We start from the raw sequence: 57498 nt of genomic DNA, 5'->3' as shown, positions 1-57498 counted from the left end.
TGTCGGCCCGAATGGCAACGGCCCGCCAACCTGTTTTTATATGGGCGTTTCTTCTGGAGAAAACATGATGGCGGAGTTGATTCGAGCTTCGACAGAAGCATTTTTACGCGACCGGAGCCGCGGCGCCAGGCGCGGCCGCGTAAAATTTTCAGCTCCGGGCGTCCGCTTGATGTTGAGCCAGGTGCGTTCCGCACTTGGGGCGAGCGTCATGCTGGCGCTCGCGGGCTCATGATGAACCAGCTCGACCAAAGCGGCCGGGCTGATCGCATGGACAAAGCTCGGCCGGGGATCGATTTTCGGCGACGGCCTGCGATATCCTAAGCTGGTATCAGGGCGGCGATACGGTGGATGCTGATCTCCTTGCGTGCCTTGGACGCCTCGTTGGTCAGCCTCATGTCGAACCTCTGTACTGGACAGCCTCAATCCATAGTGCGAGCGCGGTGGCAGGCGACCGTCCCTTTACTTTCAAATCGCGGCCTCGATAGCCGCCGGCCGCGATCCATACCGTTTTTGAACGCTGATAGATTGTTACGCCTCGTGCATTCGCCCAAGCGCATGATTCCGCGAACTTTGGAGCCATTGCCGAGCCCGTTCCCGAGAATGCTGTCTCTATGTGACAAAGCTGCGTGGCCATATCAGGTCCCCTAATTTTGACGGTCCCGGCCGACGATCCCCGACCCTCGCCCAAAATCACCGAATGAATGATAGGACCGCTTCCGTTACGGTAATGTGTCGCCACCAGCGCGGTCAGGTATCTCCCGATGCAAAAGCCGCCAGCTTTCGGCAGGGACAGGTCTGGAGTGGCCAGGGATTAAACCCAGCTTAGGTCAACGAGCGGGCGGAGAGCCGGGATCGGCCGCCATTCAAACCTGATCAGGAGATCGGGCTGGAGACGATGATGCGCAAGGCGCACCTGTTCGACGCACAGCGCGGCGCCAGGATAAATTAGGGGGAATGGCTGACGCGCGCTGGCGACTGTCAGTTCATCCTGTCTATCAAGGTTTGGCGTTGGCTTTCCGCCAAGCCTCGTACTCGTCGTTCGCGCTTGGGTGCAGTGGATAGTAGCGTTGCAACGGCGCGCCCCCCATGAGTTTCATTCGTGAGAATTCCTCCCAATCGTGATGCTTCTGGGATTCTTCGATGACCTTCGGGGCCATTGCGACGGGAAGCACCACCACCCCGTCGTCATCGGCGACGATGATGTCGCCGGGGATCACCGTGACACCGCCGCAGGCAATCGGAACGTTGACCGCATTGGGATAGATGCTGGTCTGCACATGATAATTTGGCGTCCAGCCGCGCAGCCAAAGAGGCAGGTCGAGCTTTTCGACATTGGGCCGGTCGCGCATGCACCCATCGATGACAATGCCCGCACCGCCTCTGCCCTTGAAATAGGTCGACATCATATCGCCGAAGACACCGGAGCTCATGTCGCCGCGCGCGTCGACGACGACCACGTCGCCCTCCTGCGCATGGTAGAGCACATGTCTGTGAAGTTGCGTCTCCGGATCGGCATATTCTCCCTCGGTGAAGAGGTCCGGTCTCTGCGGCATGAACTGCAATGTCAGTGCCGGCCCGACGATCGACTTCCCATGGTTCTGCGGCACCGGGCCGACCATGTGCGGATTGCGAAAGCCCATATGGCCAAGTGTGCCCGCGACCGTGGCGGCGCCGATCTCCCTTAGCGCGTCGATCAGGTCCTTGGGCGGCCGCGTGATATCGGGAGTATGCGTCATTTTCGGACTCCGGTTGAAATTGAATTACCAGTTGGTGACAGAGCCGTCGCGGCGCTTGAGATGTGGCGCTTCCCAGAAACGGAAACTCTGCGCCTGGACCGCCGCTTCATTGACCTCGACGCCGAGCCCCGGCAGGTCGCTGACCGGATAATCGGGCCCGTCGAGCCTTGGCTGTACGGGGAAAAAGTCGGAATTGTCGAAACCCAGCTTCCTTTCGGGGATCCTGGTTTCTAGCCACGCAAAGTTGGGCACCGCGGCGGCGAGATGCACGGTTGCGGCCGTGCACACCGGGCCAAGGGGATTGTGTGGCATCAGGTCCACATAGTGCGCCTCGCTCCAGCCAGCGACTTTCATCGCCTCGGTGAGCCCGCCGACATTGCAGACATCGAGCCGGTTGAACTGGTGGATGCCGCGCTCGATGTAAGGCAGGAACTGCCACTTGCTGGCAAATTCCTCGCCGATGGCAAAGGGGATGTCGGTCATCGTACGAAGGGACTCGTACGCCTCTGGTGTCTCGGCCCGTATCGGCTCCTCGAGGAAATCAAGCACGCCGCGGCCGAGCTTGCTGCAGAAGCTCGCCGCCTCGGCCACCGACAGCCGGTGATGATAATCGACGCCGAGCACCACCTCATCGCCCAGCGCCTCGCGCGCTTTGTTCAGCATGCTCGCCGTAGGGCCGATCGATTCACGCGGCTCGAAGACGTCCTTGCTGCTTTGTCCGATGGGGAAGAAGCGGATTGCCTGCCAGCCCTGCGCGCGCAGTTCGCGGGCGCGTTCGATCGCAACATCGCCCTCGGCCTCGTCTCCGGTCGAGGCGAAGGTGGGCACGCGGTCGCGCTGCTTGCCGCCAAGCAGCTCGTAGACGGGCACCCCCAGCGCCTTGCCTTTGATGTCATGAAGGGCGATGTCGATGGCGGAAATCGCCGCCTGCAGGACCCGGCCTCCTTCGAAGTACTGACTGCGGTAAACCTCCTGCCAGATCAGGCCGATCTGCATCGGGTCGCGGCCGATGAGAAACTCGCGATAGTGCTCGACCGCGCCCGCCACGGCTTTCTCGCGACCGCTCAAGCCGCTCTCGCCCCAGCCGAAGATACCCTGGTCGGTCTCGACCTTGACGAGCATCTGGTTGCGCGTTCCCACCCATACCGGGTAGGGCTTGATCGCGGTGATCTTCAGGTTCTTGGTCATACACGCCCGCGTTCCACGCGCATCCCCTGTCTCAATCGGCCTTGAGGGCCATTTCAGTTTCGCCGTCGAACAGATGCATCCGCTCCTGGTCGAACTCGAGCCAGATCCGCTCATCAGGTTTGACGGCGACGTTGGGCGACACGCTGATGTTGACGATGGCGCCCGACAGGAATGCTTGCACGAAGGTGACGTCTCCGGTCGGCTCCACCGTATAGGCCTTGGCCGGAATGGCGCCCGGGACCGCGCTTTTGTGCAGCTTGATCGTCGAGTGCCGCGCGCCGAGCACGACCTTCTTGGTGGTCGCTCCCTGGACCTTGCGCGCGTTGAGTTGCGACAGCTCAAGCGTCCAGCCTTCCGCGCTGGTCAGCGCGGTGCTGCCGTTTGCCGTCGAAGCCTCCAGCGGAATGAGACTCATCGCCGGGCTGCCGATAAAGCTGGCGACGAACATGTTGACCGGATGGGCAAAGACCTGCGCCGGTGAATCGTATTGCTGCAGATAGCCGCCATTCATCACCGCCATCTTGTCGGCCATGGTCACGGCTTCGAGCTGGTCGTGCGTCACGTAGATGATCGTTGCCTTGAGGTCCTGGTGGAAGCGCTTGATCTCGGATCGCATCTGCACGCGCAGTTTGGCGTCGAGGTTGGAGAGCGGCTCGTCCATGAGGAACACAGCGGGGTCGCGGACGAGGGCACGGCCAAGGGCGACGCGCTGCTGCTGCCCGCCCGAAAGTTCCCGCGGTTTGCGCTCGAGCAGGTGCGTCATGTCGAGAACGCGCGCCGCTTCCCTGACCTTCTTGTCGATCTCGTCCCTGGAGAGTTTGCGCATCTGCAGCGGGAACGCCAGGTTCTTGTAGACCGATTTCTGCGGGTACAGCGCGTAGTTCTGGAACACCATTGCGATGTCCCGGTCCTTGGGGTCGAGATCATTGACCACCCGGTCTCCGATGACGATGTCGCCCGATGTGATCGAGGTCAGCCCCGCGACGAGATTGAGCGTGGTTGTCTTGCCGCAGCCTGAAGGGCCGACCAGCGCAACGAATTCGCCGTCATTGACCGTCAGCGAAACATCGTTGACAGCTTTGAAGCCGCCATAGGTCTTGACGAGATCTTTGAGGACCACGTGGGCCATCGGCAACTCCCTAATGCTTGACCGCGCCTTCTGTAAGGGCGCGTACGAAGTATCGTTGCAGGACGAGGAACAGCACCACGACGGGCACGCTCATCATGAAGCTGGCCGCCATCAGGCCCGGAAAGTCCGTCGTGTTTTCCGAGAAGAAGCGCTGGATGCCGACCGGCAGCGTCAATTGCTCGTTCTTGGAAAGGAAGGTGTAGGCGTAGATGTATTCGTTCCACGCGCCGATGAAGGAATAGATCGCGGTGGCGATGATCCCAGGCGTCGAGAGCGGCATCACGATCAGGATGAAGGCCTGGAACCGCGTTGCGCCGTCGATGCGCGCCGCCTGCTCGAGTTGCACCGGGATGTTGTCGTAGAAGCCCTTGAGCAGCCAGATCGCCAGCGGCAGCCCGAAGGTCAGATAGGTGAGAATGAGCGAGCCGTGCGTGTTCACCAGGCCGATCGCGCGCATCAGGATGAAGAGCGGCACGAGAAAGATCACTGCCGGGAACATGTTGCGCAGCAAAACGGCGAAGAACAGGAAGTTCCGTCCGGGGAAACTGAAGCGCGAAAAAGCGTAGGCCGCGGGGACAGCCACGATCACGGAAAGGATTGTCGTGACGGTCGACACGAACAGGCTGTTCCAGAAGAAGCGGAGGAAGTCCTGGCCGACGCTGTTCTGCGGATCGAGCAATTTCTGATAGCTGGCGAGGGTCGGCTCGTCCGGCCACCATTGCGGCGGGAATTGCGTCGCCGCGAACCCCGATTTGATCGAGGTGATCAGCATCCAGATCATCGGCAACGCCGTATAAAGCAGCATGAAAACGAGGAAGATGCGCCCGGCCCACCGCCATCCGTCGACGCGCATACGGCGACGGGTCTGGCCTCGGGAGACCGTCTCGGCAATCGCGCTCATACGCCGCCCTCCTTCCGCTCGTTGCCGCTCAGCGCACGGACGTAGAAGTAGCCCAGCGTCATCAGGATGATGAACAGGAGCACCGAATAGGCCGATGCCACGCCCCAGCGCTGCCGGCCGAAGGCGAGTTCGTAAATATGGGTGATCCAGATATGCGATGCATTCGACGGCCCGCCGCCGGTCATGATCCAGGGGATGATGAAGGAATTGAAGTTGGCCACTGCTAGCAGCAGGATCGTCACCACCGAGACGTTGCGCAGATGCGGGAAGGTGACGTGCCAGAAGCGCTGCCAGGCATTGGCTCCGTCAACTTTCGCGGCGAGCAGCAACTGCTCGGGGACTGTCTGCAGGCCCGCCATCATCATGATCATGGCGAACGGAAACTCGCGCCAGATATTGACGACGATCAGCGAGGGGAGAACCGTGCTGACGTTGTCGATGAAATTCGGCGGTCGGTCGGCCAATCCGAGGCCGACCAGCACTGCGCCGATGATGCCGAAATCCGAATGGTAGATCCACTTCCAGATATAGGAGGCGGCGACCGCGCTGATGACCCAGGGAATGATCAGGATAGCGCGCAGCACACCGCGGCCGATAAAGTCGCGGTGGAGTGCCAGCGCAGTGGCAAACCCCAGGACAAAGGAGATGAAGGTGGACCCGAATGTCCAGATCAGCGTGTTCCAGGTGACTTTCCAGAACACCTCGCTGGTGAGGATGGCCGTGTAGTTGTCGAAGCCGATGAAGGTCTTGTCACGAAGCTGCAAGCCGGGCGGCGTCTTATAGAACGACAGCTCGATCGTGTAGTAGATCGGATAGGCGATGACGATGAGCATCACGGCGATCGCGGGCAGCACGTACGCGTAGTCGGCGCGATGCTCCCAGATATTCCGCAGCGCACCGGACCTGCCGGGTTGCAATTTTCGGCGCGCCTCGGCCTTGCCGGTCACGATCGTCACGATGGTATGCCCTTGTTTCTTCGGAACGAACCGGCTGCGCTGTCAGCGCAGCCGGTCAGGTCGTGGGTCAGGCGCAGGCTAGAGCCCGCCCATCAGGTCTTTCACCTTCTGGGCCGCGTCGTCCGCCGCCTGGTCGACGGTCATCGCTCCGGTCAGAGCATTCTGCAGCATGTCCGGGACGATGATGTTCATGATCTCCGGGGCCTGCGGCAGCGCCGGGAACGGGATGCCGTATGGCAGCATCGAGGTCGTGACATCGAGGAATTTGATGTTGTCCAGACGTTCCTTCATCCATTTGGTCTTGAAGCCGTTCAGGTTGCCGGGATTCGATCCGGCATAGGCCATCTTCAGCGACCATTCAGGGCTCGTCCACATGCAGATGATAGCCTTCGCCGCCGGCTCGTCTACCTTGCCGCCTTCGACATATTCGGGCTTCAGGATGTGGATGTTCGAGCCGCCGAACACGACGGCGCGCTTGCCGTCGGGCCCGGCCGGGATCAGGCCGTAGCGCATGTTGTCTATGACGGTCTGCGCCTTGTCCTTGTCGGTGCCCGTCGCCTTCTTCTGCAGGTCGAGCATGACATTGTAATCGGACGGGTGCGAGATCATCATGCCGAGTTGGCCGGCGACGAACAGGGGCTGGTTATCGGCCTGCTGGTTGGTGAGTGCCGAAACCGGAACCGACTTGTCGCGAACATACATGTCGTAGGAAGCCTGCAGCGCCGCCTTGCTCTGCGGGCTGTCGAGCTCGACCTGCTCATAGGTCGGGTTTGCCGCCGCTTCGTCGAAGACGCCGCCACCATAGGCCCATAGCTGCGGCATGAAGCGATACGGCGTATTGCCGGCATTCTTGCGAGCCACGAGGCCATACCCGGCAATGCCGAGCTTGTCGTGGATCTGCTTGGAATACTTGATGACGTCGTCCCAGGTTGCCGGTGGCTTGTCCGGATCGAGGCCGGCGCGTTTGAAGATGTCGGCGTTCCAGATGAACGCCATCGTTTCGTTGTTGGTTGGAATGCCGTAGGTCACCCCGTCCCAGGTCACGGCCTTCATGGCGCCGGGCCAGAAGTCCTCGGTCGAATAGCCCACATCCTCCGGCTTGAGCGGCTGCAGATAGCCTTTTGAAGCGAATTCGGTACCACCCAGGATTTGCAAGCGGACCGCCATCGGCGCGGCATTGCCGAGGAGCGCGGTGCGGAACTTGTCGAGAAGGTCGTTATAGGTGAGGGCTTGTTCCTCGAGCTGGATGTTTGGATAGGTCTTGCGGAAGGTTTCGAAAAATTCCTTGTAGTACTGGCGCAGGAGGTCGGGGTCGCCCTCGAACACGCCCTGATACCAGAAGGTCAGTCGCCCCTTGTAGTCCAGCGGGGTGACCTTGGCACAATCGGCCGCCGTGTCGAAATCCTGTGTTCCCGCAATGGCGCGGACGTATTCCGGCGACCACTTGCTGAGGTCGACCGGCGGCGCGCCCAGCGCCGATGTGGACATCAGCGATGCCGCCATAACGCTGACGACAGTGCCGCGCAGGACCGCACTGCCGAGTATAATCCTCGTCATAGGTATCCTCCCTGGTTCTCCCATGCCGCTTTGCGGCGAGGCAAAAGCGGTTTTTTGCTCGTTTGATCGCAGGACGTCTTTGTATCTGTGTACCCTTTCGGGAGCTCCGTACGTTTTCAGATCATGAATTGCCTGTCAACGCGTTAGATCGTACATTGTTTATCGAAACTTTGCGTGTTAATCGGAAAGGGTGTGTATTAATCCAGGGGAGCCGGCCTTGGCCGAACCAAACGATTTCAAAGCCAAGCCACCGGTGGGGATTGACCCCATAGGGGCGTCCAGCGAGGGCGCCTCGCTTTATGAGCTGATCAGGGAAGACATCATCGAGGGACGGCTTGCCGCCAACGAACGGCTCGTGGTCACTGATCTCGCCCGGCGCCACGGCACCTCGACCAACCCCGTGCGCGAAGCCTTGCAGCTCTTGCGCGGCGAAGGCTTTGTTACCTTTCTCCCCAACCGCGGGGCGCGCGTCCGGCCTATCGATCAGGAGTTTGTCCGCGACATTTATGAGATCGGCGTTCTGATCGAGCCGGCCCTGACGCGATGGTTTGTGAACATGGCCACCGGCGAGGACATTGCCGAACTCGAACGTCTCCAGGACCTGATTGAAGAGAACAACTTCGCTGATACGTTCAGGCACAGCGAGCTGGATACCGCCTTCCACACCGTGATGTACCAGCGGCATTACAACCGCCATGCCGCCGAGCTTTGGTGGAAGCATCGTGAAGTGCTGCGAGCCGTGAGCCGGCGTTTCAATTTCACGCTTGCCCGGCGTGCCGCGATCATTCGCGAGCACCGCGAACTCATCGCGTTCGTAAAGGCGGGAGATGCCGACAAGGCGGCCGAACTCGTTGCCCGCCATGTCGAGGGCTCCGGCCGGCACATCCTCGAACATATGCGTGCGCGCAACGCCGCTCGGGCCGGATAGAATGCCCGTTCCAGAACATCGCTAGCCCGACGATCAGACAGAGGTAGCTGACATGAAAATTACGAGCATTCGGCCGTGGCTGATCAAGTCCGATGCGTCCTATTGGGGAGAGTACCTGTTCGTCGAAGTGACGACCGACGAGGGGGTGAGCGGCTGGGGAGAGATCACGACCACCACCAAGCTCGCCAACCGCGCGCTCTGCACGATCCTACGGCAGATCGGCGCCGCCGTGACCGGCGAGGACCCGGCCCGGATCGAGCATCTCTGGCACAAGATTTTCCGCAGCTTCACCTATATGGGCAGCCGCGGCGCCGCGGTCGAATGCGTGAGCGCCATCGACATAGCTCTCTGGGACATCCGGGGCAAAGTTTTGGGCAAGCCCATCTACGAGCTGCTGGGCGGGCCGGTGCGCGATGAAATCGCGCTCTACACCCATCCCAACCAGTCCAAATTTACCAGCAAGGAGGCGGTGGTCCGCGAAATTCGGGACATCGTCGAGTCCGGACACACTGCGCTCAAGTTTGATCCTTTCCCGCATCAGGGACGTGGCGCCGATGGCGTGTCGCGCGAACAGCGGGACGGCTACCTCGATGGCAGCATGACTCGCAAGGACGAGCGCGAAGCGGCCGAACTCACGGCTCTGATCCGCGAAACGGCGGGCCCTGATGTCGATATCCTCATCGATGCGCACGGCCGTTTCGACGTTCCGACCGCCATTCGCCTCTGCCGAAGCCTCGAGGAAGCCGGCCAGATCGACTGGTTCGAGGAGCCTTGCCCGCCCGAGAGCCTCAATGCCCTCAAGCAGGTGCGTGAGAAGGTCAGCGCCGCCATCTCGTGGGGCGAACGCGGCCACACCAAGTGGGACTTCGTGCCGGTGCTCGAAAACAAGCTCGCTGACTACATTATGCCTGACGTCACCTGGACCGGCGGCATTACCGAACTCAAGAAGATCTCTGCCCTGTGCGAAGCCTACTACGTCCCGGTCTCGCCGCATGACGCCGCGGGGCCGATCAACGTGGTGGCGGGCGCGCAGGTGATGATGACAGTTCCTAACTTCTACAAGCTCGAGACGTCGGAGTGGAACCTGGGTAAATACGATCATCTCATCGACACACCGCTCGACGTTTCGAACGGCAGCCTCAAACTGACGTCGAGGCCCGGTCTCGGCATCGAGATGGACCGTGAGTACCTGCAAGCCCACGAGATTGAGTTGGGCTGACGCATGTCGCCTCATGTCGGGGCTGCATGCCGCCGAAAAGCCCGCCTACCAAAACGAGGATAAGTGATGCCCAAGACCGGTGGAGCCGACGAAGCCCTTGATCGGGTGAACATGAACTCCAAGCCGTCCGATCTTCGCATCACCGACATGCGGGTGGCTGAAATCGTCGGCGCGCCGTTCACAACGGCGCTGCTCAAGATCTACACCAACCAGGGCATCGTCGGCCTTGGCGAGGTGCGCGACGGGGCCAGCGCCACCTACGCGCTGATGCTGAAGAGCCGGTTGCTTGGCGAGAATCCCTGCAACATCGATCGCCTGTTTCGCCGGATCAAGCAGTTCGGCGGGCACGGCCGGCAAGGCGGCGGCGTCTCGGCGGTCGAAATCGCGCTGTGGGATCTCGCCGGCAAGGCCTATGGCGTTCCGATCTACCAGATGCTCGGCGGCCGGTTTCGGGAGAAGGTGCGCCTCTATTGCGATACCGATGCAACCGTGCCGAGCGGCACAGAGACCGGCAAGCGCCTCAAGCAGCGCATGGAGCTCGGCTTCACCTTCCTCAAGATGGATCTGGGGCTGATGCAGATCGCGGATGTGCCCGGCGCGGTCGTGTCTCCTGCCGGCTCACTCGAAGGCTATCGCGTTCATCCCGCCCGCGGCCCACTCAAGACCGTTGATGAGCGGCGCGCCCGCAACGCGGCCTACGACCTGCATAATGTCGCCCACCCGTTTACCGGCCTCCATTTTTCCGACAAGGGCCTCGACCTGCTCGAGCAGTACATTGCCGAGGTTCGCGAGGTCATCGGCATGGAGATCCCGCTCGCTATCGACCACGTCGGCCACATCTCACTCCAGAACGGCATTCGGCTCGCCAGGCGAATTGAAAAATACGTGCCGGCCTGGCTCGAGGATGTAATCCCCTGGCAGTACACCGAGCAGTACCGGCAGTTGCAGGACGCCACCACGGTGCCCATCTGCACCGGCGAGGACATTTACCTCAAGGAGGGGTTCGAACCGTTGCTCAAGAGCGGTGGCCTCTCCATTATCCACCCGGACCTGCTCACCAGCGGGGGCATCCTGGAGACCAAGAAGATCGGCGACATGGCGCAGGATCACGGCGTCGCCATGGCCATCCACATGGCCGAAAGTCCAATCGCCGCGATGGCCGCGGCCCATGTCGCCACCGCGACCGAGAACTTCATGGCGCTCGAATATCACTCCGCCGATGTCGACTGGTGGGACGATATCGTCACCGGCCTTCCCAAGCCGCTCGTGCAGGACGGGTTCATCACTGTTCCGGACAAGCCGGGTCTGGGGATCGACGACGTCGTGGACGAGGTGATCTCGCAGCATCTGCAGCCGGGTGTCACCGGCCTCTGGCAATCCACCGAGCATTGGGACGATGAATATAGCTGGGACCGGACCTGGAGTTAGCCCAGACGCCCAGCCCTCATTCCTCAAGCTCACAGGGCCAACGACCGACTATTCGTGTCGACCTCTCCGAGGGGAGAGGCGAAGAAAGAAACGGACGAAACCATGATCTACGAACTGCGTATCTACGACTGCCTGCCGGGCAGGCTGCCGGCTTTGCTCAAGCGCTTTTCCGACCAAACGCTGGCCATCTGGGAGAGGCATGGCATCCGCCAAGCCGGGTTTTTCACCACGGCGATCGGCGAAAACAGCAATCGCCTTACCTATTTCCTCGCCTGGGAATCGCTGGCCGAGCGTGAGGCGAAATGGGCGGCTTTCGTCACCGATCCGGCATGGCACAGGGCCCGGGACGAGTCTGAGCGTGACGGGCAGATCGTTGCCAATATCGCCAGCCAGCTGCTCACACCGACAGCTTTCTCGTCTGTGAAATAGGACTGTGCCATGAAGATCACCGACCTGCGCTGCGCCGTCATCGGGCGGCATCCCATCGTTCGCGTCGTCACTGACGAGGGCCTCCATGGCCTTGGCGAGGTCGAGTTCACAAAGACCTATCTCAAGCCCTTTGTGCTGCATTTCCGCGAGGCGCTGATCGGCGAGGATCCGACCGACGTCGAGCGGGTGATGCTGAAGATCCGCCAGCGAGGTTCGTTCAAGCCCTATGGCGCCGCCGTCTCCGCGATCGAGCATGCGCTGTGGGACATTGCCGGCAAGGCCGCTGGCGTGCCGGCCTACAAACTGCTCGGCGGCAAGGTGCGCGACAAGGTGCGCGTCTATAACGGCTCGATCCGCCGGAAACGCGCGGGCGACCGGCCGGAGGATTATGCGGCCGACGTCAAATGGATGATGGAGCAGCCGCAGAACTTCTTCATGGTCAAGCAAGGAATCTCGTTCCACTCGAACATGAAGGACAGTATCGAGGACTTCCATTATGGCGTGACGCAGAAGAAGGCCGGCTATCACGGTGCCATGGATCAGGGCGTGATCAGCGAGCGCGGTTTCAACCACATGCTCGACTGCGTGATCGCCATGAAGGAAGTGCTGGGCGACAAGGTCAGCCTGGCGCTCGACTGCGGCCCGGGCTGGATGCTGCCCGATGCGATCAAGTTCGCTCGCGCGGTGGAGAAGTACAATTTGATGTGGCTCGAGGACATGCTGACCGGCGACTATGTGCCGTGGGTCAATCCGCAGGCCTATCGGGAGCTGACAACCTCCACCTCGACGCCGATCCATACCGGCGAGCAGATCTACTTGCGGCACAATTTCAAGGAGCTGATCGAGACGCAGGCCGTGCGCGTCATCGGCCCCGATCCTGCCGATATCGGCGGTATTGCCGAACTCAAATGGGTCGCCGAGCATGCCTACATGCACTCGATCCTGATGGCGCCGCATGGCACCGCGAATGGCCTGCTGGGCCTCGGCGCCCTGATCAACGTTTGCGCCACCTTGCCCGCCAACTACATCGCCTTCGAATATCCGAGCGCCTCTGACCCCTGGTGGGAGGATCTCGTGATCGGCCTGCCGTCGCAGATCGTGAAGGACAGCATGGTGGACCTGCTGGAAGCGCCGGGACTGGGCCTCGATATCGACGCCGAAGCAGCCAGGAAGTATCTCAGGGAAGAGGATACGGGCTTCTTTGATTGAAGCCCTCTTCTTTCGCCACCGGAACCACGCCGACCGCGCCGCTACATTCTCATCGGTATCCATCGTCAGACGCCTGTTGATGTGATCCACAGCTTGGGTCAAAGTCGGTTGGTCTGAACTGGACCTTCAAAGGCGGTGGCGTTGAAGCGGACTGGCAAAAACATCGTTGTCTGCTGCGATGGAACGGGAAACCAGATCGAGCGCAATCTCTCGAATGTCTTGAAGTTGTTCCGCATCCTGAAGAAGAATGAGGAGCAGCGCGTCTATTATGACGCCGGCATAGGAACCATCGGTGCCAGCGATGCCTGGACGCGATGGCGCCAGAACGCGAAATCCGTGTTCGAGCTCGCAACTGGATATGGTCTCGACGCTGAAATCGCCGGCGCCTACGCCTTCATCTGCAGGCACTACGTCGAAGGGGACGTAATCTTCCTCTTTGGCTTCAGCCGCGGAGCCTATACAGCCCGCGCCGTTGCGGGCTTGATCCACATGATCGGCCTGCTGCATCCGGACCAACTCAACATCGTCGAGTATGCCGTAAGCTCTTACAAGCAAGCCAGCGACGAGCACGATCTTAGCGTTGCCTGGCATTTTTCCAAGGTTTCAGGAGCCCGGGACGCGCGCATCAGATTTCTTGGTGTCTGGGACACCGTGGCGTCGATCATCGTGCCGCGAAGCGACCGGCTTCTGCCACAGCTCCTGACACTGCCGCATACGAGGACCAACCCGAGCGTCGAAGTCTTTCGACATGCAATTGCAATCGATGAGCATCGCCGCATGTTCCGGCTGAACCGGTGGATCGAGCCGCAGCCGTTCGTCGAAAATCCTTTCGACAAGATTGCGCCGGCAAAAGAGCAGGATATCAAACAAGTCTGGTTCGCCGGATCTCATTCGGATATCGGCGGTGGCTATCCTGAAGAGGAAAGCGCCATATCCAAATTTCCGCTCGACTGGATGGTTGATCAGGCCAAAGGATTTGGATTGCAGACCAATTGCCGCATGCTGGAGCGGCTTGTCTTCGGGGAAGGGAAGGGCGAGGGGACGATGACGTTCGTCAGCCCCGATCCGTTGGGGATCGTGCATGATTCAATGGCCGTGGGCTGGAAGCCGCTCGAGTGGATTCCAAAATCGGTTAAATGGCGTGAATGGAAGCGAAAATCGGTCCTCGGCTTCTACCTACCGCAAGCCGAGCCGCGCATGATCGAGCGACAGGAACGGCGGCCGCTGGTCCATCAGTCGGTTCTGGATCGGAAGGCGGCGATCCCGGCCTATAAGCCCGAGAATTTTCCAACCGCATTCGATGTTGAACCTTATGGTGACCTCATGCAGGACCACCTGGCCAACGAAGCCGCTACCTAGCGCGGACACCGAGCGGGCCAGCAGGTCTGTGACGGCAGAGAATTTCGGGTGGGTCGGTCCTACTTCGGCAGTCAACGCGCGGAACGCGCGCGTTTCGTCGGGTCATGGAACTCTGCTGCTTTCAACGCCGGTTCAACGAGACGGCAATGATGATGATAGCGCCCTTGATCACCTCCTGGATGCTGGTCGAAAGACCGAGCACGAGAAGACCGAATCCGAGAATTCCTATGAAGATTGCTCCGACGACAGAACCGACGATCGATCCATAGCCGCCGAAGAGACTTGTCCCGCCTATGATCACGGCCGCGATGACGTCGAGTTCGAGACCCGCCCCCAGGCTGGGATTGCCGGCGGTGGAGCGGGCCGCGAGCATCATGCCTGCAAGGGATGCCATCATGCCGGACAGCACAAAGGCGAAAATCTTGACGCTGTCCGTCCGCACCCCGGAAAAGCGGGCGGCTACAGGGTTTCCACCAGTCGCATAAACACGCCTGCCGAAGGGCATCTGGTGCAGAAGATAATAGCCGACGGCAGTTAGGACGATCGTCCACCAGATTGGCGCCTGCACGCCCAGAAAACTGCCGTTCCAGAACAGGTTCGAGAAATCATCGTCGACGATCGACACTGGCCGGGTGCCGGTGATCGTCAGCGCCAGTCCGGAAAAGATCGACAGCATGCCAAGGGTCACAAGAAACGATGGGATGCGTATTTTCGTAACAAGGATGCCGGAGGTGGCCCCGATCGCTGCGCCGGCTGCCAGCACCAGAAGAGCTGCGACGTAGGTGGGAACATCCTGGCCGAGCAGCAGCGCTCCGATCATCCCTGAAAAACTTGCAACCGATCCTACCGACAGGTCGATTTCGCCGCAGATGATGACGAATGTCATGCCGATCGCCATTGCCGAAACGATGGCCGTGATGCGCAGAACCGCGCTTGCGGTCGAGACAGACGCGAAGTGGGGAGCAAACAGGACGAAGTAGAGGGTTATCGCCAGGAAGATCACATAGGTGATGTGATCGCGGAAAAAATTTATCGCATTTGCGTGCGAGGGCATAGGCGAAGGTTTCATGCTGCAACTCCCTGGGCGCGCGTACTGGCTTGTCTGGCCGCCTCGGCCTGCAGCAACGCGCGAAGTTTTGTCTCGTCGTCCGCGCGATCGATGCTGCGCGTGATCCGCCCTTGCGCCATCACCAGAATGCGATCGGACAAATCCAGGAGTTCTTCGAGTTCCGAAGAAATGAGCAGCACGGCGACGCCTTCGCCGGCCGTGCGGCGCACAAGGTCGCGCATATCGCGCTTGGCATTGATGTCGACGCCGGAGGTTGGCTCGTCGAGGATCAACAGCTTCGGCTTCATGGCCAGCCATTTGGCGAAGACGATCTTCTGCTGATTGCCGCCCGAAAGCTCCTGGGCTTTCTGTAAGGGACCGCGGCACAGGATACTGAGATCGTCCCGGTATTGTCTGAACAGAGCCGTTATCCGGGCCTTCGCCATCGGCCCGAACGGACCCGCCAGCGAGAAATCGGAAAGACGCGGAAGGGCGAGGTTCTCCTCGATCGAGCGACCACCCACAAGACCTTCGAGCCGACGGTCTTCGGGAACAAGCGCGATACCGGCAGCGATGGCCCTGCTGACACTGCCCGGCTGAACGGGGTCGTTCCCGACGGCGATGTGGCCGGTTACATCCGGAAGGACGCCGAACAAGGCCTTGCCCAGGGTCGAGCGGCCACTGCCGACAAGCCCGGCAAGGCCGACGATCTCGCCCGGGCCGATCGAGAACGACACCCCGGACAGTTTGCGCGAGGTGGCAAGGCCACGGACCTCAAGAGCCGGCGTTCCGGCGGGCATTGCCGGTTGACGATTTGCTGGCGCGGCTGCGGCTGGGGAAGCTGTTTCGACCTTGGGCCGGGACATAAACGCCGCGATATCCTCGATGGACGTCTTCTCCGGATCGAGCGGACCGACCAGACGTCCATCCTTGATGATCGAGATGCGATCCGAAAGCTGCAGCACATCGGCCATGCGATGGCTGATGTAGACGATACCGATTCCGTTCTGCTTGAGCTGACCGATTGTCCGAAAAAGCGTTTCCTCCTCATGGATGGTCAGGGACGAAGTCGGCTCGTCCATTACGAGCAGCTTGGCGCCCCGCGAGATCGCTTTGAGAATCTCGACCATCTGGCGCTGAGCGAACGCCAGGTCGCCCACACGTGCCGAAGCATCGAGCGAGAAGGCATATCGCTCGATCAGAGCCCGGGCCTCGCGCAGCATTTTTCTGGCATCGACACGTCGGCCGAAGGCGAGCGGCTCGCGAAGGATAAACAGGTTTTCGGCAACCGAACGATTCGGCAACACGCTCAGCTCCTGGAAGATCATTGCGATTCCGCGATCGATCCTCTCTCGAAGCGACAGGGCGGTGACATCCTCGCCGTCGAACAGAATCCGGCCTTCGTCCGTCCGATACGCGCCCATGAGGATCTTCATGAGCGTCGACTTGCCCGCACCGTTTTCGCCGAGCAGTGCATGCGTTTCGCCGGCCTTGACCTCGAACGAAATGTCCGACAGCACGCGGTTCGCGCCAAACGACTTGCCGATGCGTTGCATCGTTACGATAGGGCGCTGGGACGTTGGAGTTTTCGCTTCGGCCATGACGATTTTCTCGATCGCTCGGGGAGCGCCGGCGGACTGCTGCGGCCCGCCGGCGAAAGAAGGAGCTAGAGCAATTCCAAGAAAAAGTGTGTACGGTTTTCCGTCCGGAATTGCGCAAAAACAAAGAGATAGAGCGGTTCGCCGTTTCCGTGAAACGGTGAACTGCTCTAGAAGCACTCGCCGTTGCAGATTTTCACCACCGAAGCCGGCGCATCTTCCTTGGTGACCTGCTTGAGGGCACTGAGAAGGTCGAGCTTCTTGACGCGCAACGTCGGTACCGAAATATACGGCGGGACGTCATGTCCAAGCAGAGCAAGCGCGGCCGCCTTGGCCTCCGCGACGCCCTGGTCATAGGGGCGTTGCGCACCCACGGCCAGAAACTCGCCACGTGCAACGTTCAGCGCGCTGTCTGCGGCAATGTCATTCGTGGTGATGACGATGTCGCGGCCGAGTGTCTTGGTCGCTGCCACGACCTGCTGCGCGGGCGTGTCCCAGGCAACGAAAATGCCCTTCATGTCGGGATGCGCCGTCAACATGGCTGTGGCGACCTCGTAGGCCTTCTCAGGCGCGGTGAAGGTACCGACGTCCGCGACCTTGATGTCGGGGTGTTCGCCGAATGCCTTGAGTGCGCCGACCTTGCGGGCCGCGACAGAGTAGTAATAGTCATAGACCAGCGTGATGATGCCGACCTCGCCCTTGCCGCCAATGGCCCCGACAAGTTCCTGCGCGGCGAAATAGGCGTTCTTCTCATTGTCGGAAGCGACAACGGACACATAGTCCTTGCCCGGCGCCATATCGACCGGAACGTTGTCCATGAAAACCAGCTTGATGCCGGCTGCCGCCGCCTTCTTGTAGGCTTCGGATTCGGACTTCGGATCGATCGGGATCGAGAAGATCACATCCGGCTTGCGTGCGATCATCTGCTCGAGATCACTGATCTGCTGGCCGGGCTGGAACTTGGCGTCGGTGGTTCCGACAACCTCGATGCCAAAATCCTTGAGCGTGTTCGAGATCCCGGCCACCTGCAATTGAGGCCAGCCGGCATCCATCGTGTGCATCACCAGCCCGGCGGTGAACTTTCCGGCCTTCAGCTTTGCAAGGTCGGCATCGGAGAATTTCAGCACGTCTGGCGACACCGCCGGTGGACCGTCCGGGAAGCCCGGAACGGGTTGGCCTCTCGGCGATAGAGGCAACGGCTCAAGCAACGCCTTTGCTTCCGGTGGAATGGTGTCGTCGGCGATCGCCGAAGATGCGGCCAGTCCTGATAGTGCCACGGCCAAAGCCGCCGCCATGAATCCACGATAGTGCATTTTATTCCTCCCGATGAGATGAAACGGCCATTGCGGCCGGGTAGCGACCTGGCTGGTCGTACTGGCTGGGCGCTGTTCAGCGCCCGTAAGGCATCAATGCCGCCGTGGCGGCACCCGAGTAATTCACGTAGACCGTCTTCTTGCGCATGTAGCTCTCGAGCCCGTGTACGCCGTCGTCACCGCCCAATCCGCTCTCGCGGAAGCCGACATGGAAGCCCTGCAGCATTTCTGGCCCGATCCGGTTCACATAGATTTCGCCAAACGAAACCTCGTTGACGGCGTTCATGACGCGACCAAGATCGTTGGTGAAAAGATAGGCCGACAGGCCATAGCGACTGGTATTGGCGATGCTGACTGCCTCCTCGAAGGTGTCGAAGGGCATGATCGGCACGACCGGGCCGAAGATTTCCCGCGTCATGATCGGCATGTCGGGCGTCACGTCGGTCAATACGGTCGGATTGAGCCAGTAGCCGCCGTCGATCGGCGCCTTGGCCGGGCGTCCGCCGGCCAGCGCCAGCTTCGCGCCGCCCGCGACGGCTTCCGCCAGGACCACCTCGACCTTTTCCAATTCCTCACGGCTGACTTTGGGACCGATATCGGTATTCGCCTGCATCGGGTCACCGACGACCAGCGACTTCGAGAACTCCACGAAGCGCGTGACGAACTGATCGTAAATCGAACGGTGAACGAGCGTGCGTTCGTTGCATATGCAGACCTGCCCGCAATTCATGTAGCGCGAAGTGGCCGCCGACCGTACCGCCAGGTCGAGATCGGCATCGGCCAGGACGATGAAGGGCGCCTTGCCGCCAAGCTCCAGCGAAACGGGCGTCAGGTGGCGCGAAGCATTCGCCATGATGCGCTTGCCGGTCGGCACGCTTCCGGTCATGGTGATGAGGTCGACGCCGGGTTCCGTGCACAGCACCTCGCCTATGGTTTCGCCTCGTCCTGTTATGATGTTGACGACGCCGTCCGGCACGCCCGCTTCCACAAAGATGCGAGCCATTTCGAGCGCCGAAAGCGGCGTGTCTTCATGCGGTTTGAGGACGATGGTGTCGCCGGCGATCATGGCGGGCGCCACCTTTCGGCTGACCAGGGCGCTCGGATAATTCCAGGGAATGATGGCGGCGACGACGCCTACGGGTACGCGCTGGATCCAGACCTGCTCTCCCGCGTAGTCGGATGGCAGGATCTCACCTTGAATGCGGCGGGCAAACTCGGCGTAGTAGTCGAAGAACTCGGCCGCACCGCCCACTTCACCCATGGCCTCATTGATCGGCTTGCCTTGTTCCCTGACGACCACCTCGGCCAGATGTCGGGTGTTCTGCCGGATCAACACCGCGATCCGCTTCATGATCGCCGCACGGGCGAGGGGTGATTTGAGCCCCCAGGCTTTCTGCGCCTTACGGGCTGCCTCTATCGCCTGGCGAGCCTGATCCGGACTTGCCTCGGGCACGTCGACAAAAACCTTGCCGTTGGCCGGGTTGATCACCGGGCGCGTGCCGGCTTCGCCGGTGACAAATCTGCCGTCGATCAGCATGAGATGGGACTTCTCTACAGCCATGATTCGATCCGCTTCTTCGTGCGTTGCAGGCGTGCCGGTGCCTAAGGTTTGGATTTTGCCGCGGCCATCTGAACGGCGAACTCGATCGCCTCGACCAGGCTGTCCTCGTTGGCGATGCCCTTGCCGGCGATGTCGAAGGCCGTGCCGTGGTCGACGGAGGTACGAATGATCGGAAGGCCGAGCGTCACATTGACACCGGAGAGCGCTTTCCATTCACCGGTCGCGGGATCGACATTGAAGCCGAGCAGCTTCACCGGAACATGGCCCTGATCGTGATACATCGCGACCACCGCATCATACTGACGGGCACGTAGCTTGACGAAGACCGTGTCGCCCGGAACAGGTCCAACCACGGCGAAATCGGGCGATGTGTAAGAGGCGACGACCGGGGTCGTGATGTCGATGTCCTCACGACCGAAAATGCCGCCTTCGCCAGCGTGCGGGTTGAGCGCGGCAATCGCAATGCGCGGATGGGCAATGCCGAGGCTCTGCAATGCCTCGACAGTCAACTCGATAACCCGGCGCAAACGAGGTTCGGTCAGTTTCGACGGAACCTGAGCCAGCGCCACATGGGTCGAGACATGGCTGACGCGAAAATCGCCATGGGCAAGCATCATCACGGAATCGCGTGCGCCTGTCAGCTCCGCCAGCATGTCGGTATGGCCGGCATAGTGATAGCCGGCCAGGTTGAGTGCTTCCTTGTTGAGAGGGGCCGTAACGATGCCTGCTATCGAGCCGGCCTGGGCCAGGCGAACAGCCTTTTCGATGGCCAGGTAGGCAAGGCGCCCGCCTTCGGCCGACATGACGCCTGTCTCTATGGGTGTCCGCTCTGGTCCGGCCTCAAGAATGGCCACGGGCGGAAAATGTCCGTTGGGCGAAGCCGACGGTTCTTCCCGCTCGATACGTCCTGAAATGGACTCCATCGCGCGCATCGCGGTGACGCTGCCGATGATGAGAAGCGACAGTGACCCCTCGGCAAGGCGCGGTTTCAGCCGTGCGCATGCCTTCGCGATGATCTCGGGGCCGATGCCCGCGGGATCACCCATTGTGATGCCGAGCCTTGGACCAGACATAAACACCCCATATCGGTCAATTGTGATCATCTTCTAATCCTTCTGGCCAGATATGCGCAATAGTTTTCTTTCGCGATCATTCGCAATCAAATTTCACGGCTGATCGGACTGCGCCTCTCCCTCTGCGGGCTGAAATCTCGACCGCACCCGGCTTCGCAGTGTTTTTTGACGCTATTTGACCGGCAAGGCGGATGTGCCGCGTCTTCGCCGGCGATCGTCCTGATCAGGAACGCGCGAGAGCGGCAAGCCTGCAGAGCAGGGCGCTGTCGCCGAACGCGCCCGATTTCGAAATCGTGGCCAGCCCCTCGAAAACGCCGCCTTTGATGACGGAAACCGGCAGCCCCGGCTCGATCTCGCTTTCGACCGTGAGTTCGACGGCGCCTAGGCTGTCGCACACCGACCGCAATGTTTCGCCGCCAGTGACGAGCAACGTGCCGGGCTTCGGCAAATCTTCGAGAAGCGAGGCAAACACCTTGCCGATATGATCCGCCACCGCGTGGCGATCACCCGATGCAGCGACGCTGACAATCGAAGGCGCGCCTTGCATCATCCGCTCCGCCAAGCGCTTTCTCGCTTTGTCGATGTCGCGTTCGATAACGATATGCGCATCCGCATGCCGGGCGGCAAAGACGGCCACCTGTCCCGCAGTGATCTCGTGATTTGTGCCGACAAGGCCAAGGAACGGCCCGGACAACGCAAGAGCAGGCTTCTGCGGGGCTTTCATGTGCCGAGCGAGTGCCGCCGCCAGGCCGCCTGTACCGACCCACAAGGTCCGTGCCTCCGACATTCCGGCCGTTGCGACGATCTTGTCCAGGTCCGTGTCCGTTTCGGCATCGTAGAGGGTGATGAAATGGACCGGTCGTGCCCTCGGTGTTGAACGCCCGACCGAAAAGCGCTGGCCGAGGTCGGCGAGGAGGTCGGGACCAACCATTTCAGGCCGATCGAGCCGCCATTGGCGCCCGGCGCGCGTAACACGCCCTTGAAATGGGAAAGCAGGCGCCAGCACAACGCGCTGGTACGTCCCCTCGACGATGCAGGCTTCTATTTCGGCGATGACGTGACCGCGCAAAAGGCTGTCGATCTTCTTGAAACTCAATTGTCCGGCGGCGAGCCATGGCGCGAGCGCCCGGTGCCTGGCGACGGCCGTCGCCTCGGCGCCCTCTCGTGTGGCGACATCGACAGCCATGCGCTCCGAAAGCGGACCGTCCAGTCGCCAGCTCACCCCAATGCCGTGGCCAGGCGATGCGAAGGAAACCGCGCTGTCCAGGGCGCCGGTCAGGTCGTCGGCTACGACCCGGATATCCACGCGCTCAAGAGCGCTCAACTGAAGAACCTGGACGGCTGACGCGCACGACGCGGACGTTCACATCGAGCGTCCGAAGATTGGTGAGGTGAGCTTGATCGATGCCCTCGTCGGTAATGATCTGGTGAATATCGGCCAGACGGCAGATGGTGCAGAAATTAGGGGCAGTGAACTTAGAATTGTCCGCAAGCACGACGACACGGCGCGCCGCCGCGATCATCGCCTGCTTCATCGCCGCTACCTCTAGCGAGGTCTCCGTGAGCATGTCTCCGGTGATGGCATGAGTCCCAAGGATGGCCACGTCGGCGTGGATGGTTCGCAGGAAATTCTCGCCGGGTTGGCCGACCAGGGTCAGAGAGCCTGGCTTGCAGGTGCCGCCAAGCATGACGAGGCGCACTTCCGGCACGGTTGCAAGTATCTGCGCGATCGCAAGGCTGTTGGTAACCGCCGTAAGCGGAATAGGCGCCGCGGCGATAGCGCGGGCGACTTCCAGCACGGTCGTGCTTGCGTCGAAAATGACGCTTTGGCCGGCGCGGAGTTCCGACATCATGGCGGCACCGATGGCCTCTTTCTCAGCCCTGGCGAAATGCGCCGCGGTGGCGAGATCCGGCTCGAAGGTGGCGAGTTCCGTGCGTTGAAGCATCGCCCCGCCATGCGTTCGCTCCAGTGCTCCCTGCCGTTCAAGCGTCTCGAGATCGCGCCGGATCGTCGAAGGCGATGCGCCGATGAGATCGATGAGCTCCTGAACGCCTACGGCTCCTTGCCGTTTAAGGCATTCGAGGATGAAGGCATGACGCTTGGCCGGAATCAAGTCGACCCGTCCGCGCCCGCCATCGTCTTCCCATGACCCGGCGGACGCCGAGGGCGCCATGTCCTCCACCGCTGATTTTCGGACATTCCTTGCCACGTTTGTATCTCCGCACGGTGCCGCAAACGCGCTCGCCTGAATCACGCGAGCGATCTGCCGCAAATATCATGAATCCATCCAGCAAGCCCAATCGTTTGTCATCTTGGTGGGCGAATTCCCACCGTTTTGGCTTGGTTAGAATTATTTTGACTGGTTTTTGACCGAATATGCTGATCAAACGTGGTCAACCTTGGTCGGAAGAGGTTGAAAAACGAGCAGTTTTCGTCAAAAAACTTTCTGCGGCGGCGGTAACGGCGCGGCAGATGGGGGGTGTAGACGATGAAGCGGCACTTCGTGATGCCGTTCTGCTGACGCGACCTGGAGACGACGTCGGTCCCGCCGGCCGAATTGGCTTGGCGCTGGCTGGCAACTCGGCCCGCGGAGGATCTTCTGACGAGGCGAGCGTCGTCGGAGTTCTCGATGCCCTGGGGCTTGCCCGGGATGACGAGACGGCGGCCGACTTGGCAGACGAGCTTACGCATCTTGCTGCGACCCACGGCACTGTCGGAACGACGATCGGCACCTTCGCGGCCGTCGAGCGCCGAGGCCTTCCACGCACTGGCGGGTCCTGGTTCGCCGACGCGCTGTTGGTACAGCGGCTGGGTTGGCCCCACGCGGGTCCCGCTGTTCGGTGGCGAAACCGCCAATGATCTTCATTTGAAATGCTTGCGGTCGATATGATCTCGATATAACATTTACGCAATCCAGGCATGACCCCACCGCTCCACTCGATCATTTCCAGGCTCCACCTGAAACAGCTGCGGCTCCTGGTCGCGCTGGGCGAGCACGGCTCGCTCCTGAAGGCCTCGCAGCAGGTCGCGTTGACGCAACCGGGCGCGAGCAAGGCATTGCAGGAAATCGAGACGACCTTCGGCACGCCGCTGTTCGTTCGCACCAACCGGGGCCTGGAGCCCAATGCCGTCGGCCATTGCGTGATCCGCTATGCGCGCCTGATCCAGACGGATCTCGCGCACCTGCGCGACGAGATCGTCGGAATCATGCGTGGCCAGGGCGGGCGGGTGGCGGCCGGCGTCATCATGGGCGCGGTGCCGCTGCTCACCGATGCCATCTCCGCGCTCGTTGCGCGGCAGGCCGACTTGTCCGTCGAGATCGTCGAGGACACCAGCGCCGCCCTGCTGGCCCAGCTCGAAGCCGGCCGGCTCGACCTGGCGATCTGCCGCACGACCATCAGCCAGGCGCCGCAGGTCTACGACAGCGTGAAGCTCCAGGATGAAACGCTCGCGGTGATCGCGAACGTCGGCCATCCGCTCCGGCACGCGAAGAAGCTCACCCTGCAGGAGCTGGCGCCATACCGATGGGTGGTATACCGCGCGAACATGCCGATGCGGCTCTTGCTCGAACGCGAATACCGCGATTGCGGGATCCGGTTCCCGCAGCACCTGCTCGAGACGACCTCCGCTTTTGCGACGCTGGCGCTGCTGCAGGCCAACCCGTCCTTCGTGGCCCTGGTGTCGATCGAAGTCGCGCAGTTCTTCGCGCACCGGCAGATGACGCGCATCCTGCCGCTGGCCCTGGCGTCGCGAAGCGAGGCCTATGAGCTCGTCACCCGCAAGGGGGCGTGGGTTCCGCCCGCCGCCAAACTGCTGATCGACGAATTGGTCCATCGCCAGTCCTGAGCATCAGGTCGGCGCGACCGCGCCGGTCAGCGCTGTATCCGCCAGGGTGCCGCATGGGCAAGGCGATGGACCTGGCCAGCGGGGCCGAGGGGGGCCGTCCGTGCGCGCCATGACCGAGCGGCTCGGCTTGCCGACGGGCTTGGCCCAACTGGGCGTGGCGCGCGATGTTCCCCGACATCGTCCGGGCGCCTTGAAGGACCACAGTCACCTGACCAACCCGCGCGTGGCATCCGACACCGGTTACGAAGCGATGCTCGAAGCCAGCCTTTAGGAAGCAAGCACACTATGTTCAACAACCTGATCGGCGGCGAGTGGGTCGAAGGCCCTCGCGTCTCGCGCAACATCAACCCCTCGGACACGCGCGACGTCATTGGCGAGTTCGCGCAAGCCGAGGCGGCCCAAGCCAGGCAGGCCATCGCCGCAGCCACCCAGGCCCAGTCCGCCTGGGGCCTGTCCACCCCGCAGCAGCGCTTCGACATCCTCGACGCCGCCGGCGCCGGGATCCTGGCGCGCAAGGCCGAACTGGGCGACCTGCTCGCCCGCGAGGGAGGCAAGACCCTGCCCGAGGCCATCGGCGAGGTGGCACGGGCCGGCAACATCTTCAAGTTCTTTGCCGGCGAAGCGCTGCGTGTCGGCGGCGACGTGGTGCCTTCCGTACGCCCGGCGTCGGCGTGGAAGTCACCCGCGAGCCCGTAGGCGTCGTGGGCCTGATCACGCCCTGGAACTTCCCCATCGCGATCCCCGCCTGGAAGATCGCCCCGGCCTTGGCCTGCGGCAACGCCGTGGTGCTCAAGCCCGCCGATCTCGTATACGGCAGCGCCTGGGCCATCGCCGACATCCTGCACCGCGCGGGCCTGCCAGCGGGGTGTTCAACCTGGTGATGGGCCGCGGCTCCGAAGTGGGCCAGGTGCTGCTGGACGACAAACGCGTCAACGCGATCAGCTTCACCGGCCCGGTGGCCACCGGCCAGCGCATCGCGCAGGCCTGTGTCGCGCGCATGGCCAAGTTCTTCATGCCGCCGGTGCTGGAATCACTGGCCTCGGGTCCGAGGAACAGGTAGTCCCGCCGGACCGAGAGGCCTGGCGGGACTATTGTTGAGAGCTGTAGTCCTGCTAATACGAACTGGAGGCTGCGTGCCTTCCTGCGATGATGCCCTGAGAGAGAGCTCGACCGTTCCCGTGCTGACTGAATCCGCCAGCAGCTTCGCCGGCGGCGTAGAGGCCGGGAATCACCTGAGAGGCATAGTCGAGGACCTGGCTTGAGCCGTTGATGCGCAGGCCGGACCGGGCGTCGTGGATCACCGGCGTCGACCAGGCGGCATAGAAGGGGCCCCGTTGGATCTTGTATTGGGGTGTCGGTTTGCCGAAGTCGGCGTCGGCACCCGCGTCAACAAAGCTGTTGTACCGCGTCACCGTTTCGACCAGGTTGCTTGCCGGCATCGGAACCCGCTGATGCGGCATGACGATCTTCTGTGCGAGTTCCTCCAGCGTGTTTGCCTGGAAGAAGAATCCATCGGGATCGACGAAGGGCGGCGCCACATTCCATCTCTGGCGGGCCACGGCATCTGCATCGAAGATGGCCCAGATCGGGCCACCGCCGTTGTGGCCGTCGCCGATTCCAGCCAGAGCGGCGTTGATCCAGTTTTGCGGGTTGTATGTGATGTTCTTGGCGTTCAGGTAGCTGCCCTGAGTGTACGGGTTGACCGAGCCAGCGCTGTTCGTCCCGAATTGACCTCCCGTTTCGTCGTAGAACCGCCTCCCGATCATGTTTACATGGATAACGTTCTGGTTGTTGACGTTGGCTAGTCCCGAAGCTTTCGCAAGGTGGAAGACAGGGCTATTGGGCCCCCACTGCAGGAACGAGTAGTTGTACCGCGTTCCGATGGCGGTTGGCTTGGTGATGTTAGTGCCGAACTCTCCAGTCTGGTTGTACGTGCCCGCGAGCGACGCGCCGACATTCAGCCCTGCGAGTATGCCGCTGGCGTCCTGGAAGGAATAGGGCTCGCCAGCGACGCCGCAGTACTCCGCGGTGAGCCGTGGGTCGAACTGTCGGCGGTATTCCACATTGCCGTTTCCGCCGCCACTCGCAATCACTACGCCCTTGCGTGCCTGAATGTTAACGAGGCGGCCCTGATTGGAGGCTACGACCCCGACCACGCCCGCTTTCGTCCGCAGCAGTGACTCCAAACGGTAATTCAGCAGGATCTTCACGCCACGCGCCTTTGCCGCGGCCTCCAGCGGATATATGAAGCCGGGCCCTTGAGACGTCGTCCGCTGTTGGCTCGCGGCTACCGGCAAGCCGGTCCGGACCGAGACGTAGTTCATGATCGCCGTATGCATCATACGGTTCACCGAGTTGCCGACCTCATTGCCGCCGACATTGTCGGGCCTGGATGTCGTCCACACGACGCCATGGCGGACCAGAAAGTTGTAAAGGTCGACGTTGACGTCGGCAAATGCCCGGATCAGCTCGCGATCGTTATAGCGGTAGCTCGGAAAGCCGTTCGCCTGGACGATGGACCAGTCGGTAAGGTCGCGATACAGGAGGTCTGGCGAGTCCGCGATGCCGGCCGCCATCTGGGCAGGGGTTCCGCCTCCCAGGGGAATGTTGCCTGAGCTGACGATGCCACGTCCCCCGATGTGCGGTTGCGCCTCGAGGACAATAACCGACGCGCCCGCCTCTGCGGCGGCGACTGCGGCCCCGAGGCCCGCCGAGCCGCAACCCACAACGACGATATCGGCTACGCGCGGGTCCGCGGCATTGGCAATGCTCGGCTGCAATATGCTGCTGGCCACCCCTGCGGCGGCGATTCCGGCGCCGGCCTTCAACAATGAGCGTCGGCTGACTGTCATTACGTTCTCCTCCTGATATTTTTAGACCAGCGCATTCGGGCCAGCGCATTCGGGATTGTTTGGATCTGGGCCTGAACAGCGAAACTCATTAATCGTGATCGCCGCAGAGACTTGGCCGGCCGGAGTATTGCAGCATTCGCTCGCGCGACAACTGAGAAGATGTGATCTCGGTATAACGTTTACTCAACCCAGGCATGGCCCCACCGCTCCACTCGATCGCTTCCAGGATCCACCTGAAACAGTTGCGGCTCCTACTCGCGCTGGGCGAGCATGGCTCGCTCCTCAAAGCCTCGCAGCAGGTCGCGTTGACGCAACCGGGCGAGCAAGGCATTGCAGGAAATCGAGACGACCTTCGGTCGCCGCTGGGTTACGGCAGGCCGGAACGCATTGTCATCGACGGCAGCCAAACCAACCGCGAGGCGGTCATTTCCTGCGATGCTGAAAGCCGTCTGCGGGACCGCCCGCGACGTTCACCGAAGCCGATTCACATCCGCAACAGCAAGTACCTCAATAATTGGATCGAACAGAACCATCGACGCGTCAAGCGCCGCATCCACTCCATGTTCGGCTTCAAGTGAATGCGACCGCCGAGGTTATTCTCACTGGCATGGAGATGGTTCACATGATGCGCAGACAGCAGGCGAGGTTTGCCTACAATCCATCTCCCTCGATCGCCGAGCAGTTCGAGATCCTGGCAGCCTGATCAGCGACGCGAAAACAAAAGAACGATTTGCGACAGAGCCCGCGAATGTCGATAGCCAGCGGCAGCCTTGCGCCGTCTGCATGCCACGCTGTTTTGCAAGCCTGTTATCGGCGCCAATCGTACAGCCCTGCGGAGTTCAGAAGCCGATGCCGTAGCGCTGCAGACACGGCGCGAGCGCTTCGGCCGCGCCGCAACGCGCGGGCAGCTCGACGCGTAACCGCGCATAGGCCCATTGCCGCCAGGGACGCGGAGAACTGCCGGATATCTCGATACGGACGAGTGACGGCATGCGGTTGGTGCTTGTCCATTCGGGGCTGAGCGCGCCGTCCGGCCCGGCATAGCTGAACGAAAGCTTCAGATCGCCTCGCACCAGCGGAAGATCCTCCCCGCCCTCGCCCATCCTGTGATCGCGGCGGGCACGAATGAGGGCCTCGTCGGCTCCGGCCCGACCCATCGAATAGGTGATGTCATCAAGTCCCGCACGCGGCTCGTAGCCGAGCGCCGGGCGCTCGAAGGTGACCTCGTCGGCATGGCCGGTGAAGCGGATCGCAGCGGCTCCCTCCGGGTTGGAATAGCCGGGCTGCGCCGCCTCCAGATCCTCGACCATCCGGTCGAGAATCACCGCCACCGTGTCCTCCTGCCCGCCTCTGGCGATTATCCCCTGCCATTGGCGCAGCCAGGTTCCGGTGTAGAGTGCCAGCCCGCCAAACAGCATCGTCGCAAGCACCAGCGAAGCCAATGCCTCGATCAGCGTGAAGCCGGCCCGAGCGCTGCGTTTCCTTGTCATTGCCGCTTGCCGAGGCGCACGGTCTGCATCGCGTCGTCATCCGATCCGTCGGTGCTGCGAACGGTGACGGAGTAAAGCTGCCATCCGGCGCGAGCCAGGGCAGTGCCGCGTTCGAAGCGGTACGGTTCCACGATGACCGTGAAGCCTCCGATCACGCGCCGGCCCGTTCGCAACGGGCTAAGGGTCATCGCCGCCGCCATGGCAGCCTGCATGCCGACACGGCGTTCGGTCGATCGTTCCAGACCCGCGAACGCACCTGCGGTGCCCGTGATCATGCGCGCGATCGGAACGATCAGCAGCACGGCGACGGCAAGCGAGGCCAGAACCTCGATCAGCGTGAAGCCGCGTCTGCGCCGTCCTGTCATTTCGGCCTCATTTCCACGCGGCCGGTCAACCAGTCGACGCGCAGTTCGATCTCCCGGCCGCTGGCGGACAGTGTCATGACGCCCCCACACGACCGTCCGTCGGCAAGGAAGCGCAAGGCTCTGCTTCCGCCTCGTATGGGACACCGGTCCGACGTGACCCAGTTCATGGCCACCCCATCCCTGATCGAGATCGGATTGGCGCCATCCACCTGGATGCGTTTGTTTCCCGGATCGACCCTCACGTCGGCGACGCTGCCCGTGGTCAGCGCCTTCGCTCTGCCCTTGCGGAACTCCCCGCTGACGCGAACCGCCTCGCCAGAAAGCTCGGCAGCCCCGATGCTGGAACGCGGGCGCGGCATCAGCACGAAGGCCGCGAGAGCGACGATCGCAAGCGCCGCGACCACGTCGAGCAGCACGACACCGCGTTGCGTCCTTTTGCGGTTGCTGTTGCCCTTAGGGCTGGGCGGACACATTGGAGCCGCGCCCACCGGGCCCGTCGGTGGTGATGTTGAACGTCTTTCCGTCGCTTGCGTATCTGTATTCATGACCCCACGGATCGAGCGGAACGGTCTCGCCGCGAACGTATGGCCCGTTCCAGACCTGGATGGTCGAGGGCTTGCGCACCAGCGCTCCCAGCCCCTCGGCCTGCACCGGATAACGGCCGACATCGATGTAGAAGATGTCGAGCGCGCTGGAAAACGCCTCGATCTGAAGCTTCGCCGCACGCACGCGCGAGTCGGACAACTGCGCGAGAACACGAGGACCGACGAGCGCCGAAATCAGGCCGATGATGGCCAGCACGACCAGCATCTCGATCAGCGTAAAGCCTGCCTCGCGGCGCCGGGCATGCTTGCGCTGCATGAGATTGGGACCAACTGCGAAATGAACGCTCATGCAAACAGCCTCCTAGCGGACCATGTCGTTGAATGACATGAGGGTGGACATGATCGACACGATCATACCACCGATCAAGATACTGATGGTTGCCACTGCCGCAGGGCCGACAAGCCCGACGATACGGGACAGCGAACGCTCCAGCCGCACTTCATAGAAGTCGGCGACACGATAGGCCAGCCCTGCGAGTTCGCCACTTTGCTCGCCGAGCCTCAACATGCGCACCGCCAGCGGGGGAAGCTGAAGAATCTCAAGCGCATGGCCAAGCCTATTCCCCTGCCTCAGCGCGTCGGACGCCTGCTGCGCGCGTGCCCGCGCGGCCTCGCCGTGGTCGACGGTATCGCTGATGAGCTTGAAGGCCACAGGAACCGCCACGCCGGTCTCGACCATGATGCCCAGGAGACGGGCGAAGCGCCCCGTCCGATAGCTCCCCGGTATCTCCGACAAAAGCGGAAGTTTCTTGGCGAAACCCCAAAGCCATGCCCAGAGAAGGCCCCGCCGCGCCGCCACGAACCCCAGCAATACGAGTATCGAAGCCGCAAGCAAAAGGACCAGCCCATAAGCGCGCAGGAAATTCGAGACCGCGAACATCACCACCATCAGCATGTCCTTCTTGCCGCTCTGCATGAGCATCGGTTCGAACTGAGGAACGACCCCCACCAGGAAGAAGACCAGTACGCAGATCGTGCCGGCAAACAGGACTGCCGGATACCGCAGCGCCTCGCTGACTTTGGCCCGCAATGCCTCGAAATGCTGGCGCTCCTGCACGATGCGCGACAGGAGGGTGGGTAACTTGCCGGAGGTCTCCGCGACACGAACCATGGCGACCTGGAACGCCGGGAACAGAGCGGGCCAGGCTTCCAGCGCTCTGGAGAACGAGGTGCCCGACGCCAGGTCGGTGCGAATGCCGGCAACCACGGGCTTAAGCCTGCCGCTGTCGAATTCCTTTTCCATGATCGCCAGCGCTTCGTCGATCCGGATCCCCGCATTCAGCATGATCGACAGGTCGGAGAGCAGCCGCGTGACCTGCGACGCCGGTATTCGGGTCGAAAACAGCGGTGCGCGCGATGCAGACTGCCTCGGTTCGACACTTACCGGGATCAGCCCGCGCGCCCCGAGCTTCTGGACGGCATCGTCGGAATCGGACGCATCGATCCGCCCGAGTTCGAGACGACCCTCGCCATTCAAAGCCTTGTATGCGAATGCCGTGGAGACCATGGAGGCCAAATTTCCTAACTGTACGCCTCTACTGGAGACGTTCGTTCCTGATAGCTGTCTGTGAAAGAAACTCGCTCCATTAATCCCTGCCGGAGGCTCGGAATGTGCAACCACTCCATTTGGATCAACCCCCTGAAGGCGTGGGCACCGGCTCCTCCGGTGGCAACATTTGTTCACCGCTTGCCTCATCCGAAAACCGCAGCGAGGCGCGTCCTCCCGCTCCATCGAGCTTGACTTCGAACTGGCCGACTTCCTTCAGGGTCCAACCTTCCCGGCTTTCCCCCGTGCGCAGCGTGAAGGCCGCCATTTCGGCCGGGGTGGTGAAGGTCGCGCTGTTGAGCCTTTCCGACCGCACGATGCCAACCAATTGCCACTCGGGCGCCGCGGCAGGCGGGGGCTCGGGTTCCGGCTCGGGCTGCACGACAATAAGTTCCGGCTCGGGGGCACCGAACGCGATCGGGGCAGTCCGGTCCGGCGAGAACAGGGGCCGATCCCGAAGCGCCGCATAGTCGCTCACCTGGCGTTCCCTGACCGATAGCTTTTCTGCGCCGAAGGACAGGCTCGAAGAGGCCGCGATGGCGGCGAGCATCATTGTCGCGCCCAGCATGGTCATCATGACTGGGGTCCCTTCTCCCGGAAGGCCGACAGCGTGACGTTCAGCGACAGCGGCCGATCCATGGAACCCGAGGTCTGATTCCCCCCCAGATCGACGTTTCGGTTCAACCGAAGCCTGAAGCTATCAACGACCATGACGGGCGAGCTTGCCTCGATGGCGTACATGAGATCGGGCAGCGATTGCTCCATAACCTCGATATCGGCAGTTAAACGAATGCGTTCCAAAGACTCCAACTGAGGATCGCTTATATCGGCGACCTCACCGTCTGTGGGAACATCGACGCGCCGGATAACGGCACCCACGCGTTCAACGCGGTTGGAGAGCAGACTCTGGAATTCGGCCGAGACGAGCCCACTGGTTTGGGCATCGAGAAGAATCTTGCCCTCGCCGGGATCCAGAGCCTGGTTCGCGCCTTGGGGAACCGGGGAAGTGGACGCCTTGCTTTCGAGCAAGGCGGTACGTTCCTCATAGAGCGCCAGCGCGCCCGCCTCCGCGCGCCAGGACAGCAGCGTATCGGCGACGAGTACAAGAGCTCCGACGACCAGCAGGGCCATGACGACCAGGGATTGAAGCCGCGTGTCGCGCCACAGGGGTGTCGTCCTCATCGCAGCGAACCTCCCGTGCGGATGAGCGGGCGGGTATCGACCTCGAACTCCGAGGTAACGCCATCCTCGCCGCGCAGGGCCGATCCGACCAGCTTGCTGTCTTCGAAGCGACCCGACGATTCCAGCGCGGTCAGTACTTCGGGCACGTCCTTGGTCCGGCCCGAGAGACGCATGCGGCCATTGGCGAAGGACACCTCAATGGCATAGGAATGCGTCGGCAAAACCTGAGCCAGGTCGTCCAATGCTCCCAGCGCGCTTATCGCGTCGTCCTTGATATTCAGCGCCTCCTGCTCAGGCGCTGTTTCAGCCTTGTCCGGAGTCGCCGCCAGCGCGATTGCCTGGCGCGCCTTCTCGGCCCGGATCTCGACGGCGGCGCGGCGCTCGGCATAGTTGTTCTGGATCATCGGCCGCACCGCCGGAGCCGTGACTGCAGCGACTAGGCTTACGCCCAGAACTCCGGCAAGGACAAACTTTATCCGGCCACGCGTGCCGGTGACCCGTTGCCGCTGTGTCAATACTTCCACGGCATCGCCTTCCGGAAACGGCGCCGAGATCACGACCTGGCGGGCCTCGGCCACGTTCAGGCAGGCCAAGGCAGCAGCGACACGCGACCTCGGAACGATTGCGACGGCGACGGTGATCTGCCGCGCCTCACGGCTGATCCCGAGGACCCTGTGGCCGAAATAGATATCGGAAGCAGGCAATGGTGAAAGCGCGCCCATCCGCGACGTAACGATGCCTTCGACGTGGCTGGCAGCCTCCATCGGCAGTTCGATCCGGCGCGCGATCACCCAGCTCGCCGGGATGCCGAGATGGACCGCCTTTCCATTCACCGCGGTGCGCAATGCGGCCGGCGCCTGCGTGTCTGGAGAAATCGGTATCAACAGGGGTGCTGACGGCTTTCGGCTGGTCGCCGGCTCGATTTCAAGCGCGCTCCCATCGTCCGCGACCCGCGCGACCACGCGGCTGCCGGATTTGACGCGCGCAAGTTCATCCAGCAGGGAGGCCGGTCCCGCGATCCAGTCATCCAAGCCGCGGATCGCCGCGGTGAAAGGATAAGCCATTCCGGTCAAACCCCAGAGCAGAAGCCGGCACCGGATCCGGAGTTCCGTCGCCCGCGTGAATACAAATCATAGCGCATCTTCAGGCCCTAATTCCAGATCAGTCACAGTTCTTCGCCAATCGAGCACCGATCTTGAACGCAGAGTAGGAACTGTTCTAATGATTGTCGCGCGGCAGGCCGCTGGTGACGGCGATGTTCTGGTACTTCACCGCCGGCTTCAGAACCATTCCCTCGGACAACTGGTCAACCATTGACCGCTGGATCTCCTGCCAGGGTGTCTGATGCTTCGGATATGCATAGCCGCCCTTGTTTTGCAGGTCGACGCGACGGCGCTTGATCTCGTCGTCCGACACGAGGATGTCGGCGGTCCCCTTGCGCAGGTCGATGCGTACCCGGTCACCCGTACGCAGCAGCGCAAGGCCACCACCGACGGCCGCCTCGGGCGAGGCGTTGAGGATCGATGGAGAGCCGGAAGTGCCGGACTGACGGCCATCGCCGATGCAGGGCAGCGAGTGGATGCCCGCCTTCAGCAGGTAGGCCGGCGGCTGCATGTTCACGACTTCGGCGCCGCCCGGATAACCGACAGGGCCGGCTCCGCGCATGAACAGGATGGTATTCTCGTTCAGGCCGAGTGACGGATCCTCAATGCGACGGTGGTAGTCTTCCGGACCGTCGAAGACGACGGCGACGCCCTCGAAGGCATCGGGGTCTCGCGGATTTGACAGATAGCGGTCGCGAAACTCCGGCGAGATGACCGACGTCTTCATGATTGCGGAATCGAACAGATTGCCTTTCAGGTTGATGAAGCCGGCTTCCTTCCTGAGCGGATTGGCCACGGTACGGATGACCTTGCCGTCGAGATTCTCCGCCGCGGCGCAATTGTCGCCGATCGTGCGGCCGTTGACGGTCATGGCTCCAGGATGCGGCAGCAAGCCGGCCTTCATCAGCTCTGCCACCACGGCCGGCACACCGCCCGCATGATGATAGTCCTCGCCGAGATATTCACCGGCCGGCTGGAGATTTACGATCAGCGGAACGTGGTGACCGACCTTCTGCCAGTCATCGACGGTCAGGGACACGCCGAGATGCCGCGCGATGGCGTTGAGGTGGATCGGCGCATTGGTCGAGCCGCCGATGGCAGAATTGACGACGATGGCGTTCTCGAAGGCTTCCCGCGTCATGATGTCGGAGGGTTTCAAGTCCTCGCGCACCATGTCGACGATGCGCTTGCCGGTTTGGTAGGCGATCTGGCCGCGCTCGCGATAGGGTGCTGGAATGGCGGCGGAGCCCGGCAACTGCATGCCGAGCGCCTCGGCCAGCGAGTTCATCGTCGTCGCCGTGCCCATCGTGTTGCAGTAGCCGACGGACGGCGCCGATGAAGCGACGATGTCCATGAACTGGTCGTAGTCGATCTCTCCTGCCGCCAGCCTTTCGCGTGACTTCCACACGACCGTGCCGGAGCCGGTGCGTTCGCCCTTGTGCCAGCCGTTCAGCATCGGGCCGACGGACAGCGCTATGGCTGGAATGTTGACGGTGGCCGCGGCCATCAGCAGCGCCGGGGTGGTCTTGTCGCAGCCGATGGTCAGCACGACGCCATCCAGCGGATAGCCATAAAGCAACTCGACGAGAGCGAGATAGGCGAGGTTGCGGTCGAGCGCGGCGGTGGGCCGCTTGCCTGTCTCCTGGATCGGGTGGACCGGGAATTCCAACGGCACCCCGCCGGCGGCCACAATGCCGTCGCGCACGCGCTTGGCGAGCTCGATATGATGCCGGTTGCAAGGTGACAGGTCCGAGCCCGTCTGGGCGATGCCGATAAGCGGCTTTCCGGACTGCAGTTCTTCGCGGGTCAGCCCATAGTTCAGATAGCGTTCGAGGTAGAGCGCCGTCATGCCGGGATTGTCCGGATTGTCGAACCACTCGCGCGAGCGTAGCCGCTTCGCACCATTGATCTTGGACATTTACACCTCCAGAACCGCCGTTTGGCCATCGATATGGCATCGGCAACTGTCGGACAAGTACCCTCAATCAGATATGTGGACAAATTGCCCATTTTGTGGATTGTAGTAAGATGTGAACGATACGGCAGGCGCGCAGATGCGCCGCGTGCCGGGGAGGGGTAGCCAAGCGTGAGCCAGATCATCTTCATTCCCGCCGAGGGCGGCTCGGGCGAACCCCGTGTCGCGGCGTCGCCCGATACGGTGAAGCGCATAGCCCCCCTTGGCTTTGACGTGGTCGTTGAGAGCGGAGCGGGCACACTGTCCCGCATCGCCGACGAAGACTACGCGAAGGCCGGTGCCACCATTGGTTCCGCATCCGATGCGGCCCGTGCGGATGTGATTCTGAAGGTGCGCCGGCCGACGGATGCGGAGCTGAAAAGCTACAAGTCAGGCGCTGCGGTCATCGCCATCATGGATCCCTATGGCAACGATGCCGCCGTCGCGGCGCTGGCCAAGGCCGGGGTGACCGCCTTTGCGATGGAATTCATGCCGCGCATCACGCGCGCCCAGTCGATGGACGTCTTGTCCTCGCAGGCTAACCTTGCCGGCTACCAGGCGGTGATCGACGGCGCTGCCGAATACGATCGCGCGCTGCCGATGATGATGACGGCGGCAGGCACGGTTCCTGCCGCCAAGGTGTTCATCATGGGCGTCGGCGTCGCCGGCCTGCAGGCGATCGCCACCGCGCGCCGGCTCGGCGCGGTCGTCACCGCGACCGACGTTCGCCCCGCCGCCAAGGAACAGGTCGCCTCGCTTGGCGCAAAGTTCCTCGCCGTCGAGGACGAGGAGTTCAAGGCGGCCGAGACCGCCGGCGGCTACGCCAAGGAGATGTCCAGGGAGTACCAGGCCAAGCAGGCGGCGCTGACCGCCGAGCACATCGCCAAGCAGGACATCGTCATCACCACGGCGCTGATCCCCGGCCGCCCGGCGCCGAGGCTGGTGTCGGCTGACATGGTCGCCTCGATGAAGCCCGGTTCGGTGATCGTCGATCTTGCTGTGGAGCGCGGCGGCAATGTCGAGGACGCTGTGCCTGGCAAGGTCGTGACGACGGCCAACGGCGTCAAGATCGTCGGCCATCTCAACGTGCCGGGCCGCGTCGCGGCCTCCGCTTCGCTGCTCTACGCCAGGAACCTTTTTGCTTTCCTCGAGACGCTGGTCGACAAGGCGACGAAGACGCTTGCCATCAACCGCGATGACGATCTGGTCAAGGCGACGATGCTGACCGACGGCGGCAAGATCGTCCATCCGGCCTTCGCCAAGGCCGACCAGCAGCCGCCAAAGGGCCAATATATCGAACCGCCGGCGATCCCGGCCAGCACAATGGTCGCTGATGCTTCGGCGCCCAAGAAAGCCGCGCCCAGGAAAGCCGCGCCCAAGCAAGCCGCCGCATCCAAGCCCTCGCTGCCAAAGTCGCCCTCGCCAAAGTCGCCCTCGCCCAAGCCGAAAGGGACCGCGTGATGGACCAGACCTTGCAGAAAGCCCTCGACCAGCTCGACCAGGCAAGTGCCGCCGTCCGGCTGGCGGTGCAGAACCTGGCAAATGCTCCCGGCGGCGCTGAGGCGGCCGGCGACGCCGCGCACGCGCTGTCGGGCGGCGCCATCGATCCCTTCGTCTTCCGCCTGGCCATCTTCGTGCTGGCGATCTTCGTCGGCTATTACGTCGTCTGGTCGGTGACGCCTGCGCTGCACACGCCGCTGATGGCCGTCACCAACGCCATCTCCTCGGTCATCGTCGTCGGCGCGCTGCTTGCCGTCGGCATCGCCGCCTCCGGCGTCGCCGCGGGCTTCGGCTTCGTCGCGCTGATGCTGGTGTCGGTCAACATCTTCGGCGGCTTCCTCGTCACCCAGCGCATGCTGGCAATGTACAAGAAGAAGGACAAGTGACGTGACCGTCAATCTCGCCTCCTTCCTCTATCTGGTCTCCGGCATCCTGTTCATCCTGGCGCTGCGCGGCCTGTCGCACCCGACCACCAGCCGGCAAGGCAATCTCTACGGCATGATCGGCATGGGCATCGCCATCGCCACCACGCTGGCGCTGGCCACGCCATCGGCCGGACGCTTCGGCCTGATCGTGCTCGGCCTTGCCATCGGCGGCGGCGTCGGCGCCGTCACGGCCAGGCGCATCGCCATGACCTCGATGCCGCAACTGGTCGCCGCCTTCCACTCGCTCGTCGGCCTTGCCGCCGTCATGGTGGCGGCCGCCGCCATCTATGCGCCGGAAAGCTTCGGCATCGGCACGGCGGGCGACATCCACGCCCAGGCGCTGGTCGAAATGAGCCTGGGTGTGGCCATCGGCGCCATCACCTTCACCGGCTCGGTCATCGCCTTCCTCAAGCTTGACGGGCGCATGTCCGGCAAGCCGATCATGATCGGCGGCCGCCATTTCATCAACATCGCGCTTGGCATCGCCTTGGTCGTGCTGATCGTGCTTTTGGTCACCACCGAATCGAAGCTCGTCTTCTGGCTCATCGTTGCCGCATCGCTGGTGCTGGGCGTGCTGCTCATCATCCCCATCGGCGGCGCCGACATGCCGGTCGTGGTGTCGATGCTCAACTCCTATTCGGGTTGGGCGGCCGCGGCTCTGGGCTTCACGCTCGGCAATCTGGCGCTGATCATCACCGGCGCCCTGGTCGGCTCGTCGGGCGCCATCCTGTCCTACATCATGTGCAAGGGCATGAACCGCTCCTTCATCTCCGTCATCCTCGGCGGCTTCGGTGGTGAGACCGCAGCCGCGGGCGCTGATGATGGGATCGAGCGCACGGTCAAGCAGGGCTCGGCCGATGATGCCGCCTATCTGATGATGAACGCACAGAAGGTCATCATCGTCCCGGGCTACGGCATGGCCGTCGCCCAGGCGCAGCATGCGCTGCGCGAGATGGCCGACAAGCTCAAGGCCAATGGCGTCGACGTCAAATACGCCATCCACCCCGTGGCCGGCCGCATGCCGGGCCACATGAACGTGCTCTTGGCCGAAGCCAACGTGCCTTACGACGAAGTGTTCGAGCTCGAGGACATCAATTCCGAATTCGCGCAGGCCGACGTCGCCTATGTCATCGGCGCCAACGACGTCACCAACCCGTCCGCGCGGGATGACAAGAGCTCACCTATTTACGGTATGCCGATCCTCGACGTCGACAAGGCGCGCACCTGCCTGTTCGTCAAGCGCTCGCTCGGCTCCGGCTATGCCGGCATCGACAACACGCTGTTCTACAAGGACGGCACCATGATGCTGCTCGGCGACGCCAAGAAGATGACCGAGGAAATCGTCAAGGCCATGGATCACTGAGATTGATACGCCCAGCAAGGCGAGGAAACGGGAAGGGCTCCAGCCACTCCAAGCCTGCTCATTCCAACGCGGCGCAGTCTGCCTTTGCGGCCAAGATATCCTTCCTCGGCCGAGGCGGCCATCGGCTACGATCGTCACGGTCGCATGGGTCATGACGATTTCCCACCAGCTGCTGGCGGGCGTTACGCTTGCCGTGGTCGAGTGGGGTTCCGCAACATTGGCGGCGATATGTGGATGTAGCGAAAGATTCTCAATAGCTACCTTCGTGTGACACCCGGTTCACCGTCTGGTGGGAGTAGAAGGGCACGGGCTCTTGACACCTATACCGCACAGCCTTCTGGTCTGGCGCAGCTTTCCGGGGAACCGCCGGATCCGGAATCGTATGTCAGGCAGACCGCTCTGCGGACTAAGCCGACAGCTGGATTCGGCATGCGCAAGCCGGCGTCCATTGTGCTCAAGGGTCAAGTGCGACAGGTACGTTCAATGAACCCAAAGCTTACAGACTTACACTCGCTCTTGTCGTCCATGGCCGATGCCGGACTGGCGAGCCGCGAGGCTACGCGGGGCCTTTTCGGTGAGAGCACGGCCTCGCGAGCCTCCGACCTGCACCGTCTGATCGAAGCGCAGATAGTCGACGCCGATGCCCTCGCAGGCTTCCTGTCGTCCTATTATGGCGTGCGGCTTCTCGACCGGCACCAGCTCGCCGACTACAGGCCCGTCGCGCAGAATCTCTCAAACCGATTTCTTGTGGAGAACTGGATCGCGCCGCTCACGGCGCCTGACGGGAGCGCCGTCATAGGGGTTCTCCACCCTGGAGACGCAGACCCGATAGAGGCGCTGGGATCCGTTCTCGACGGTGACGTCGAGGTCTGCGTGGTTCCCGCACCCGACCTGGAATCCTGCCTGGAACGCCTTTCCGGCACCCAGGATGTTGCCCAGGCCACCGGCGAAGGAGCAACCTCCGAAGCGGCTATCGCAAGCCTGCGGGATCTCGCGAGCGGCGCGCCGGTTGTGGTTGTCGTCGACGACATCTTCCGGCGCGCGCTCGACCTGAGGGCAACCGACATCCACCTGGAACCGATGCGCGGACGGCTCGTGATGCGTTTCCGTATCGACGGCGTCTTGCGGATCATGCCTCCGCCGCCGCACGAAATGGGCGATGCGATCGTGTCGCGAATCAAGGTTCTCGCCGGCCTCGACATCACCGAGCGCCGCAAGCCTCAGGATGGTGCGATGCGCCTTCCCATCGGCGACCGCGAAGTCGAACTGCGCGTTGCCACCCTCTCCTCCATCCATGGCGAGACCGTCGTCATGCGCATCCTGCACCGCGACAGCGTCCTGCTCGATTTCGCGGGCGTGGGCCTGGATGACCAAGAACGGCAGACGCTGGACCGGCTCCTTGAGCACACCCATGGAATGATCGCCGTCGCCGGCCCGACCGGCAGCGGCAAGACGACGACGCTCGCCGCCGCGCTCTCGAAGCTAAACGATCCGGGACGCAAGATCGTGACCATCGAGGATCCCGTCGAGTACCAGATCCCCGGCATCGTGCAGTCGCAGATCAACTCGGCGATCGGCATCACCTTCTCATCCGCGATCCGGACGTTCGTGCGACAGGACCCCGACGTGATCCTGGTCGGCGAGATACGCGACGGCGAGACGGCACGGGCCGCCGTCCAGGCAGCGCTCACCGGACACCTCGTTCTCACCACGGTCCACGCGAACACCGCGGCGGCGGCCTTCACGCGTATGCGCGACCTGGGTGTCGAGACCTATCTGCTGGTCGGCGCCATCCGCGGCATCATCTCCCAGCGCCTGTTGCGGCGGCTCTGCGATCACTGCAAGCAGGAAGGAATTCTTTCGACCGAGACTTTCTCCTCCGACTCGCGTTACCAGGCCGTCGGGTTCTCCCAGGGCCAGAAAGTGTTCAACGCAGTGGGCTGCGGCCGTTGCAACGGCACGGGGTATCGAGGCCGCATCGCCGTGTTCGAGATCCTGGTCCTAGAGGAAGCTATCATCGAGCTCGCTTCACAAGGAGCAGACCACTCCAGGATCGAAGCGCTCGCGCTGGAACGGGGCATGAGCACGATGGCGCATGACGGTGCCAGGAAGGCAGGGCAAGGTCTCACCTCGCCGGCGGAGGTGCTCAGGGTCACCGGGTTTCGCTGAGCGCATCATCCACGTCCGTGCCTGCCTCTGACCCGCGGACTGGCGGTTGGAATCGCCTTCGCAGGACTGGCCACTATTGCCCGCCACCTTCGCCATGATAGGGCTCGATGCTTTCGCCCTCCAGGACGTAGCCCGAAGCAACTTCGCTTGAACCGTCCACAAAGGAGAGGTCTTTCCTTTCGGACTGCACGCGCATCGTGCCGGTTATCATCACGCCCTCGAACAGGGCCGCAGGCGCGTACGGAGCAGTGGATTTCAAGTAGATCACCTGGTTCGGCGGCGGTGGCGGCTCATGGATGCACGCACCGAAATAGGGGACCAGCAGGAACTCGGTCGTACCGTCCGGATTAAAATCCAGGGGCAGCAGATAGCCGGCGATGGCTACCTGCGCGCCGTCCAACTTCTTCTCGGTGAGGGTTCCACGCCTCTCGATCTCTGTAGCCCAGGCGACGTATCGTTCGTAAAGCGCATCAAGATCGACGCCTTGCTTTGCAAGTTTCTCCCTGTCGGCGTCGACCCTTTTTTTGGCTTCGTCGCGCTGAAGGGCAAACTCTTCGCTCAACTCGCCCGACGGGTGACCCTTCCAGTACAGGACATCTCTCAACGCCTCCTGTTGCTCAAAAGGAAGTGCGTCCGGGAAATTTGCCAGCGGTTCTGTCGGCGGGATCAGCATCTCCCATTTCAGCTGGGTTGCGGCCTCGCTGAATGCCGCGCCGCAGCCCGCGCCCAAAACGGCCAGGATGAGAGCGATGCAGCGCAACATCGATCTCGCGTTGCCGAGGAATCCGGAAGTCTTCATGTTCTCACCATCATGCCATCTGCGAGTGACATCCTGTAGGCGCGACAGGCCGGCAGGAACCCGGCGGCCATCCCGCCGATCAATATTGCCAACAACAACAGGGCATCGGTCGTGGACGGAGGCTGAATGCCGATGTCGATGCCGAACTGTCTGTCAACAAGCGGGCGGGCCACCACCAGGACCGCATAAAGTGCCGCCGTACCGATTGCGATTCCCGCCACCGTCAGCAAGGTAGCCTCTCCGACAAGAAGGCCTGCAACCGTGCCGGGTCTTGCCCCCAGCGAGCGCAATATCGCGATCTCACGCCGTCGTTCGTTGAGCGTCGACAGGATCATTGCCGACAAGCCGAGCATCGAGGTCACCACGACCATCGCGGAGACGCCAAGCAATGCGGTCTCGGCGGTGGCGACCAGTCCCCACATCTCCTGCAAGGCGACCCCCGGCAGCACAGCCGAAAGAGGCTCGGCCCTGTACTCGTTCACGCCGCGCTGGAACCCGATGACTTGCAGGCGCGACTTCAAGCCGATGATCGCGGCGGTTATCGCCCTCGTAGGAAGCGACATCTGCCGCAGACGGTCGGCCGGTGTAACTTGTCCCGGGATCCGTGAACCGGACCGCCAGTCGACATGAATGGCCTCGATAGCCTTGAGACTGACATGGAGGGATTTGTCCACCGGCGTGCCGGTACGTGACAGTATGCCGGACACGCGAAACGGGAGGTCGTCATGCTGCGGCCCAAGGGAGCCCGCACCGTGCGCGACAGTGATCTTGTCGCCGATGGAATAGCCAAGCCGGCTCGCAACATCCGAGCCGAGGACGACATCGAACAGGTCGTCAAAGCGTGCGCCTGCAGCAAACGTCAAGGCCTGGCCGCCGCGATATTGGAAGTGCTCGAAGTAATCCGGAGTCGTCCCGATGACGCGAAAGCCGCGATGGCTGTCGCCAAGGGAAAGTGGAATTGCCCAGGCTACCTGCGGGCGCGAAACGATGTCTTCGTAGCTGCGCCACGTGACATTGTTGGTCGCGTTGCCAATGCGGAACACCGAGTAGAGAAGGAGCTGCATGGCACCCGATCGGGCGCCAATGACCAGATCCGCACCAGACACGGTCCCGGCAAAGCTGTCTCGCGCGCCACTGCGGACTTTCTCGACACCGAGCAGAAGCATGACGCTGACGGAGATCGAAAGGATCGTCAGCAACACCGTGATCCAGCGGTTGCGCAGCGATTGCAGAGCGAGACGTGCGACAATCATGCCCGGGCTCGGCTTTGCGACGTTGTAAGGATGTCGTTGAGCTGGATCGCCCGCGTGAAATGCTGCGCCAAGCGGCGGTCGTGACTGACCATGATCAGAGTTGCCTTTGTGGCCTCGATCTGGCCGAACAGCAGGTCGAGAAAATCCTGCTGCCGATCGTCGTCGAGAGCCGATGTAGGCTCGTCGGCGACAACAATATCGGGGGAGCCGATGAGCGCCCGCGCCGTCGCGATGCGTTGCTGCTGACCGACGCTCAGGGTGGCCGCCGTCTGCTGCCCGATATCCGCCGGAAGTCCCAGGGCCGACAAGAGGCGCCGGGCTTCGCTCTCCGCGCCTCCCGCGGCATTTGCGCGGGCGCGACGTTCCGGTGCGAAGCTGAGCGGTAACAGCACATTGTCGATGACGGCGCCGTAGGGAAGAAGATTGAACATCTGAAAGATGATGCCAAAATGCTCCGCCCGAAACCGATCGCGCCCGCTGCCGCTCAATTCGTCAAGCCGTTGCCCGAGGACTTCCAAGCGCCCAGCTTGCGCCAATGCGATGCCTGTCAGCAAGCTGAGGAGCGTCGATTTTCCGCTACCGGATGCGCCAAGCAGCAGAAGACGCTCACCGCGGGAAACTTCGAACTCGCCGATTGAGAGGCAAAACGGGTCTCGCGCGTTCCACCTGTATTCGACGCCGTGCAAGCGCACGGCGTCCGTCGCGGCGTCCGCGTTCATCTCATCTCTCCAGATAGCGCGCCTCGCGGGACACCTCGAAAGCGGTCTGTCCATTGGCATCGACGACCGTCACGCCGAGTTTCGCGGATCCGGCGAAGCGATCGAAGAAGGGGAAGTCGAGCCACGCGGCCTGGGCAGTATCCGCGCAGGCGAGAGCATAAGTTGCTCGGAACTCGGTGTGATGGGCCTCGTGCTCTTCAGAACCCGCGGCCTCACCAGCCTCCGCGGTAGCAGGGTGGTCCTCATGTTCTTCCGCGACGACTTTGACGTCGGCGGAGGTGACGGTGCACCCTGCGGAGTCGGGCATCGCGAAGAGCTTCAAGGGTTCCTTAAGGTCGGCGAGCGCGGTCTCGACGGCGCTCTTCTGCTCCGCGGTTTCAGCTTCGTGCTCAAACCCGACAATATCCATGCCAGGGGCAGCGAGCTCCATCTGAACATTGTTGGCCTCGAAAGCGATCGCCAATGTCCCGTGTCCATGAACATGTGGTCCAAGCTCTCGACGATCTTCTTCTGCGTGCGCCGTCGAAATAACAATAAACATGCCAGCGGCAAACAACGTCCCGGTGTGGTGATGCAATCCCATCTCTGTCTCTCCAGATCGATATGGTCATTAGCCGCCATCACAAGTTTCGGCGCGTGGCGCGACCGCGAGAAGCGGCAGTTCAGCCATCCATTCAAGCTCGCGGAGGGCCGCGGATATCGTAGTGTGAAGAGAGTTCTATGGTGTCCGGGCACGCCGCAGTCGCGACCCAGTCGATCGTGTAGAAGGTGAGCTCGGAAAGGACATGAACTGCCGCAGGCGCCGGCAGTGCGGCTCCCATGGAGCCGATGATGCATATGTCACAATGGCCCTTAGCCTTGTCGTCGTGGTGCCCCGGCGCGGGCCCTTCTCCGGATCGTGCGAGCAACCGCTCGAAGCTGGATAAGAGCAAGCCGTTTCTATGCGTCGGGCCATCGATGTGTCCGAAAGCAAATGCGATATGGAAGAGCATGCCAAGCAATGTCACCCAGGCCATCGCCTGAGATCGTCGCAGCCATTCCGGCACAGTGAGTTCGCCTGGTGTCATCCTGCAGGATGTCCTGGTTTAAGACATGTGAGGATGCCTTCGGGGCGCGCCGCTGAAGGTCTTGAGATACTCGGCTTAGTTGATTCGTCGAGAGCGTCGTGTGCCCTGTGACGGTTGTAGCGATGGGCGAAGGCATTGACGAAGGGCTGCCGCTTGTCGATCTGGTGCGGCAAGTCTCGCGGCAGGATCGAAGCGACGACTTCGAGGTGTGCGTCTGGCTTTTTCTCTCGCTTCTTGCCAATGGCTGCTGGCACGTTAGCCTCCCAATCCGCGAGCATGTCTTCGAGGCATGCTTCAACGAGCTTGTTGTGGGCCCGTTCGGGCCTGCCTGCCGGGTTTCCGGACTGACCTGGCTTGAACGGCCCCCAAGGCTGTTTCGGTGCTGTTGGATCAGCCATCTTCCTCAGCGTCGAATGATAGCGATGCCGTTAAAGCGGTACGTCGATAGTGGCGATGGACGCGGTGGCGCGCCCGGCGCTACACCATCCTGGACAATTCGCCACTGATCTGTTTCGCCGTTTGACGCACCAGCCTTGCGCAGAGCTCGTGGCGCCGAGCGTCGTGCCGGTACACCGGCATGCTGATGCTGACCGCTCCGATCGGTTCCCCCGAACGATTGAAGATCGGGCTGCCGAGACAGCGGATATCCGGTTCGTTCTCCTCGTCATCGAACGCGAACCCTTGCTCGCGCGTCCGCTTCAACTCATCGAACAGCGCTTCGGGTGTCGTGAACGTCTTGGCGGTATGGCGTCTCAGATCCAGGCTCTTGATGACTTCCAACAGCCGCTGGTCTGGCAGACCAGACAGCCACGCCTTACCCACGGATGTCGAGTGAAGTTCAACCTGGCCGCCAATGCTGGTTTTCATCTGAACCCTGCTGGAGCCCACCAACTTGTCTATGTAGACCATCCGGTTGTTGCTGGGCACCGCAAGGTGAACCGCCTCATCGGTTGCGTCGCGGAGCGAAACCAGAAAATCCCTGGCGATCGTCCGCAAGTCGGAGTCCTCCCAGGTCTTGGCAGCAAGCTGGAGGAGGCGCGGCCCCAAGCGGAACGTTCCACCCTCTCCCGACTGTGTGATGAGTCCCTCCGCCGTGAGCGCCGAAACGAGACGGTAGACCGTCCCCCGGGGAAATGGCGCGCACTTTGTCAGTTGGGCAATGTCCAAGGTTCCAGGGGCATCCGCGATGATCTGCAGCACCGTGATGAACTTCGAGAACGAGGCCGCTCCCTGCACGTGAGTAGAAGCTCTCTCATCGGCTTCGTCCTGGAGCTCACTTAGGCCCATGGCGCATCTCCTTGCAAGCTTGACAACGAAACATGGTGGTACTACACGCTTTTGGACAAGCTGTCCATATTGTAGTCAGCGTCGTAGTTTCGGTTCTAGCCGTGTGATCGAGGAGGATCAACGGCAAACGCACTTGTGGCGAATTTGAATGCATCGGGACGTCCGTATCTTCCGCGAGAGGGTATGGGAATTTCTGTGGGAGAGGAAGCAGATGACCAAAAAAGGATACTGGGTTGCAATGGTCGATATCGCGGACCATGAGGGCTATAAAGAATACATTGCCTTGAACAAGGCAGCATTCGACAAATACGGGGCGTCCTTCGTCGTTCGCGCGGGAACGAGCCAGGTCATGGAGGGCCCTCACGCGAACCGCCTGGCGGTCATCGAGTTCAAGGACTACGAGACCGCTCTCGCCTGCTACAACTCTCCAGAGTATCAAACGGCGATCAAGGCCCGCGAGAAGCATGCCAAGGCACATCTGGCCGTGGTGGAAGGTGTCTGACACCGGAAGCTCGCCCGGGACCTCCTACTGGTTGGAGGGATCGTTGGCTTTACCCCTGCGCTGTTCGACCGGATGAGCAGGACAGGCCTTCATCACGCGATTGGGTGTTTCTACCCCATCAGCATGCTGGAGGCTCCCTGCTCACGGTCTGCGGATTCTCGTCAGAGTGCCGCAAGGATCGATGCATGCGCGCACAACCTTTTGGGAGCAGTTATGACCACGCCGTTACAGTGGCTTTTCAAGGCTTTTGACGTCTTCGTCGTCGTCGGAATGGCCGTCATCAGCATCCTAATCTTTACAAATGTCGTGCTACGCTACGGCTTCAGCTCAGGCATTCCGTTTGCCGTTGAAGTCTCCCGTGTGGTCCTCGTCTGGGTCATCTTTATGGGATCCGTGGTGGCCTTGGCCAAGGGCGCGCATCTCGGCGTCGAGTCGTTGGTTGTCCGGTTGCCTCGAAGGGCGCGCTTCGCCTGCTTTCTTGTTTCATACGGCCTGATGCTCTGGTGCTGCTGGCTCATGGGACAGGGCAGTTTGTCACTCACCATCATCGAGTGGGGCAACGTCCTGGCACTGTCGGGAATTCCCGTGGGCGCCATCTACGCCGCGGGGCTCGTCTCTGCCATCCTGATGGCTCTGGTTCTCCTCCTTGATCTCTGGCGCTCGCTGCGCGGCATCCTGCCCGCCCCCTGGTCGGGGGTGGAGCATGTTGAGCCGCTGCCGGTCGTGCCCCCCGCGCTTGTTTCGGAGAAAGCACCGTGAGCGGCTTGGTCTTTATCGTTTCCCTCCTTGGTGCGATGGGCATCGGGATTCCAATCGCCTTCGCCCTGATGCTGTCGGGCGTCGCGATGATGATGCTGATGGGAAATCTGGATGCACAGATTCTGGCGCAGAGGCTGGTCAATGGCGCTGACAGCTATCCGCTGATGGCGATCCCGTTCTTTCTCATTGCCGGCGAGCTCATGAACGCCGGCGGCCTCTCCCGCCGCATCGTCAACGTGGCCTTGGCGCTCGTCGGTCACATACGTGGCGGCCTCGGTTACGTGGTCATCGGCACTGGCTTGGTGCTTGCCAGCGTCTCCGGATCCGCAATCGCGGATACAGCGACGCTCGCGGTCATGCTGGTCCCCCTGATGCGGGATGCGGGCTACCATATGGGTCGAGCCTCGGGCTTGATGTCGGCTACAGGCATTATCGCTCCTGTGATCCCGCCGTCTGTCGGGTTCATCATCCTGGGCGTCACCGCAAACATTTCCATCGTCGGCCTGTTCTTTGCCGGAATCGTGCCAGGGCTCATGATGGGGCTGAGCCTCATAATCGCCTGGTGGTTCCTCGCCAAAAAGGAAACGGCGACGGTCCGGCTCAAAATACCGCGCAGGGACCTACCGAAAACCATCATGACCGCCGGTTGGGCGTTGATGATGCCAGCGATTATCCTGGCCGGACTGCGGTTCGGCATCTTCACCCCTACTGAGGCCGGCGTCGTTGCCGCTGCCTATGCACTGTTCGTGGGGCTGTTTGTTTATCGGGAGCTGACACCGAGGCTGCTCTATGACGCGCTGCTCGCCGCCGGGCGCTTGACAGCTGTCATCATGCTGTTGGTGGCTGCCTCCATGATCTCCGGCTTCATGCTGACGATTTCCGATATGCCCGCCCAGCTCGTCAGTCTCCTCGGTCCATTCATCGACTCGCCGATCCTGCTGATGGGTATGATCGTTCTGGCTGTCTTCGTCGTCGGCACGGCGCTCGATTTCGCACCTTGCATCACCATTCTGGTGCCCATCCTCATACCGCTCGTCAATGCGGCCGGCATCGACCCGGTCTATTTCGGGGTCATCTTCATGATGGTCAACGCGGTGGGCATGATCACGCCTCCTGTCGGAACGGTCCTCAACACAGTGTGCGGAGTCAGCGGAGTTTCAATGGAGGAGGCTACAAAGGGTGCCATGCCTTACCTTGTGGCCCAGATGATCCTCATTTTGCTGCTGGTTCTGTTCCCAGCACTGGTGAGCGTGCCAGCGTCATGGTTGCATTGAGGTTCGAAACGTCGGGAGTTGGACGGGACATTCGACGACGGCTTTTCCGCCGATGCGATACAGGGCCTCGACGAGGACGTCGGCGGGGCCCCGGTGCGGGGCGAGTTGCAACCGCTGGCGCATGTCAACGTCGAATCGCTGCACATGTTCGAGTTCCTCACCTGCCTCGGGCTGACCGAGGTCGACGGGGTGTACGGTGTCCAAGCGGGACGCAGAAAGCGTGCTTTGTGGTTTTCAAGCGTCATAGAACGGTACTTTCCCGAGGCGGCGGGCGTAGGCTTGGGTTGGGTGTGTAGGTGAGGGTAGGTCGGCAAGGCAGCGCTCCAAATGCCTGTTCCGTGTGGGTTCGCAGAGGCGCGGCGGCCTGCGTCCTGGCGGTAGTGGCCGCGTGTACCTCCACTGGTGATTATCTTGGAGACGTTGCCGCGCGGCCGGATGCCCTGGACAAGGTCGCGAACGCAGATTTGAGTGCGCGCAAACCTTCCGGCGGCGGTTTTCTGTCGAGGCTCGGCTTCGGCCGCACGCAGAACAACCGGCAGGGTGAAGTATACTACGGATACCAACAGCAGCTGACTGCCGGCGAGCGCAAGTCGCTCGAGCGGCTGAGCGGCGAAAAGTTCGAGGTCAACCTCGAGGAGGCCGAGATCAAAGTCGCGGCCCGCACGGTGCTGGGCGAGGTGCTGGGGATCAGCTACTCGCTCGACCCCAGAATCGCGGGCAAGGTATCGATCACGACGTCGAAGCCTACGCCGGCCGCGGAAATCCTCACCATGTTCGAGTCCGCGCTGCACAGCAGCGGCGTGGCCATGATGCGCGAAAGCGACCGTCTGCGGCTGATACCTGCGAACGAAGCGTTCGGAGCCGCCCAACTCGATCCGGGCACCACCATCCAGCCTGGCTACGCCGTCACGGTGTTTCCCCTGAAAAACGTTTCCGCCAGCACGATCCTGCCGCTGCTCGAAAACTTCGTCGCCCGTCCCGGCATGGTGCGCGAGGATCCCAGCCGCAACGCGCTGATCTTCCAGGGGACGGCGGCGGAGCGGACTGCGGCGATCGAAGCAGCGCGCTCTTTCGACCAGGATTGGCTGGCCGACCAGTCAGTCGGCATTTTCCCTGTCAACAATTCCAGCGCGGCCACCATGATGCCCGAGCTGACCCGCGTGCTCGACATCGGGGAGGGCGGTCGCGGACGCAACACGATCAGGGTCGAGCCGATCGAGCGCAGCAATGCGATTCTGGTGGTGGCGAAGACGCGCAACCAGTTGCAGCGCGCGGCGAGCTGGATCGAGCGGCTCGACCGGATCGACGCGTCTGCCTCCAATTTGCGGGTGTACAAGGTCCAGCACCTGGAGCCACGGCGCCTTGCATCGATGGTCAACGAAATATTCAACGGCGCCCCGGCATCGTCGGCTTCAGAAGACCCGGCCTCGCAGTTTCCGCCCGGCTCGCAGGCTGACGGCCAGAATCAGGGCGCAAACGGTTCGCAGGCGGCCACTGCGACGCCGGATCAGCGCATGGCGGATAGCCTGCCGGCCCCCGCTGGCGAAACCGACCAGCCTATCCCGGGCGGTGGTGGGTCGAAAAGCGGCGTGCGCATCGCCGCGAACCCGGAAAACAACACCATTCTCATCTACGGGCGGCCCGACCAGCAACGGCTGATCGAACAAGCGATCACCGCACTCGACCGGCCGCAAGAGCAGGTCGCTATCGAAGCGACGATAGCCGAGGTCACCCTGACCAACGAGCTGCGCTATGGCGTGCAGTTCTTCCTGAAATCCAATGATATCGGCGTGGGCGGCAACCACGGATCGGTCGGTCTGTTCCAGGAAGCCAGCAAGGCCGTGCTGTCGCGAACGCTTCCGGGCTTCAACCTGCTGCTTGGCCCCGACACCGAGCCGCGCGTTGTCATCGATGCGCTGCGCGGCGTTACCGAGGTCAAGGTGCTTTCCTCGCCCTCGGTGGTGGTGCTCGACAACAAACCCGCCTTGCTGCAGGTCGGTGATGAAATACCGATCGTCACCCGCACCGCGCAGTCCGTCACCGATCCCGAAGCGCCGGTCGTCAACAACGTCGAGTTCCGCGATACCGGCGTGATCCTGAAGGTTCTGCCCCGGATCACCGGGAACGGCACGATCAGCCTCGTCATCGAACAGGAGATCAGCTCGGTCCAGCGCAGCCAGGCCCAGTCCCTGACGCCGACCATATCGCAACGAAAGGTCAGCTCGACCGTATCGGTCACCAGCGGCCAGACCGTGATGCTCGGCGGACTGATCAGCGAACGCCAGCAGCGCGGCCGCGACGGTGTGCCGGTGCTTGGCGATCTGCCCGTCATCGGCGACGCCTTCCGGAGCAACCAGAACTCCGCGACGCGGACGGAGCTGATCATCCTGATCCGGCCTCAGGTCATGAAGGACGGCATGGATGCGCAACATGTGGCGGAGGAGATGCGGTCGCAATTGCGGCTGATGAACGAGCCATCCAGAAACGTGCCGCTGCGGCGGCCGGCCAAGACGATGATCGAATGAAGATTCTGAGGGCGCGGCGTCGGTCTACCGCCGCCGTCGCAGTCGCGCTCGCCGCCGCTACCGTGCCCGCTGTCATCGGAAGCCCCGCATTCGTCATCGCGTCGACGCTTGCGCTATGCCTTCTGGCCGCGGCAATCGCGGTCCATGATCTTGCGTCTTTGCTCATTCCTGACCGCTACACGGCCGGCATCTTGGTCGTCGCGCTCGCCGACTGGTGGTTTGAGGCGAGCGATTTCGCCGCGCTGGCCTGGCGCATCGGGCCGGGGGGCGTCCTGATGCTCCTGCTGTGTCTGTTCGACGTCACGTATGGGAGGCTGCGCGGTCGCGACGGCATAGGCTTCGGCGACATCAAGCTGATCGGTGTATCCACCGTCTTGGCCGGGCTGGCCGGCGTCGGCGCCCAGATCCTACTTGCTTCGGTCGCGGCTTTCATCTTCAGCATCATCCGCGCGGTTCGCTTGCGCCGCCCGCTCCGTGCCGCGGCGCGCGTTCCGTTCGGAACGTTCCTCGCGCCGGCACTGGTCATCATCTGGGCGTGGCTGCCCGCCGCATGGTGATCACATTGCTTGAGCCGGGGAGCGAAGTCTTGATTTCGACGCGATCGTGGCGTCACCTTTCGTGGCGAAGCATGGGGCCGAAATGGGTCTTGCGGCAGTGGGCATGAGCTCGGCAACGAGCCGGCGGGGTGCAATCCTCGTCAGCGTCCTGTGGATCATGATTTTTCTGGGATTCCTTGCCGTCATACTTCGCGCGCAGATGACCGGGGTCGTGGCCAGTGTGCGCGTCACGGAGGACAAGGCGTCGGCGCGCATTCTGGCTGAAGCCGGGCTGTCGCAGGCCGCGGCCGAGATCCGCGCCGGCCCGCCCGACGGTGTAGTCGCGCTGAGCGATCAGATATCGTCCACGATCACCCTGCCGGCCGGGGTCGCTTCCATCTCTGCGAGAAATGAAGCGTTGCGGATCGATCTCAACACCGCCGAGCGGCCGCTGATCGTTGGCGCGTTGCGAGCCGCCGGCGCCGCTCCCGGAACCGCGGAGGATCTGGCGACAAAGATCATCGGCCACCGCGCCCGGCCGACTCCGGCGAACGGACAGCCGGCCGGTTCCGCTCCGCAGCAGGCTGGAAACGACACAAAGCTGTTTCAGACGGTCTCCGAATTGGCCGCCTTCCCGGGAATAACGCCCGATATGGCCATCGCCATCGAACCCTATGTCACCGTCTCCTCCGGCTTGGCCGGCGTTCGCCTGGAAGCGCTCGATGATGGACTGCTGGGCGATATTCCTGGCCTGCCGCCGTCGGTGCGAAAGGCGATCAAGGATTTCCACGCCGGCCGTCTGTCGCGCGAGCAACTCGATCAGTCGCTGGCGGGGGTGACCTTCAACACGCTGAAACCGGCACCGAGCTGGCGCGTCGATCTCAGGACGACCCTGCGGTCCGGCTACAGCGAATCTTTCGAGGCATTGATACTTGTATCGAACGCGGACGAGGCACCTTACAGAGTGCTTGACTGGCGTCGCGCGGCAATTGAGTTGGAATGAATGCCCGTGGATGGGGCGCGACCGGTCTCAGCAGGAGTGCCAGGCCAGCCTGGCACTCCCAGCGGAATATCCCGACCGCGGAGCATCAGAGCCCCCCGGACACCGTGATCAGGGTGCCTGTCATGAACCCCGCGCCAGGAGACGCAAGCATCAGGGCCGCGCGCGCGATGTCTTCAGGCTCCGCGATGCGCCCCATGGGGGTTGCCGCCGCAATCCTGGCTGGTCGCTCGGGGTTTCCGCCTTGTGTGTGTATCCGCGTGTTGGTGGTCCCGACACGTATGGCATTCACACGGATGCCCTCCGGCGCCAGTTCTTTCCCCGCGCCGATGGAGATGGATTCCACTGCACCCTTGCTTGCGGCATAATGCACATATTCGTTCGGGCTGCCGAGGAAGGCGGCGAGCGAAGACATGTTGATAATCGTCCCGCCTCTGCCGCCCTTGCGGTTGGACATGCGTTTCGCGGCTTCCTGTATACAGTACATGACGGCGAAGACGTTGGTCCTGAAGGTGCTTTCCAGCACCGCGGGCTGCAACTCATCGATTCTGCAGGCTTTCCCAATGATCCCGGCATTATTGACCAGGCAGGTCACTCGCCCCAGTGCATCGTCGCAGGCACTGAACAGGGCCTCGATGTCCTCCCTCTTGCCCACGTCTCCCTGTACCGCGATGGCGCGGGCGCCTGCGGCCTTGCAGTGCTCAACGACTTCGGATGCAGCGGCAGCGTCCGAAAGATAGTTTATGCAAACATCGTAGCCTTCAACGGCGAACAGCCGCGCCGTTGCGGCACCGATGCCGTGGCTTGCGCCCGTTACGATCACAATCGGTCTCACGGAATTACCTCCTCGCTCCTCCTTTGAGGACATTCGCAGCCTAGAAAACGGTCTCAAGGATCGCGGCGTAGTCTTCCTTGGTCAGCGAACGTGGATTTGTGGGATGACTGTGGTCTGCAATGGCTCGCTCACACACCCAATCGATGACGTGCCGGGGAACCCCCAGTTCGGACAATCTGGGCGTAATGCCAAGACTACGGTTCAACCCGTCCAGTGCATCTGCGAGCGTTGTATGTTCAAGTCCCGCCAGGCGCTCGAGGTAGTCGACCTTCTGAGCCACGGCTTCAACTTCCACGTTCCACCGAAGGACGGTCGGCATCAGGATGGCGTTGAGCGTCCCATGATGGAGCTTAGCCTCCTTGAGACCGCCCAATGCATGGCTAAGCGCATGGACGGCTCCAAGCCCCTTCTGAAACGTCATGCCCCCTTCGAGGGCACCCATCATGAGTTCGGTCCGCGCCTCCGCGTTCGCGCCGTCTGCGTAGGCGACAGGCAAAGCTTTCCAGATGCGTTGGAAGCCGTCGGTGGCAATTGCCTCGGCAGGCGGATTATAGCGGGGGGAAAGGTACGTCTCGATACAATGCGACAGTGCGTCGAGCCCTGTCGAGGCCGTCAGAGCCGGGGGGAGCCCCATCGTCAACCCCGGGTCACAGATCGCCCTGCGCGGGATGAGGTGCGGGCTGATAAATCCGAGCTTCCGGCCGTCATCCAGTGTGATCAGTGCCGCGCGTCCAACTTCGGACCCCGTACCCGCCGTTGTCGGGATGGCCACAAGCGGCGCTACCGCGCCGGTGATGCGTGCCAGCCCGCCCAGGATCGCTGCATAACGCTCAAGTTCACCATCGTGCGTGGCAAGCAGCGCCACGCCCTTTGCCAGGTCGATCGGAGAGCCTCCGCCAATCGCCACTACCCCATCGCAGCCGCCTTGCCTGTATAGCGCGAGACCGGCAGCAACTGCGCTCTCAGTCGGGTTGGAGGGAACGTCCAGGAAGATCGGCGCTGTTCTCAGGAACTCGAATACCGGACGCTCAAGCAAACCAGCGGATTTGATGCCGTGATCGCTGATCACCAAAGGGCGGGACACGCCGAGTTCGCCCAAAATTTCTGCCAGTGACTCGGCCGCTCCAAGCCCGAAATTTATATTTGTAAGGTAGTTTATATTGTTCACGCTGCCACACTCCTTGACATTCCGCACATGCATCGCTGCAGCCACCGTCTGGCATTCGGCACATTTCGTGCAGCCGGTGAATACGAACGCGCGACCTTTTGGAATCGCTCAGTCCATAATATGGACAACCTGCCCAAGCATTAGGTGGAACTGCACACTTGTCAAGCTCCCCCTTTTTGTTGCGGCGTTCCCGCCGCCTTGACAAAAAGGTTGCGGGCTCCTATCAAAATCTTGGACAGATTGACCATATTATGGTCAGATCTATGGCGACCTTGGAAGACATGGTACCGGAACCGCTGACATGCCGATTGCGCTGGAGAAACTGGCCAGCCGCCGCGAACTCGAAGCCAACATCAATCCGCGGCTCACTGTCGGCGCATTGCGCAATCCAAAGGCCTCCCGGGCGAAAACCCTGATTCACCTGCGGCCATTCGTGCCGGCAGTGACACCCCCGAACCGGAAGGAAAGCCTTTGTCGAAACCCGCCGCCACCGTGTTGATACCAGGCTGGATGCACGAGCATGCCCGCTGCATGCTCAGAACGCATTTCAGCCTGGTCGAAACCCCTGATTGTGACATTCACGCCCATCTGTCCCCGGAGGTGCGGGCGTCAATTCGTGGCGTGGCCTGTCGCGCCAGAATCGATCGGCAGTTCATAGACGCCCTTCCCAACCTTGAGATCATCGCCAGCTATGGCGTCGGCTACGACGCGGTGGATGCTGCCTACGCACGCGGCAAGAATATCGTCGTCACGAACACCCCTGATGTCCTGAACGAGGAGGTCGCCGATCTCACGTTGGGGCTCCTTATCAGCGTCGTGCGCGAGATACCCCAGGCGGCAGCCTTCGTTCGCGGGGGCCGGTGGAAAGCATCGGACTACCCGCTTAGCCGTCTGACACTGCGGAACCGCAGGGTCGGCATCTACGGAATGGGGCGGATCGGTCGCTGCATTGCCCGACGAATTGAAGCGTTTGGGCTTCCTGTTGGCTATCACAGCCGGCGCCCGGCGGAGGGGGTTGCGTACGACTACTTTCCTTCACTGCTGGAACTTGCCAGTGCCGTCGATGTACTCATCTCCATCGTGCCGGGCGACCTGTCGACCGCAAACAGCGTGAATGCCGAGGTGCTGTCCGCCCTCGGGCCCGAGGGCGTGTTCATCAATGTAGGCCGCGGAACCGTCGTGGACGAGGATGCACTGATCGGCGCCCTGCGCACAGGAGCCATTGCGGCGGCCGGCCTCGACGTGCTCGCGGATGAACCCAATGTCTCCGAAGACCTGCTGGCGCTCGATAACCTGACGATCCTGCCGCATATCGGGTCCGCGTCGGTCAGTACGCGCACCGCAATGGCGGACCTCGTGGCCCAGAACGTGATCGCCTGGTTCCAGAGTGGAGCGGCGATCACACCCGTACCCTAAACAGCCTCCGATCAGCCGCCGAGGCCTCCTGCACTGTCAGCGGACGTTATGATCCATGCACGTTAACCCAACAGGCAAGCATCCGATCGACAGGCCCTGAAGCGCCGCGGTGAGGCGTTGACAACCCATTAATAGTCTGCCCAATATGCATTGTTGGACATCGCGTCCACATTGTGGATTTTTCTGATCGGTCGATGCTTGGGGTTTCGGTCAGATTCGCGGTGTCACCATCGGTCAAGCAGAAAACGGAGGAGTGACTCTCATGAACCTATGGAAAGGCGGATTGGCCGTGGTGGCCGCGCTGGCGATCGGGGCGGTATCGTCCACCGCGGCGCTCGCACAGACGGTGTTCACCTGGACGCCAAAGCCGGTGGCGCTGGCACCATACAAGGCCCCGAACAAGCCACACACGACGATAGCCGACGTGCGCGCCAAGATTTCTCCCGCCAATCAGTCCAAGACTTGGCACCAGGAGATCGTCAGCGACGCGCACCTGCGGGCTTCATGGGTTCAGTTGGCGGTCGGTGATCAGTCGCCGGCCATGTTCATATCGGATACCCGCGCGGCCTTCATTGTCTGGGAAGGTTCGGTCGAGTTCACGATCGGGAGCGAGGCGCCGTTTACGGCCACCAAAGGCTTTATGGTCCAGGTTCCCGCGCGTACGCAGTTCCAGATGAAGAACGTCGGCGCGGTGCCGTCCTTGCACTTCGAGGTCTTCACCGCGGACGCCAAGATCACTTACCCGCAGGCGGCGGCAACCTTGCCTAAGCCGCAGCCGGGGATGACCTGGGCGTTGACGCGACAGGATCCGGGTGCAGAAGCCCTTGGGACGGGCAATTCTACTTTCAGGGATTTCCTTGCTTCGCCCTCGGGCGGCGCATTCGTAACCGCCCCTGGCTTGTTCGTTAACGCCATCCGCGGCCAGGCGTTCAACTGCAATATGCAGTCCCCCACGGCGCTCGGACACAGGCACATCAACTATGGTGAATTCTGGTTCATCATGGAAGGTCAGATCCAATACAACCTCGAAGGCCTGCCGGGCTTCGTCTCGGAGGCCGGCGACATTGTCTATGTCCCGGCCGGCCGGTGGCACTCGGCGGCGAACTATTGTCCGGGGAGTGACACGCGGATTGCCATCAATCCCTTCCCGACCGGTACGCATAACTGGCCGCCGACTGCCAGCCAGCCCAACCCACCGATGCCCCCGATCTCGGGCAAGGGATGGCTTGATTGATGTTGCCGGTGGCCCGTCCTCATCGTGAGGGCGGGCCGTTGGTCTGACCTGACTTTGGCGCGGGGGAGCATCGGCCGGGGTGTATTCGGGG

At 62.1% G+C, this 57498-nt stretch carries 56 protein-coding genes and 2 pseudogenes (1 of these 58 only partly in view); 25 read left to right on the top strand and 33 right to left on the bottom strand.

Annotated elements, in window-relative coordinates; translation table 11 throughout:
* On the top strand, positions 1 to 232 hold the 3' portion of the coding sequence (locus tag FJ986_RS08620) for a hypothetical protein (protein ID WP_140513305.1). It extends 170 nt beyond the left edge of the window; the window shows 232 of its 402 coding nt (coding positions 171–402); its start codon lies beyond the left edge, outside the window; it ends in the stop codon at positions 230 to 232.
* 763 nt (positions 233 to 995) lie between these two features.
* On the opposite strand, the gene FJ986_RS08615 is transcribed toward FJ986_RS08620, so the two are convergent.
* The 6 genes from FJ986_RS08615 to FJ986_RS08590 all read right to left on the bottom strand — a co-directional run bounded on the left by FJ986_RS08615 (position 996) and on the right by FJ986_RS08590 (position 7467).
* Entirely contained in the window at positions 996 to 1736 is a 741-nt protein-coding gene (locus tag FJ986_RS08615) for a ribonuclease activity regulator RraA (RefSeq protein ID WP_140496549.1), read from the bottom strand.
* Between the two features lie 24 nt (positions 1737 to 1760).
* Positions 1761 to 2924: a mandelate racemase/muconate lactonizing enzyme family protein gene (locus FJ986_RS08610; protein WP_140496547.1), complete on the bottom strand. Its 1164-nt coding sequence runs from the start codon at positions 2922 to 2924 to the stop codon at positions 1761 to 1763.
* A gap of 31 nt (positions 2925 to 2955) precedes the next feature.
* Positions 2956 to 4053, bottom strand: a complete 1098-nt coding sequence (locus FJ986_RS08605) for an ABC transporter ATP-binding protein (RefSeq protein ID WP_140496545.1) — start codon at positions 4051 to 4053, stop codon at positions 2956 to 2958.
* A gap of 10 nt (positions 4054 to 4063) precedes the next feature.
* On the bottom strand, positions 4064 to 4954 hold the full coding sequence (locus FJ986_RS08600; protein ID WP_140496543.1) for a carbohydrate ABC transporter permease: 891 nt from the start codon (positions 4952 to 4954) through the stop codon (positions 4064 to 4066).
* On the bottom strand, positions 4951 to 5910 hold the full coding sequence (locus tag FJ986_RS08595) for a sugar ABC transporter permease (RefSeq protein WP_140557668.1): 960 nt from the start codon (positions 5908 to 5910) through the stop codon (positions 4951 to 4953). The genes FJ986_RS08600 and FJ986_RS08595 overlap by 4 nt, the downstream gene beginning before the upstream one ends.
* A gap of 78 nt (positions 5911 to 5988) precedes the next feature.
* Positions 5989 to 7467, bottom strand: coding sequence for a sugar ABC transporter substrate-binding protein (locus FJ986_RS08590; RefSeq protein WP_140673991.1), 1479 nt, complete (start codon positions 7465 to 7467; stop codon positions 5989 to 5991).
* A gap of 217 nt (positions 7468 to 7684) precedes the next feature.
* On the opposite strand from FJ986_RS08590, the gene FJ986_RS08585 reads away from it, so the two are divergent.
* From FJ986_RS08585 to FJ986_RS08560, 6 genes are all read left to right on the top strand, one after another.
* Positions 7685 to 8395 carry a GntR family transcriptional regulator gene (locus tag FJ986_RS08585; protein ID WP_140557672.1) on the top strand — a complete coding sequence of 237 codons (711 nt, stop codon included), beginning with the start codon at positions 7685 to 7687 and terminating at the stop codon, positions 8393 to 8395.
* Between the two features lie 52 nt (positions 8396 to 8447).
* Complete coding sequence (locus tag FJ986_RS08580) at positions 8448 to 9614, top strand: mandelate racemase/muconate lactonizing enzyme family protein (RefSeq protein ID WP_140564768.1); 1167 nt, start codon at positions 8448 to 8450, stop codon at positions 9612 to 9614.
* Positions 9615 to 9680: 66 nt separating this feature from the next.
* Complete coding sequence (locus FJ986_RS08575; protein WP_140673989.1) at positions 9681 to 11042, top strand: mandelate racemase/muconate lactonizing enzyme family protein; 1362 nt, start codon at positions 9681 to 9683, stop codon at positions 11040 to 11042.
* Between the two features lie 102 nt (positions 11043 to 11144).
* On the top strand, positions 11145 to 11471 hold the full coding sequence (locus FJ986_RS08570) for an NIPSNAP family protein (protein WP_140496531.1): 327 nt from the start codon (positions 11145 to 11147) through the stop codon (positions 11469 to 11471).
* A 9-nt stretch (positions 11472 to 11480) separates the two neighbouring features.
* Complete coding sequence (locus tag FJ986_RS08565; protein WP_140496529.1) at positions 11481 to 12680, top strand: mandelate racemase/muconate lactonizing enzyme family protein; 1200 nt, start codon at positions 11481 to 11483, stop codon at positions 12678 to 12680.
* Between the two features lie 141 nt (positions 12681 to 12821).
* Positions 12822 to 14039 (top strand): DUF2235 domain-containing protein, encoded by a 1218-nt coding sequence (locus tag FJ986_RS08560; protein ID WP_140673987.1) that lies wholly within the window; start codon positions 12822 to 12824, stop codon positions 14037 to 14039.
* A 121-nt stretch (positions 14040 to 14160) separates the two neighbouring features.
* Here the strand turns inward: FJ986_RS08560 and FJ986_RS08555 are convergent, their stop codons facing one another.
* From FJ986_RS08555 to FJ986_RS30740, 8 genes are all read right to left on the bottom strand, one after another.
* On the bottom strand, positions 14161 to 15108 hold the full coding sequence (locus tag FJ986_RS08555) for an ABC transporter permease (RefSeq protein WP_181168517.1): 948 nt from the start codon (positions 15106 to 15108) through the stop codon (positions 14161 to 14163).
* Positions 15105 to 16865, bottom strand: a complete 1761-nt coding sequence (locus tag FJ986_RS08550) for a sugar ABC transporter ATP-binding protein (protein ID WP_140673983.1) — start codon at positions 16863 to 16865, stop codon at positions 15105 to 15107. The genes FJ986_RS08555 and FJ986_RS08550 overlap by 4 nt, the downstream gene beginning before the upstream one ends.
* The gene (locus FJ986_RS08545; protein WP_140513321.1) at positions 16856 to 17998 is read right to left on the bottom strand and encodes a substrate-binding domain-containing protein; all 1143 of its coding nucleotides are present in this window, start codon (positions 17996 to 17998) and stop codon (positions 16856 to 16858) included. Before FJ986_RS08545 ends, FJ986_RS08550 begins: the two co-directional genes overlap by 10 nt.
* Before the next feature lie 76 nt (positions 17999 to 18074).
* A complete protein-coding gene (aldA, locus tag FJ986_RS08540; protein WP_140673981.1) occupies positions 18075 to 19559 on the bottom strand; it encodes an aldehyde dehydrogenase in 1485 nt (494 codons plus the stop codon).
* A 41-nt stretch (positions 19560 to 19600) separates the two neighbouring features.
* On the bottom strand, positions 19601 to 20632 hold the full coding sequence (gene pdxA, locus FJ986_RS08535; protein WP_210239487.1) for a 4-hydroxythreonine-4-phosphate dehydrogenase PdxA: 1032 nt from the start codon (positions 20630 to 20632) through the stop codon (positions 19601 to 19603).
* A gap of 223 nt (positions 20633 to 20855) precedes the next feature.
* Entirely contained in the window at positions 20856 to 21956 is a 1101-nt protein-coding gene (locus tag FJ986_RS08530; RefSeq protein WP_140673979.1) for a four-carbon acid sugar kinase family protein, read from the bottom strand.
* Positions 21943 to 22842 carry a DeoR/GlpR family DNA-binding transcription regulator gene (locus FJ986_RS08525; RefSeq protein WP_318012661.1) on the bottom strand — a complete coding sequence of 300 codons (900 nt, stop codon included), beginning with the start codon at positions 22840 to 22842 and terminating at the stop codon, positions 21943 to 21945. The genes FJ986_RS08530 and FJ986_RS08525 overlap by 14 nt, the downstream gene beginning before the upstream one ends.
* Positions 22843 to 22940: 98 nt before the next feature.
* Positions 22941 to 23456: a hypothetical protein gene (locus FJ986_RS30740; protein ID WP_246676728.1), complete on the bottom strand. Its 516-nt coding sequence runs from the start codon at positions 23454 to 23456 to the stop codon at positions 22941 to 22943.
* Between the two features lie 96 nt (positions 23457 to 23552).
* On the opposite strand from FJ986_RS30740, the gene FJ986_RS08515 reads away from it, so the two are divergent.
* From FJ986_RS08515 to FJ986_RS08505, 3 genes and pseudogenes are all read left to right on the top strand, one after another.
* Positions 23553 to 24479, top strand: a complete 927-nt coding sequence (locus FJ986_RS08515) for a LysR family transcriptional regulator (RefSeq protein WP_140496511.1) — start codon at positions 23553 to 23555, stop codon at positions 24477 to 24479.
* 100 nt (positions 24480 to 24579) lie between these two features.
* Positions 24580 to 24750: an iron-containing alcohol dehydrogenase gene (locus FJ986_RS08510; RefSeq protein WP_140557690.1), complete on the top strand. Its 171-nt coding sequence runs from the start codon at positions 24580 to 24582 to the stop codon at positions 24748 to 24750.
* A gap of 14 nt (positions 24751 to 24764) precedes the next feature.
* Positions 24765 to 25470: pseudogene (locus FJ986_RS08505) on the top strand (aldehyde dehydrogenase family protein); the annotation flags it as partial.
* A gap of 121 nt (positions 25471 to 25591) precedes the next feature.
* Here the strand turns inward: FJ986_RS08505 and FJ986_RS08500 are convergent.
* A complete protein-coding gene (locus FJ986_RS08500) occupies positions 25592 to 27331 on the bottom strand; it encodes an FAD-dependent oxidoreductase (RefSeq protein WP_140557692.1) in 1740 nt (579 codons plus the stop codon).
* 368 nt (positions 27332 to 27699) lie between these two features.
* Here FJ986_RS08500 and FJ986_RS30735 point away from each other — a divergent pair.
* Positions 27700 to 28034, top strand: a pseudogene (locus tag FJ986_RS30735) (DDE-type integrase/transposase/recombinase); the annotation flags it as partial.
* Between the two features lie 136 nt (positions 28035 to 28170).
* On the opposite strand, the gene FJ986_RS08490 reads toward FJ986_RS30735, so the two are convergent.
* The 9 genes from FJ986_RS08490 to FJ986_RS08450 all read right to left on the bottom strand — a co-directional run bounded on the left by FJ986_RS08490 (position 28171) and on the right by FJ986_RS08450 (position 35540).
* Positions 28171 to 28821: a prepilin-type N-terminal cleavage/methylation domain-containing protein gene (locus tag FJ986_RS08490; RefSeq protein WP_140496507.1), complete on the bottom strand. Its 651-nt coding sequence runs from the start codon at positions 28819 to 28821 to the stop codon at positions 28171 to 28173.
* Complete coding sequence (locus tag FJ986_RS08485) at positions 28818 to 29186, bottom strand: prepilin-type N-terminal cleavage/methylation domain-containing protein (protein ID WP_140496503.1); 369 nt, start codon at positions 29184 to 29186, stop codon at positions 28818 to 28820. Before FJ986_RS08485 ends, FJ986_RS08490 begins: the two co-directional genes overlap by 4 nt.
* The gene (locus FJ986_RS08480) at positions 29183 to 29602 is read right to left on the bottom strand and encodes a hypothetical protein (protein ID WP_140496501.1); all 420 of its coding nucleotides are present in this window, start codon (positions 29600 to 29602) and stop codon (positions 29183 to 29185) included. Before FJ986_RS08480 ends, FJ986_RS08485 begins: the two co-directional genes overlap by 4 nt.
* Positions 29603 to 29639: 37 nt before the next feature.
* Entirely contained in the window at positions 29640 to 30080 is a 441-nt protein-coding gene (gene gspG, locus FJ986_RS08475; RefSeq protein WP_140673975.1) for a type II secretion system major pseudopilin GspG, read from the bottom strand.
* A 12-nt stretch (positions 30081 to 30092) separates the two neighbouring features.
* Positions 30093 to 31412 carry a type II secretion system F family protein gene (locus tag FJ986_RS08470; RefSeq protein WP_181181866.1) on the bottom strand — a complete coding sequence of 440 codons (1320 nt, stop codon included), beginning with the start codon at positions 31410 to 31412 and terminating at the stop codon, positions 30093 to 30095.
* 10 nt (positions 31413 to 31422) lie between these two features.
* A complete protein-coding gene (locus FJ986_RS08465; RefSeq protein ID WP_140629482.1) occupies positions 31423 to 31914 on the bottom strand; it encodes a hypothetical protein in 492 nt (163 codons plus the stop codon).
* Entirely contained in the window at positions 31911 to 32519 is a 609-nt protein-coding gene (gene gspM / locus FJ986_RS08460; protein ID WP_140629480.1) for a type II secretion system protein GspM, read from the bottom strand. Before gspM ends, FJ986_RS08465 begins: the two co-directional genes overlap by 4 nt.
* Entirely contained in the window at positions 32516 to 33550 is a 1035-nt protein-coding gene (locus FJ986_RS08455) for a PilN domain-containing protein (protein WP_140658542.1), read from the bottom strand. The genes gspM and FJ986_RS08455 overlap by 4 nt, the downstream gene beginning before the upstream one ends.
* 187 nt (positions 33551 to 33737) lie before the next feature.
* A complete protein-coding gene (locus FJ986_RS08450; protein WP_140560836.1) occupies positions 33738 to 35540 on the bottom strand; it encodes an IlvD/Edd family dehydratase in 1803 nt (600 codons plus the stop codon).
* A gap of 168 nt (positions 35541 to 35708) precedes the next feature.
* On the opposite strand from FJ986_RS08450, the gene FJ986_RS08445 reads away from it, so the two are divergent.
* From FJ986_RS08445 to FJ986_RS08430, 4 genes are all read left to right on the top strand, one after another.
* Complete coding sequence (locus FJ986_RS08445; RefSeq protein ID WP_140673971.1) at positions 35709 to 37037, top strand: Re/Si-specific NAD(P)(+) transhydrogenase subunit alpha; 1329 nt, start codon at positions 35709 to 35711, stop codon at positions 37035 to 37037.
* The gene (locus FJ986_RS08440) at positions 37037 to 37462 is read left to right on the top strand and encodes an NAD(P) transhydrogenase subunit alpha (protein WP_140512858.1); all 426 of its coding nucleotides are present in this window, start codon (positions 37037 to 37039) and stop codon (positions 37460 to 37462) included. The genes FJ986_RS08445 and FJ986_RS08440 overlap by 1 nt, the downstream gene beginning before the upstream one ends.
* A 1-nt stretch (position 37463) precedes the next feature.
* On the top strand, positions 37464 to 38864 hold the full coding sequence (locus FJ986_RS08435; RefSeq protein WP_140512860.1) for an NAD(P)(+) transhydrogenase (Re/Si-specific) subunit beta: 1401 nt from the start codon (positions 37464 to 37466) through the stop codon (positions 38862 to 38864).
* A gap of 483 nt (positions 38865 to 39347) precedes the next feature.
* Positions 39348 to 41033, top strand: coding sequence for a GspE/PulE family protein (locus FJ986_RS08430; protein WP_181181865.1), 1686 nt, complete (start codon positions 39348 to 39350; stop codon positions 41031 to 41033).
* Positions 41034 to 41106: 73 nt separating this feature from the next.
* Here the strand turns inward: FJ986_RS08430 and FJ986_RS08425 are convergent, their stop codons facing one another.
* From FJ986_RS08425 to FJ986_RS08395, 7 genes are all read right to left on the bottom strand, one after another.
* A complete protein-coding gene (locus tag FJ986_RS08425) occupies positions 41107 to 41832 on the bottom strand; it encodes a DUF3299 domain-containing protein (protein WP_140673967.1) in 726 nt (241 codons plus the stop codon).
* Positions 41829 to 43034, bottom strand: coding sequence for an ABC transporter permease (locus tag FJ986_RS08420; RefSeq protein ID WP_246681785.1), 1206 nt, complete (start codon positions 43032 to 43034; stop codon positions 41829 to 41831). The genes FJ986_RS08425 and FJ986_RS08420 overlap by 4 nt, the downstream gene beginning before the upstream one ends.
* A gap of 47 nt (positions 43035 to 43081) precedes the next feature.
* Positions 43082 to 43804 carry an ATP-binding cassette domain-containing protein gene (locus tag FJ986_RS08415; protein WP_140673965.1) on the bottom strand — a complete coding sequence of 241 codons (723 nt, stop codon included), beginning with the start codon at positions 43802 to 43804 and terminating at the stop codon, positions 43082 to 43084.
* Position 43805: 1 nt separating this feature from the next.
* Positions 43806 to 44387, bottom strand: a complete 582-nt coding sequence (locus FJ986_RS08410) for a DUF2796 domain-containing protein (RefSeq protein ID WP_140673963.1) — start codon at positions 44385 to 44387, stop codon at positions 43806 to 43808.
* Between the two features lie 91 nt (positions 44388 to 44478).
* Positions 44479 to 44871, bottom strand: a complete 393-nt coding sequence (locus FJ986_RS08405; RefSeq protein ID WP_140673961.1) for a hypothetical protein — start codon at positions 44869 to 44871, stop codon at positions 44479 to 44481.
* Positions 44868 to 45269: a DUF5681 domain-containing protein gene (locus FJ986_RS08400; RefSeq protein WP_140673959.1), complete on the bottom strand. Its 402-nt coding sequence runs from the start codon at positions 45267 to 45269 to the stop codon at positions 44868 to 44870. Before FJ986_RS08400 ends, FJ986_RS08405 begins: the two co-directional genes overlap by 4 nt.
* 79 nt (positions 45270 to 45348) lie before the next feature.
* Positions 45349 to 46158, bottom strand: a complete 810-nt coding sequence (locus FJ986_RS08395) for an IclR family transcriptional regulator (protein ID WP_140500977.1) — start codon at positions 46156 to 46158, stop codon at positions 45349 to 45351.
* Between the two features lie 211 nt (positions 46159 to 46369).
* Between FJ986_RS08395 and FJ986_RS08390 the strand changes: the two genes are divergently transcribed.
* The 7 genes from FJ986_RS08390 (at position 46370) to FJ986_RS08360 (ending at position 52757) form a co-directional block, all read left to right on the top strand.
* Entirely contained in the window at positions 46370 to 46660 is a 291-nt protein-coding gene (locus FJ986_RS08390) for a DUF1330 domain-containing protein (protein WP_140558623.1), read from the top strand.
* 213 nt (positions 46661 to 46873) lie between these two features.
* Positions 46874 to 47419 carry a TRAP transporter small permease gene (locus FJ986_RS08385; RefSeq protein WP_181181864.1) on the top strand — a complete coding sequence of 182 codons (546 nt, stop codon included), beginning with the start codon at positions 46874 to 46876 and terminating at the stop codon, positions 47417 to 47419.
* The gene (locus FJ986_RS08380; protein ID WP_140673955.1) at positions 47416 to 48693 is read left to right on the top strand and encodes a TRAP transporter large permease subunit; all 1278 of its coding nucleotides are present in this window, start codon (positions 47416 to 47418) and stop codon (positions 48691 to 48693) included. Before FJ986_RS08385 ends, FJ986_RS08380 begins: the two co-directional genes overlap by 4 nt.
* 18 nt (positions 48694 to 48711) lie before the next feature.
* Positions 48712 to 48993, top strand: a complete 282-nt coding sequence (locus FJ986_RS08375) for a DUF1007 family protein (RefSeq protein WP_140673953.1) — start codon at positions 48712 to 48714, stop codon at positions 48991 to 48993.
* A gap of 38 nt (positions 48994 to 49031) precedes the next feature.
* Complete coding sequence (gene gspD / locus FJ986_RS08370; RefSeq protein WP_181181863.1) at positions 49032 to 51218, top strand: type II secretion system secretin GspD; 2187 nt, start codon at positions 49032 to 49034, stop codon at positions 51216 to 51218.
* Positions 51215 to 51775 (top strand): prepilin peptidase, encoded by a 561-nt coding sequence (locus tag FJ986_RS08365; protein WP_140625601.1) that lies wholly within the window; start codon positions 51215 to 51217, stop codon positions 51773 to 51775. The genes gspD and FJ986_RS08365 overlap by 4 nt, the downstream gene beginning before the upstream one ends.
* A gap of 103 nt (positions 51776 to 51878) precedes the next feature.
* A complete protein-coding gene (locus FJ986_RS08360; protein ID WP_181171668.1) occupies positions 51879 to 52757 on the top strand; it encodes a type II secretion system protein GspK in 879 nt (292 codons plus the stop codon).
* 85 nt (positions 52758 to 52842) lie between these two features.
* Here FJ986_RS08360 and FJ986_RS08355 read toward each other — a convergent pair whose 3' ends face one another.
* Positions 52843 to 53589, bottom strand: coding sequence for an SDR family oxidoreductase (locus tag FJ986_RS08355; RefSeq protein ID WP_140625602.1), 747 nt, complete (start codon positions 53587 to 53589; stop codon positions 52843 to 52845).
* A gap of 40 nt (positions 53590 to 53629) precedes the next feature.
* Complete coding sequence (locus tag FJ986_RS08350; RefSeq protein ID WP_181167624.1) at positions 53630 to 54757, bottom strand: iron-containing alcohol dehydrogenase; 1128 nt, start codon at positions 54755 to 54757, stop codon at positions 53630 to 53632.
* Between the two features lie 301 nt (positions 54758 to 55058).
* Between FJ986_RS08350 and FJ986_RS08345 the strand changes: the two genes are divergently transcribed.
* The 3 genes from FJ986_RS08345 (at position 55059) to FJ986_RS08335 (ending at position 57407) form a co-directional block, all read left to right on the top strand.
* A complete protein-coding gene (locus FJ986_RS08345) occupies positions 55059 to 55256 on the top strand; it encodes a hypothetical protein (RefSeq protein WP_140625603.1) in 198 nt (65 codons plus the stop codon).
* The gene (locus FJ986_RS08340) at positions 55229 to 56173 is read left to right on the top strand and encodes a 2-hydroxyacid dehydrogenase (protein ID WP_246674933.1); all 945 of its coding nucleotides are present in this window, start codon (positions 55229 to 55231) and stop codon (positions 56171 to 56173) included. The genes FJ986_RS08345 and FJ986_RS08340 overlap by 28 nt, the downstream gene beginning before the upstream one ends.
* 262 nt (positions 56174 to 56435) lie before the next feature.
* Positions 56436 to 57407, top strand: coding sequence for a cupin domain-containing protein (locus FJ986_RS08335; protein WP_140500993.1), 972 nt, complete (start codon positions 56436 to 56438; stop codon positions 57405 to 57407).
* The last annotated feature ends 91 nt before the right edge of the window (positions 57408 to 57498 follow it).

Origin of the sequence: Mesorhizobium sp. B1-1-1 (genome assembly GCF_006442955.1) — a bacterium.
GTDB lineage: Bacteria > Pseudomonadota > Alphaproteobacteria > Rhizobiales > Rhizobiaceae > Mesorhizobium.
This window is presented reverse-complemented; position numbering and strand designations above follow the sequence as displayed.

Excerpts from the sequence above, each read along its gene's own strand:
- FJ986_RS08615 (WP_140496549.1), bottom strand. The coding sequence starts at position 1,736 with ATGACGCATACTCCCGATATCACGCGGCCGCCCAAGGACCTGATCGAC.
- FJ986_RS08610 (WP_140496547.1), bottom strand. The coding sequence starts at position 2,924 with ATGACCAAGAACCTGAAGATCACCGCGATCAAGCCCTACCCGGTATGG.
- FJ986_RS08605 (WP_140496545.1), bottom strand. The coding sequence starts at position 4,053 with ATGGCCCACGTGGTCCTCAAAGATCTCGTCAAGACCTATGGCGGCTTC.
- FJ986_RS08600 (WP_140496543.1), bottom strand. The coding sequence starts at position 4,954 with ATGAGCGCGATTGCCGAGACGGTCTCCCGAGGCCAGACCCGTCGCCGT.
- FJ986_RS08590 (WP_140673991.1), bottom strand. The coding sequence starts at position 7,467 with ATGACGAGGATTATACTCGGCAGTGCGGTCCTGCGCGGCACTGTCGTC.
- FJ986_RS08580 (WP_140564768.1), top strand. The coding sequence starts at position 8,448 with ATGAAAATTACGAGCATTCGGCCGTGGCTGATCAAGTCCGATGCGTCC.
- FJ986_RS08575 (WP_140673989.1), top strand. The coding sequence starts at position 9,681 with ATGCCCAAGACCGGTGGAGCCGACGAAGCCCTTGATCGGGTGAACATG.
- FJ986_RS08570 (WP_140496531.1), top strand. The coding sequence starts at position 11,145 with ATGATCTACGAACTGCGTATCTACGACTGCCTGCCGGGCAGGCTGCCG.
- FJ986_RS08565 (WP_140496529.1), top strand. The coding sequence starts at position 11,481 with ATGAAGATCACCGACCTGCGCTGCGCCGTCATCGGGCGGCATCCCATC.
- FJ986_RS08555 (WP_181168517.1), bottom strand. The coding sequence starts at position 15,108 with ATGAAACCTTCGCCTATGCCCTCGCACGCAAATGCGATAAATTTTTTC.
- FJ986_RS08545 (WP_140513321.1), bottom strand. The coding sequence starts at position 17,998 with ATGCACTATCGTGGATTCATGGCGGCGGCTTTGGCCGTGGCACTATCA.
- aldA (WP_140673981.1), bottom strand. The coding sequence starts at position 19,559 with ATGGCTGTAGAGAAGTCCCATCTCATGCTGATCGACGGCAGATTTGTC.
- pdxA (WP_210239487.1), bottom strand. The coding sequence starts at position 20,632 with ATGTCTGGTCCAAGGCTCGGCATCACAATGGGTGATCCCGCGGGCATC.
- FJ986_RS08515 (WP_140496511.1), top strand. The coding sequence starts at position 23,553 with ATGACCCCACCGCTCCACTCGATCATTTCCAGGCTCCACCTGAAACAG.
- FJ986_RS08500 (WP_140557692.1), bottom strand. The coding sequence starts at position 27,331 with ATGACAGTCAGCCGACGCTCATTGTTGAAGGCCGGCGCCGGAATCGCC.
- FJ986_RS08490 (WP_140496507.1), bottom strand. The coding sequence starts at position 28,821 with ATGACAAGGAAACGCAGCGCTCGGGCCGGCTTCACGCTGATCGAGGCA.
- FJ986_RS08485 (WP_140496503.1), bottom strand. The coding sequence starts at position 29,186 with ATGACAGGACGGCGCAGACGCGGCTTCACGCTGATCGAGGTTCTGGCC.
- gspG (WP_140673975.1), bottom strand. The coding sequence starts at position 30,080 with ATGAGCGTTCATTTCGCAGTTGGTCCCAATCTCATGCAGCGCAAGCAT.
- FJ986_RS08465 (WP_140629482.1), bottom strand. The coding sequence starts at position 31,914 with ATGATGACCATGCTGGGCGCGACAATGATGCTCGCCGCCATCGCGGCC.
- gspM (WP_140629480.1), bottom strand. The coding sequence starts at position 32,519 with ATGAGGACGACACCCCTGTGGCGCGACACGCGGCTTCAATCCCTGGTC.
- FJ986_RS08450 (WP_140560836.1), bottom strand. The coding sequence starts at position 35,540 with ATGTCCAAGATCAATGGTGCGAAGCGGCTACGCTCGCGCGAGTGGTTC.
- FJ986_RS08440 (WP_140512858.1), top strand. The coding sequence starts at position 37,037 with ATGGACCAGACCTTGCAGAAAGCCCTCGACCAGCTCGACCAGGCAAGT.
- FJ986_RS08430 (WP_181181865.1), top strand. The coding sequence starts at position 39,348 with ATGAACCCAAAGCTTACAGACTTACACTCGCTCTTGTCGTCCATGGCC.
- FJ986_RS08425 (WP_140673967.1), bottom strand. The coding sequence starts at position 41,832 with ATGAAGACTTCCGGATTCCTCGGCAACGCGAGATCGATGTTGCGCTGC.
- FJ986_RS08415 (WP_140673965.1), bottom strand. The coding sequence starts at position 43,804 with ATGAACGCGGACGCCGCGACGGACGCCGTGCGCTTGCACGGCGTCGAA.
- FJ986_RS08410 (WP_140673963.1), bottom strand. The coding sequence starts at position 44,387 with ATGGGATTGCATCACCACACCGGGACGTTGTTTGCCGCTGGCATGTTT.
- FJ986_RS08405 (WP_140673961.1), bottom strand. The coding sequence starts at position 44,871 with ATGACACCAGGCGAACTCACTGTGCCGGAATGGCTGCGACGATCTCAG.
- FJ986_RS08400 (WP_140673959.1), bottom strand. The coding sequence starts at position 45,269 with ATGGCTGATCCAACAGCACCGAAACAGCCTTGGGGGCCGTTCAAGCCA.
- FJ986_RS08395 (WP_140500977.1), bottom strand. The coding sequence starts at position 46,158 with ATGGGCCTAAGTGAGCTCCAGGACGAAGCCGATGAGAGAGCTTCTACT.
- FJ986_RS08390 (WP_140558623.1), top strand. The coding sequence starts at position 46,370 with ATGACCAAAAAAGGATACTGGGTTGCAATGGTCGATATCGCGGACCAT.
- FJ986_RS08385 (WP_181181864.1), top strand. The coding sequence starts at position 46,874 with ATGACCACGCCGTTACAGTGGCTTTTCAAGGCTTTTGACGTCTTCGTC.
- FJ986_RS08365 (WP_140625601.1), top strand. The coding sequence starts at position 51,215 with ATGAAGATTCTGAGGGCGCGGCGTCGGTCTACCGCCGCCGTCGCAGTC.
- FJ986_RS08360 (WP_181171668.1), top strand. The coding sequence starts at position 51,879 with ATGAGCTCGGCAACGAGCCGGCGGGGTGCAATCCTCGTCAGCGTCCTG.
- FJ986_RS08345 (WP_140625603.1), top strand. The coding sequence starts at position 55,059 with ATGCCGATTGCGCTGGAGAAACTGGCCAGCCGCCGCGAACTCGAAGCC.
- FJ986_RS08335 (WP_140500993.1), top strand. The coding sequence starts at position 56,436 with ATGAACCTATGGAAAGGCGGATTGGCCGTGGTGGCCGCGCTGGCGATC.